Source organism: Polaromonas sp. YR568, assembly GCF_943369675.1.
Taxonomy (GTDB): Bacteria; Pseudomonadota; Gammaproteobacteria; order Burkholderiales; family Burkholderiaceae_C; genus Polaromonas.
In genome coordinates this window covers 57,672-113,927 of sequence record NZ_CALROB020000001.1, presented here as the reverse complement: position 1 = coordinate 113,927, position 56,256 = coordinate 57,672, and the positions used below count along the sequence as shown (strand labels likewise).

The 56,256-nt window shown below is 65.2% G+C and carries 53 protein-coding genes and 2 tRNA genes (2 of these 55 running past the window's edge); 28 read left to right on the top strand and 27 right to left on the bottom strand.

The genetic code is table 11. The features are described from left to right. The 16 genes from ACLV8F_RS00525 to ACLV8F_RS00450 all read right to left on the bottom strand — a co-directional run. A protein-coding gene (locus ACLV8F_RS00525) for an alpha/beta family hydrolase (protein ID WP_411882294.1) crosses the window boundary here: on the bottom strand, positions 1 to 322 show its 5' portion. 353 nt of this gene lie to the left of the window's left edge; only the first 322 of its 675 coding nucleotides appear in the window; it begins with the start codon at positions 320 to 322; its stop codon lies beyond the left edge, outside the window. 25 nt (positions 323 to 347) lie between these two features. Beyond that, positions 348 to 620 carry a YkvA family protein gene (locus ACLV8F_RS00520; protein WP_411882293.1) on the bottom strand — a complete coding sequence of 91 codons (273 nt, stop codon included), beginning with the start codon at positions 618 to 620 and terminating at the stop codon, positions 348 to 350. Between the two features lie 160 nt (positions 621 to 780). Then, entirely contained in the window at positions 781 to 1,029 is a 249-nt protein-coding gene (locus ACLV8F_RS00515) for a hypothetical protein (RefSeq protein WP_411882292.1), read from the bottom strand. 42 nt (positions 1,030 to 1,071) lie between these two features. Continuing rightward, positions 1,072 to 1,281 carry a hypothetical protein gene (locus ACLV8F_RS00510; RefSeq protein ID WP_411882291.1) on the bottom strand — a complete coding sequence of 70 codons (210 nt, stop codon included), beginning with the start codon at positions 1,279 to 1,281 and terminating at the stop codon, positions 1,072 to 1,074. A gap of 34 nt (positions 1,282 to 1,315) precedes the next feature. Then, a complete protein-coding gene (locus ACLV8F_RS00505; RefSeq protein WP_411882290.1) occupies positions 1,316 to 2,074 on the bottom strand; it encodes a 2-keto-4-pentenoate hydratase in 759 nt (252 codons plus the stop codon). A 90-nt stretch (positions 2,075 to 2,164) separates the two neighbouring features. Further along, positions 2,165 to 3,442 (bottom strand): amidohydrolase family protein, encoded by a 1,278-nt coding sequence (locus tag ACLV8F_RS00500; RefSeq protein WP_411882289.1) that lies wholly within the window; start codon positions 3,440 to 3,442, stop codon positions 2,165 to 2,167. Positions 3,443 to 3,454: 12 nt separating this feature from the next. Further along, positions 3,455 to 4,090, bottom strand: a complete 636-nt coding sequence (locus ACLV8F_RS00495; RefSeq protein WP_411882396.1) for a GNAT family N-acetyltransferase — start codon at positions 4,088 to 4,090, stop codon at positions 3,455 to 3,457. 92 nt (positions 4,091 to 4,182) lie between these two features. Beyond that, positions 4,183 to 5,115, bottom strand: a complete 933-nt coding sequence (locus ACLV8F_RS00490) for an ABC transporter permease (RefSeq protein WP_411882288.1) — start codon at positions 5,113 to 5,115, stop codon at positions 4,183 to 4,185. Positions 5,116 to 5,326: 211 nt separating this feature from the next. Next, on the bottom strand, positions 5,327 to 6,400 hold the full coding sequence (locus ACLV8F_RS00485; protein ID WP_411882287.1) for an ABC transporter permease: 1,074 nt from the start codon (positions 6,398 to 6,400) through the stop codon (positions 5,327 to 5,329). Continuing rightward, a complete protein-coding gene (locus ACLV8F_RS00480; RefSeq protein ID WP_411882286.1) occupies positions 6,397 to 7,947 on the bottom strand; it encodes an ABC transporter ATP-binding protein in 1,551 nt (516 codons plus the stop codon). The genes ACLV8F_RS00485 and ACLV8F_RS00480 overlap by 4 nt, the downstream gene beginning before the upstream one ends. 45 nt (positions 7,948 to 7,992) lie before the next feature. Continuing rightward, entirely contained in the window at positions 7,993 to 8,958 is a 966-nt protein-coding gene (locus tag ACLV8F_RS00475) for a 5'-methylthioadenosine/S-adenosylhomocysteine nucleosidase (protein ID WP_411882285.1), read from the bottom strand. 30 nt (positions 8,959 to 8,988) lie between these two features. Further along, a complete protein-coding gene (locus ACLV8F_RS00470; RefSeq protein ID WP_411882284.1) occupies positions 8,989 to 9,993 on the bottom strand; it encodes a BMP family protein in 1,005 nt (334 codons plus the stop codon). 171 nt (positions 9,994 to 10,164) lie between these two features. After that, the gene (gene upp / locus ACLV8F_RS00465) at positions 10,165 to 10,806 is read right to left on the bottom strand and encodes a uracil phosphoribosyltransferase (RefSeq protein ID WP_411882283.1); all 642 of its coding nucleotides are present in this window, start codon (positions 10,804 to 10,806) and stop codon (positions 10,165 to 10,167) included. 62 nt (positions 10,807 to 10,868) lie between these two features. After that, entirely contained in the window at positions 10,869 to 12,158 is a 1,290-nt protein-coding gene (locus ACLV8F_RS00460; RefSeq protein ID WP_411882282.1) for a URC4/urg3 family protein, read from the bottom strand. Continuing rightward, positions 12,151 to 13,467, bottom strand: a complete 1,317-nt coding sequence (locus tag ACLV8F_RS00455; protein ID WP_411882281.1) for a GTP cyclohydrolase II — start codon at positions 13,465 to 13,467, stop codon at positions 12,151 to 12,153. The genes ACLV8F_RS00460 and ACLV8F_RS00455 overlap by 8 nt, the downstream gene beginning before the upstream one ends. 142 nt (positions 13,468 to 13,609) lie before the next feature. Beyond that, positions 13,610 to 15,136, bottom strand: coding sequence for a helicase HerA-like C-terminal domain-containing protein (locus ACLV8F_RS00450; protein ID WP_411882280.1), 1,527 nt, complete (start codon positions 15,134 to 15,136; stop codon positions 13,610 to 13,612). Between the two features lie 78 nt (positions 15,137 to 15,214). Here ACLV8F_RS00450 and ACLV8F_RS00445 point away from each other — a divergent pair, with 78 nt between their 5' ends. The 10 genes from ACLV8F_RS00445 (at position 15,215) to ACLV8F_RS00400 (ending at position 24,339) form a co-directional block, all read left to right on the top strand. Continuing rightward, the gene (locus ACLV8F_RS00445; RefSeq protein ID WP_411882279.1) at positions 15,215 to 15,946 is read left to right on the top strand and encodes a YebC/PmpR family DNA-binding transcriptional regulator; all 732 of its coding nucleotides are present in this window, start codon (positions 15,215 to 15,217) and stop codon (positions 15,944 to 15,946) included. Positions 15,947 to 15,982: 36 nt separating this feature from the next. Continuing rightward, positions 15,983 to 17,284, top strand: a complete 1,302-nt coding sequence (purD, locus tag ACLV8F_RS00440; RefSeq protein WP_411882278.1) for a phosphoribosylamine--glycine ligase — start codon at positions 15,983 to 15,985, stop codon at positions 17,282 to 17,284. 32 nt (positions 17,285 to 17,316) lie between these two features. Next, on the top strand, positions 17,317 to 18,234 hold the full coding sequence (gene hemF / locus ACLV8F_RS00435) for an oxygen-dependent coproporphyrinogen oxidase (RefSeq protein WP_411882277.1): 918 nt from the start codon (positions 17,317 to 17,319) through the stop codon (positions 18,232 to 18,234). After that, entirely contained in the window at positions 18,231 to 18,863 is a 633-nt protein-coding gene (gene nadD / locus ACLV8F_RS00430; protein ID WP_411882276.1) for a nicotinate (nicotinamide) nucleotide adenylyltransferase, read from the top strand. Before hemF ends, nadD begins: the two co-directional genes overlap by 4 nt. Positions 18,864 to 18,892: 29 nt before the next feature. Then, the gene (gene rsfS / locus ACLV8F_RS00425) at positions 18,893 to 19,717 is read left to right on the top strand and encodes a ribosome silencing factor (protein WP_411882275.1); all 825 of its coding nucleotides are present in this window, start codon (positions 18,893 to 18,895) and stop codon (positions 19,715 to 19,717) included. Next, the gene (rlmH, locus tag ACLV8F_RS00420; protein WP_411882274.1) at positions 19,714 to 20,181 is read left to right on the top strand and encodes a 23S rRNA (pseudouridine(1915)-N(3))-methyltransferase RlmH; all 468 of its coding nucleotides are present in this window, start codon (positions 19,714 to 19,716) and stop codon (positions 20,179 to 20,181) included. The genes rsfS and rlmH overlap by 4 nt, the downstream gene beginning before the upstream one ends. Positions 20,182 to 20,295: 114 nt before the next feature. Beyond that, positions 20,296 to 20,898, top strand: coding sequence for a Maf family protein (locus ACLV8F_RS00415; protein ID WP_411882273.1), 603 nt, complete (start codon positions 20,296 to 20,298; stop codon positions 20,896 to 20,898). 29 nt (positions 20,899 to 20,927) lie between these two features. After that, positions 20,928 to 22,424 carry a ribonuclease G gene (gene rng / locus ACLV8F_RS00410; protein ID WP_411882272.1) on the top strand — a complete coding sequence of 499 codons (1,497 nt, stop codon included), beginning with the start codon at positions 20,928 to 20,930 and terminating at the stop codon, positions 22,422 to 22,424. A 5-nt stretch (positions 22,425 to 22,429) separates the two neighbouring features. Further along, positions 22,430 to 23,170, top strand: a complete 741-nt coding sequence (locus ACLV8F_RS00405) for a polysaccharide deacetylase family protein (protein WP_411882271.1) — start codon at positions 22,430 to 22,432, stop codon at positions 23,168 to 23,170. A gap of 8 nt (positions 23,171 to 23,178) precedes the next feature. Beyond that, positions 23,179 to 24,339 (top strand): glycosyltransferase family 4 protein, encoded by a 1,161-nt coding sequence (locus ACLV8F_RS00400; RefSeq protein ID WP_411882270.1) that lies wholly within the window; start codon positions 23,179 to 23,181, stop codon positions 24,337 to 24,339. A gap of 15 nt (positions 24,340 to 24,354) precedes the next feature. Here ACLV8F_RS00400 and ACLV8F_RS00395 read toward each other — a convergent pair whose 3' ends face one another. The 3 genes from ACLV8F_RS00395 to ACLV8F_RS00385 are packed head-to-tail and all read right to left on the bottom strand — an operon-like array spanning position 24,355 to position 28,216. Beyond that, positions 24,355 to 25,227 (bottom strand): glycosyltransferase, encoded by an 873-nt coding sequence (locus tag ACLV8F_RS00395; RefSeq protein ID WP_411882269.1) that lies wholly within the window; start codon positions 25,225 to 25,227, stop codon positions 24,355 to 24,357. 17 nt (positions 25,228 to 25,244) lie between these two features. Next, positions 25,245 to 27,017 carry a lipid A export permease/ATP-binding protein MsbA gene (msbA, locus tag ACLV8F_RS00390; protein WP_411882268.1) on the bottom strand — a complete coding sequence of 591 codons (1,773 nt, stop codon included), beginning with the start codon at positions 27,015 to 27,017 and terminating at the stop codon, positions 25,245 to 25,247. After that, a complete protein-coding gene (locus ACLV8F_RS00385) occupies positions 27,014 to 28,216 on the bottom strand; it encodes an O-antigen ligase family protein (RefSeq protein ID WP_411882267.1) in 1,203 nt (400 codons plus the stop codon). Before ACLV8F_RS00385 ends, msbA begins: the two co-directional genes overlap by 4 nt. A gap of 228 nt (positions 28,217 to 28,444) precedes the next feature. Here ACLV8F_RS00385 and ACLV8F_RS00380 point away from each other — a divergent pair, with 228 nt between their 5' ends. From ACLV8F_RS00380 to ACLV8F_RS00340, 9 genes are all read left to right on the top strand, one after another. Further along, a complete protein-coding gene (locus ACLV8F_RS00380; protein ID WP_411882266.1) occupies positions 28,445 to 29,215 on the top strand; it encodes a glycosyltransferase family 2 protein in 771 nt (256 codons plus the stop codon). After that, a complete protein-coding gene (locus ACLV8F_RS00375) occupies positions 29,212 to 30,072 on the top strand; it encodes a glycosyltransferase family 2 protein (RefSeq protein WP_411882265.1) in 861 nt (286 codons plus the stop codon). The genes ACLV8F_RS00380 and ACLV8F_RS00375 overlap by 4 nt, the downstream gene beginning before the upstream one ends. After that, positions 30,069 to 31,367 (top strand): Tol-Pal system beta propeller repeat protein TolB, encoded by a 1,299-nt coding sequence (gene tolB, locus ACLV8F_RS00370; protein ID WP_411882264.1) that lies wholly within the window; start codon positions 30,069 to 30,071, stop codon positions 31,365 to 31,367. The genes ACLV8F_RS00375 and tolB overlap by 4 nt, the downstream gene beginning before the upstream one ends. A 74-nt stretch (positions 31,368 to 31,441) precedes the next feature. Next, positions 31,442 to 31,978, top strand: a complete 537-nt coding sequence (gene pal / locus ACLV8F_RS00365; protein WP_411882263.1) for a peptidoglycan-associated lipoprotein Pal — start codon at positions 31,442 to 31,444, stop codon at positions 31,976 to 31,978. A 14-nt stretch (positions 31,979 to 31,992) separates the two neighbouring features. Beyond that, positions 31,993 to 32,754, top strand: coding sequence for a tol-pal system protein YbgF (gene ybgF / locus ACLV8F_RS00360; protein WP_411882262.1), 762 nt, complete (start codon positions 31,993 to 31,995; stop codon positions 32,752 to 32,754). 67 nt (positions 32,755 to 32,821) lie between these two features. Next, a complete protein-coding gene (locus ACLV8F_RS00355) occupies positions 32,822 to 33,937 on the top strand; it encodes a YeeE/YedE family protein (protein WP_411882261.1) in 1,116 nt (371 codons plus the stop codon). A gap of 22 nt (positions 33,938 to 33,959) precedes the next feature. Continuing rightward, positions 33,960 to 34,739 (top strand): ThiF family adenylyltransferase, encoded by a 780-nt coding sequence (locus ACLV8F_RS00350; RefSeq protein ID WP_411882260.1) that lies wholly within the window; start codon positions 33,960 to 33,962, stop codon positions 34,737 to 34,739. 93 nt (positions 34,740 to 34,832) lie between these two features. Continuing rightward, positions 34,833 to 34,908: transfer RNA gene (locus ACLV8F_RS00345), tRNA-Lys, on the top strand. 8 nt (positions 34,909 to 34,916) lie between these two features. Next, positions 34,917 to 34,992: transfer RNA gene (locus tag ACLV8F_RS00340), tRNA-Lys, on the top strand. 69 nt (positions 34,993 to 35,061) lie between these two features. Here the strand turns inward: ACLV8F_RS00340 and ACLV8F_RS00335 are convergent. The 7 genes from ACLV8F_RS00335 to dapC all read right to left on the bottom strand — a co-directional run bounded on the left by ACLV8F_RS00335 (position 35,062) and on the right by dapC (position 43,092). Beyond that, entirely contained in the window at positions 35,062 to 35,565 is a 504-nt protein-coding gene (locus tag ACLV8F_RS00335; RefSeq protein WP_411882259.1) for a hypothetical protein, read from the bottom strand. Between the two features lie 57 nt (positions 35,566 to 35,622). Next, positions 35,623 to 37,632, bottom strand: coding sequence for an ABC-F family ATP-binding cassette domain-containing protein (locus tag ACLV8F_RS00330; RefSeq protein ID WP_411882258.1), 2,010 nt, complete (start codon positions 37,630 to 37,632; stop codon positions 35,623 to 35,625). A 101-nt stretch (positions 37,633 to 37,733) separates the two neighbouring features. Beyond that, positions 37,734 to 38,639 (bottom strand): 50S ribosomal protein L3 N(5)-glutamine methyltransferase, encoded by a 906-nt coding sequence (gene prmB, locus ACLV8F_RS00325; RefSeq protein WP_411882257.1) that lies wholly within the window; start codon positions 38,637 to 38,639, stop codon positions 37,734 to 37,736. After that, positions 38,636 to 39,787, bottom strand: a complete 1,152-nt coding sequence (dapE, locus tag ACLV8F_RS00320) for a succinyl-diaminopimelate desuccinylase (RefSeq protein ID WP_411882256.1) — start codon at positions 39,785 to 39,787, stop codon at positions 38,636 to 38,638. Before dapE ends, prmB begins: the two co-directional genes overlap by 4 nt. A 52-nt stretch (positions 39,788 to 39,839) precedes the next feature. After that, a complete protein-coding gene (locus ACLV8F_RS00315; RefSeq protein WP_411882255.1) occupies positions 39,840 to 40,985 on the bottom strand; it encodes a PilT/PilU family type 4a pilus ATPase in 1,146 nt (381 codons plus the stop codon). A gap of 55 nt (positions 40,986 to 41,040) precedes the next feature. Next, entirely contained in the window at positions 41,041 to 41,868 is an 828-nt protein-coding gene (gene dapD, locus ACLV8F_RS00310; protein ID WP_411882254.1) for a 2,3,4,5-tetrahydropyridine-2,6-dicarboxylate N-succinyltransferase, read from the bottom strand. A gap of 18 nt (positions 41,869 to 41,886) precedes the next feature. Next, complete coding sequence (dapC, locus tag ACLV8F_RS00305) at positions 41,887 to 43,092, bottom strand: succinyldiaminopimelate transaminase (RefSeq protein ID WP_411882253.1); 1,206 nt, start codon at positions 43,090 to 43,092, stop codon at positions 41,887 to 41,889. A gap of 389 nt (positions 43,093 to 43,481) precedes the next feature. Here dapC and smc point away from each other — a divergent pair, with 389 nt between their 5' ends. The 9 genes from smc (at position 43,482) to ACLV8F_RS00260 (ending at position 54,930) form a co-directional block, all read left to right on the top strand. Beyond that, complete coding sequence (gene smc, locus ACLV8F_RS00300; protein WP_411882252.1) at positions 43,482 to 47,018, top strand: chromosome segregation protein SMC; 3,537 nt, start codon at positions 43,482 to 43,484, stop codon at positions 47,016 to 47,018. A gap of 7 nt (positions 47,019 to 47,025) precedes the next feature. After that, the gene (locus ACLV8F_RS00295; RefSeq protein WP_411882251.1) at positions 47,026 to 48,102 is read left to right on the top strand and encodes a cell division protein ZipA C-terminal FtsZ-binding domain-containing protein; all 1,077 of its coding nucleotides are present in this window, start codon (positions 47,026 to 47,028) and stop codon (positions 48,100 to 48,102) included. 110 nt (positions 48,103 to 48,212) lie between these two features. Further along, positions 48,213 to 49,595, top strand: coding sequence for a hypothetical protein (locus tag ACLV8F_RS00290; protein ID WP_411882250.1), 1,383 nt, complete (start codon positions 48,213 to 48,215; stop codon positions 49,593 to 49,595). 92 nt (positions 49,596 to 49,687) lie between these two features. Next, positions 49,688 to 51,751: an NAD-dependent DNA ligase LigA gene (gene ligA, locus ACLV8F_RS00285; RefSeq protein ID WP_411882249.1), complete on the top strand. Its 2,064-nt coding sequence runs from the start codon at positions 49,688 to 49,690 to the stop codon at positions 51,749 to 51,751. Positions 51,752 to 51,763: 12 nt separating this feature from the next. Then, entirely contained in the window at positions 51,764 to 52,357 is a 594-nt protein-coding gene (locus tag ACLV8F_RS00280; protein WP_411882248.1) for a hypothetical protein, read from the top strand. Positions 52,358 to 52,403: 46 nt separating this feature from the next. Next, positions 52,404 to 53,120: an MgtC/SapB family protein gene (locus ACLV8F_RS00275; RefSeq protein WP_411882247.1), complete on the top strand. Its 717-nt coding sequence runs from the start codon at positions 52,404 to 52,406 to the stop codon at positions 53,118 to 53,120. Positions 53,121 to 53,233: 113 nt separating this feature from the next. After that, the gene (locus ACLV8F_RS00270; protein WP_411882246.1) at positions 53,234 to 53,431 is read left to right on the top strand and encodes a hypothetical protein; all 198 of its coding nucleotides are present in this window, start codon (positions 53,234 to 53,236) and stop codon (positions 53,429 to 53,431) included. Between the two features lie 153 nt (positions 53,432 to 53,584). After that, positions 53,585 to 54,124 (top strand): peptide deformylase, encoded by a 540-nt coding sequence (gene def / locus ACLV8F_RS00265; protein WP_411882245.1) that lies wholly within the window; start codon positions 53,585 to 53,587, stop codon positions 54,122 to 54,124. 83 nt (positions 54,125 to 54,207) lie between these two features. Continuing rightward, positions 54,208 to 54,930 carry a class I SAM-dependent methyltransferase gene (locus ACLV8F_RS00260; RefSeq protein ID WP_411882244.1) on the top strand — a complete coding sequence of 241 codons (723 nt, stop codon included), beginning with the start codon at positions 54,208 to 54,210 and terminating at the stop codon, positions 54,928 to 54,930. Between the two features lie 3 nt (positions 54,931 to 54,933). Here ACLV8F_RS00260 and ACLV8F_RS00255 read toward each other — a convergent pair whose 3' ends face one another. Beyond that, positions 54,934 to 56,256: the final stretch of a [protein-PII] uridylyltransferase gene (locus tag ACLV8F_RS00255; protein WP_411882243.1), read on the bottom strand. The gene runs 1,353 nt beyond the window's last position; only the last 1,323 of its 2,676 coding nucleotides appear in the window; its start codon lies off the right edge, out of view — the gene reads right to left on this strand; the stop codon is at positions 54,934 to 54,936.

The following is a 56,256-nucleotide window of genomic DNA, read 5'->3' as shown; positions in this document are numbered from 1 at the left end:
ATTTGCCGCCGGCAAACAGCGGCACGCCGGGCAGCTGCCGCACCGCTTCAGCAACCGCTGCCCGGATTGCCGCATGCGCGACGGCGGGGGAGTCCGGGCGTTTGGAGCCTTGCTCCATGAACGGGAAATTGAAGCGCAGGCTGGCGATGCCGCGTTCGGCGAGCCCCTGGGCGATGGACGCCATGAAGGTGTGGTTCATGTCCGCGCCGGCGCCGTGGGCGAACACGTAGCAGGCTTTGGCGCCGGCCGGCTTCTGGAGCAGGCCGGAAACGGTTGCGCCGGAAGGGAGCGCGATGGCCAGTGAAGTGGGGCGGGTAGTCATCAATGGAAAGCGTGGCGGGTTGCGTTCATTCCCGGGGTTTGGCCACGGGATCGGCGATCCCGGGCGGCAGGCGGTTCAGCAGCCAGCGGATCGCCAGGGGAACCAGCACCAGGTCGTCGGCGATGCCGATGATGGGCAGGACGTCGGGGATGAGATCGATGGGGGAGAACAGGTAGAGCGCAATCGCCGCGGTGCCCCATTTCAGCCAGGCGGGCGCTTCGGGGTGGCGCAGGGCCGTCCACAGCCGCCGCGCATCGCCGCGTACCAGGACCCAGAGCAAAGTCAGGCGTTTGAACATGAAAACTCCTTGGCTGAAGGTGCAGGCCCGGCGGGCCGCTGGCACGCAGATGGCGCTGCTTGCATGGACTGCAAGGGTATTGACAGGGCGTTACATTCGCGCGCCGGCATGCGACTTGTTTTTTTTTACTCCTTCCCCCAGCGGGGGAAGGAGCAAGAGGTCAGTGCGCCAGATCGGCCACCAGCTTGTTTGCCGCCTCGACTGCCTCCTCGCGCGTGGGCCAGGTCCTGTCGTCGCTGTCATGCAAGGGCGGCAGCGATTCAACGTGAATGACATCGATGTACCAGGGGCCGTCAGGCAGATGGCACAGCCTGGCCATATAGTGCCGGCCGTTGGCGACACCGGGGACGTATTCCTCCATCGGCTCCGCTTCTTCCTGGTCTTCCGGTTCTTCGGGTTCCATGTCCATCGGTTTTCTTTCCAAATCCCGATTATCCGCAACCGGGTACGGCTAATCCTTGAGGTCCACCCCGAGCGCCGCGAGCTTTTTGGCGTAGGCATCCCTGCGTTTTGCGGCTTTGTCCGCCGTCTCCACGGCCATCTGGATCGCCTTGGGGCCTTTGGTGGCAACCGTTTTGATCAGTCCGAATTTGTGGGCCGCCTCGGCCTGCGCCCTCCTGAAAGTGGCGATGAGTTCGGCATGGGCAATCGATGAATTCACGGGCTACTCTTGACTGGTTTTATTGGTTGATGGGCTATCGCACCGGAGGTTCAAAACGCAATTCCACCGCGCCGACTCCCCTTATTTCACCATGCACGGTCACATCCACGGGCGCGGCCAGCAGGCCGGTACATGACCCGGTGGTCACGATCTGGCCCGCCCTAAGCGGCTGGCCGCGACGGGCGCAGTGCAGCGTCAGCCACGATAGCAGGCGCCAGACGTCTTGCGCCGGATTGCCGCCGTGGGTGTGGGCAGCAGATGTCGAACCAAAGCTCAACGAGGCCTCAAGGGTACGCAAGTCAACATGCGCAGACGTTAACGCCGACGGACTGCCCAGCACCAACGCGCCATGGCATTGCAGGTCGGCCAGCTGCGCCAGCGGGTTGGCAGTCTGGCCGTCAGCGAGCCGGCTTTCCACCACCTCGATCGCCGGCAACACGGCGTCGAATGCGTCGGCCAGTTCTGCAGGCGACAGCAAGCTGCCCTGGGGATCCAGGTCGCGGCCCAGCCGGAAAGCCACTTCCACCTCAACGCAGCGCCATCGCCAGGCGGGGCCTGTGAGCGTGGCGCCCGAGGCGTGGATGCCCGAGGCGGGCAGCGGTGCGCAATGCGGCTCGGCGTGCAGGCCTTTGGCGCCTACCTTCCAGCCGGCAATGGGGCCTATGGCTGCTAGCGTGGCGTCCTGGATGGCGTAGGCGCCGGCGCGGTCGGTTGGCACGATGTCGCACCAAGGTACGGCGGGCCCGCCGCTTCGGGCGGCTGTCAGCAGTTGTGCGGCTTGTTGGGAGTTCATGCGGATCGCGCCTGGTTCTTCAAGGTAAAAGTGGTGTTTTGCACTTTTACCTTGAAGTTCACTGCCCAGGCCGGTTGCCGGGCATGGGGTTTAACGGGAAAGCATAAAACGGGTAGAGGGCAGCCGCCCCGGCAACTGCAGTTGGGCGGAAACCTCCGGTGTCTCGGCCAGCAGCTGCCCTTTCTTCCACACCTTCAGCCGGTTGGCCCGCAAACGAATCGCCTCCACCGGATCCCGCGCCTGCAGCAGCACAAAACTCGCGTCACAACCCACCTCCAGCCCATAGCCGTGCAGGTGCATGACCCTGGCGGCGTTGACCGTCACCGCGTCGAAGCAGGCGCGTATGCCTTTCTGGCTGGTCATCTGCGCCACGTGCAGGCCCATGTGGGCGACTTCGAGCATGTCGGCGCTGCCCATGCCGTACCAGGGGTCCATCACGCAGTCGTGGCCGAAGGCGACGTTGACGCCGGCCGCCATGAGTTCGGGCACGCGGGTCATGCCGCGGCGTTTGGGGTAGCTGTCATGGCGGCCTTGCAGCGTGATGTTGATCAGGGGGTTGGCGATGACGCTGACGCCGCTTTCGGCGATAAGCGGCAGCAGCTTGCTGACGTAGTAGTTGTCCATGCTGTGCATGGAGGTGCAGTGGCTGCCGTTGACGCGGCCGTGCAGGCCCAGGCGCTGGGTTTCACAGGCCAGGGTTTCGATGTGGCGCGACAGCGGGTCGTCGGATTCGTCGCAGTGCATGTCGACCAGCAGGCCGCGTTCGGCGGCGATGTCGCAGAGCAGCTTCACGCTGGTGGCGCCGTCGGCCATGGTGCGTTCAAAGTGCGGGATGCCGCCGACCACGTCAACGCCCTTGTCGAGCGCGCGCTCCAGGTTGTTGATGCCGCCGGGGGTGCGCAGCACGCCGTCCTGCGGGAAGGCGACGAGTTGCAGGTCTATGTAAGGCGCGACCTGCTTTTTGACTTCAAGCAAGGCGTCCACCGCCAACAGGCTGGCGTCGCTGGTGTCGACATGGCTGCGGATGGCCAGCAAGCCCTTGGCGACGGCCCAGTCGCAGTAGGCGAGGGCGCGTTCGATGATGGCTTCGGCCTTGAGCAGCGGTTTGAGTTCACCCCACAGCGCGATGCCTTCGAGCAGCGTGCCGCTTTCATTGACGCGCGGCAGGCCGTAGCTCAGCGTGGCGTCCATGTGGAAATGGGGGTCGACGAAGGGCGGGCTCAGCAGGTAGCCGGCGGCGTCTATGGTTTCACGGGCGGGTGCCTGCAGGCCGGCTTCGACGGCGGTGATCTTGCCGTTTTGCACGGCGATGGACATGCCGGCGCGGCCGTCGGGGAGGGTGGCGTTCTGGATGAGCAGGTCTAGCATGGGGTGAGCCTTTCAGCGGCGATTTTGCGGGTTCGCGGACCAGTTTTCGCGGGGCAGGCGGTAAATGCAGCAGCGCCGTTCGGGGTTGCCGGCCGGGAAAGCCGGGTGATCGAATTCGTCGGCAACGCTTTCCTGCATGCCCAGGCGCTGCATGACGGCGCGCGAGCGGGTGTTGCGCAAGGTCGTGACCGCGACGATCTCTTCCAGTCCCAGCGATTCAAAACCCGCGCGCAGGGACAGGCGTGCCGCCTCGCTGGCCAGGCCCAGGCCCCAGAACTTCGGTGCGAGCCGCCAGCCCACTTCCACGCAGGGGCCGAAGGGCAGTTCCGGGTCGGGGATGTTGAGGCCGGTGAAGCCGGCGAATTGCGGCGCCGGCGCCGTCTCGCTGGTGTAGTCGAGCGCCCAGAATCCCCAGCCGCGCTCGCTGATCTTGCGCATCATGCGGTCTATCCAGGCGTCGCTCTCTTCGCGGGTCAGCAGCGCCGGAAAGTGCCGCATGACTTCCGGGTCGGCCGTCATGGCGGCAAACGGTTCGCGGTCGGCGTCCGTCCAGGGGCGCAACCGGATGCGCGGGCTGGCCAGCAAGGCCGGCGGGATGGCATTGCCGGGCGCCCATTCGATGGGGGCGGCTTCCACGCCGCCGCTCATGGCGTCCCGCAGGAGCTGCCGCTCCGCCTGCTTGCGTGCGGTTTTTTCATTGAGGAAAGCCGGGTCGGCGCTTTCCGGTTGGCGGCTGCGCATCAGCGCTCACCCTTGCGATACGGTTTCATCAGCGCCTGAGGATACGCCGCCTTGCGCGCCACCAGCACCAGCGCCAGGATGGACAGCAGGTAGGGCAGCATCAAATACAGCTGGTAGGGCACGTTGACCAGGCCCGCCGTTTGCAGGCGCAGCTGCAGCGCGTCAAAGAACGCAAAGAGCAAAGCACCCAGCAGCGCCTTGCCGGGCCGCCAGGAGGCGAACACGACGAGTGCCACGCAGACCCAGCCGCGGCCGTTGACCATGTTGAAGAAGAAGGCGTTGAAGGCCGAGAGCGTGAGGAAGGAGCCGGCCACGCCCATGAGGGCCGAGCCGGCGACGATGGCGGCGGTGCGTGTGGCCGCGACCGAGACGCCCTGGCCTTCGGCGGCCTGCGGGTTCTCGCCAACCATGCGCACGGCCAGGCCGGCCGGCGTGCGGTAGAGGAACCAGGCGATCAGCGGCACCAGGGCCAGGGCCAGCAGGGTGAGCGGGGTTTGCGCGGCCAGCACGTTCAAACCCGTGCCGTCCAGCCAGTGCATGGGCGCGAAGGGCGTGACGGTGGGTGGGGTGTCGACCTTGGGGAAGCTCACGCGGTAGCCGTAGTAGCTCAGCGAAGTCGCCAGCAAGGTGATGCCCAGGCCCGCGACGTGCTGCGACAGTGCCAGGCCGACGGTGAGGAAGGCGTGCAACAGGCCGAATACCGCGCCGGTCAGCGCGGCCACACCCACGCCGGCCCACAGCGGCGCGCCGGCGTAGACGGCCAGCCAGCCGCTGAAGGCGCCTGCCACCATGATGCCTTCGATGCCGAGGTTGAGCACGCCGGCGCGCTCGCAGAGCAGCACGCCGAGTGTGCCGAGGATCAGCGGGGTGGCGATGCGTAATACCGCGATCCAGAAAGGCGCGGCTGCAAGAATATCGAGCATCTCCGTCATGGGCGATGTCCTCCCGGCAAACTCCCTCCCCCGCTGGGGGAGGGCCGGGATGGGGGCCGGCTGCGGTGTTGAGGCCGCCGGCCCCCATGCCGGCCTTCCCCCAGCGGGGGAAGGAGAGGATTCGGGGTCCGGAAGCGGGGAACCCTCATCCCAACCTTCTCCCGGAGGGAGAAGGAGCAAGATTCTTTGCTTGCGGATGTGGCGGCAGGTTTCATGCTTTTCTGGCCTTCCACATCACCCTGTACTGCGTCATCAAGGTCGCTACCAGCACCGAAATCAGCGAAGCCGCGACGATCACATCCGCGATATAGGTGGGCACGCCGACCGCGCGGCTCATGGTGTCGGCGCCTACCAGCACGCCGGCCACAAACACGGCGGCTGCCATCACGCCCAGCGGGTTGAGCGCGGCCAGCATGGCGATGACGATGCCGGTGTAGCCATAGCCGGGCGACATGTCCAGCGTGACGTAGCTGGTGCGGCCTGCCACCTCGATGGCGCCGGCCAGGCCTGCGAGCGCGCCCGAGAGCAGGGCGACCAGCACCACGGTACGGGTGACGGGCACGCCGGCAAAGGCGGCGGCTTTGGTGTTGGCGCCCATGGCGCGTATGTCAAAACCCAGCACCGTGTATTTGAGCAAGGCCCACAGCGCCACGGCCAGGCCGCAGGCCCAGAACAGGCCGGTGTGGATGCGCGTCTGCTCGACCAGCTTGGACAGCTCCAGGTCGCCCAGCAGCGCCACGCTTTGCGGCCAGCCCATGGCGGTCGGGTCTTTCATGGGGCCGTCCAGCATGGCCGAGACAAACAGCAGCATCACGAAGTTGAGCAGCAGGGTGGTGACGACCTCGTCGACGCCGAGTCGCGCTTTCAGCAGGGCCGGGCCCAGCAGCAGCAGGGCGCCGGCCAGCGCGGCGGCCAGCATCATGAGGCCGAACAGCAGCCAGACGGGCAGCTCAAAACCCGTGCCGCCATGCAGGCCGCCCACGGCCACGGCGGCCAGCGCGCCGGCATAGAGCTGGCCTTCGGCGCCTATGTTGAAGAGCCGCGCCTTGAAGGCCACGGTGGCGGCCAGGCCGGTGAGGATGAGCGGGACGGCGCGGGTCAGGGTTTCGCTGAGCGCAAAGACCGAACCAAAGCCGCCCTTGAACAGCAGGCTGTAGGTCTGCCCCAGTGGGGCGCCGGCCCACAACACCAGCAGCGCGCTGACGAGCAGGGTGAAGGCGATCGCGCCCATGGGGGCCAGCAGCAGGGCGAGTTTGGAGACCTCGGTGCGCTTCTCAAGCCTCATGCCGGCACCTCGTGTGCGGTTTCGGCGCCGGCCATCGCCAGGCCAATCGCTTCCCGCGTCCAGGCCTCGCCCGGCAAGGCGTCGGTGAGCCGGCCCGCGTGCATCACGGCCACGCGGTCGCCCAGCGCCATGACTTCGTCGAGGTCGTCGGAGATCACCAGCACCGCCGCGCCGGCGTCGCGCGCGGCGATCAGTTGCTGCTGCACATAGGCGACGGCGCCTATGTCCAGGCCCCAGGTGGGTTGGTGGGCGACGATGAGTTTGGGGGGCGGCGGTGCGGCTTCGGCTGAGGGGGCCACCAGCGCGCGCCCGAGGATCAGCTTTTGCATATTGCCTCCCGACAGCGAACGCGCCGCCGTGTGCGGCCCGCCGCCGCGCACGTCGAACTCGCGCACGATGCGCGCCGCATGCGCTTGCGCGGCCTGGCGCTTGACCCATAACGCTTTGGAAAACGCCGGGCTGCGCAGGCGCTCGGACACGGCGTTTTCCCAGACGCTGAGGTCGCCGACCACACCGACGCCATGCCGGTCTTCGGGGATGCGCGCCACGCCTTGCGTGACCAGCCAGGCGGGCGAGGCCTTCAGGGGCCGGCCCAGGAAGCTCACCGTGCCCCGGCTTGCGGCGCGTGTGCCGCACAGCAGTTCGGCCAGCGCGAGCTGGCCGTTGCCCGAGACGCCGGCAATCGCGACGATCTCGCCGGCCTTGAGTTGCAGCGAGACATCGTCCAGGCGGTCGCGCCCGGCGTCGGCCGTGCTGACGCCGTCCAGCGTACATACCGCAGTGCCTGTGGCTATCGCGGGCCGGCGCTGCGCGGCCGTGACCGCATGGCCCACCATCCACTGCGCAAGCTGCGCCTGGCTGGTGCCGGCCGCCGGGGCCTGGGCCACCAGCTTGCCGCCGCGCAGCACGGCCACGCGCTGCGACACGCGCAGGACTTCGCCGAGCTTGTGGCTGATAAAGATGATGGAAAGCCCTTGGGCCACCATCTGGCCCAGGGTGTCGAACAGGGCTTCGCTTTCCTGCGGCGTCAGCACGGCCGTGGGTTCGTCGAGGATGAGGATGCGCGCGCCGCGGTACAGCGCCTTGAGGATCTCGACGCGCTGGCGCTCGCCGACGGAGAGGTTGCCGACCTTGGCTTCGGGCGCGACCGGCAGGCCGAAGCGCTGCGCCACATCCAGCAGTTTCGCGCGCGCGGCGCCACGGCGCGAGAAGGGCAACCACAGCGGCTCGCTGCCCATCATCACGTTGTCGAGCACGCTGAGGTTGTCGGCCAGCGTGAAATGCTGGTGCACCATGCCGATGCCGGCTTCGAGCGCCGCGCGCGGGTTGCCGGGCGCCAGCGGCTTGCCGAAGATCTCGATACTGCCTTCATCGGCGGTGTAGTGGCCGAAGAGTATGGACACCAGCGTGGACTTGCCGGCGCCGTTTTCGCCGAGCAGCGCGAGGATTTCGCCGGCGTGCAATTCCAGCGAAATCGCGTCGTTGGCAACGAGGGGGCCGAAGCGTTTGGTGATGCCGGTGAGGCGGAGGACGGGGGCGGTGCTCACGGTGTTACTTTTTCTCTGCCTGGAAGAGGGAGTGAAAAAGCCCCATCAGGGTGTCCATGCCAGGAGGAAGGCCAGCAACACTTTGGCCGAGTTGTCGGCGGCGATGTTCATGAAGGTCACCATCTCATTGGCGCCTTCGCCGCCGCCGGCCAGGTCGCTGAGGGAGCGGAAGGCGATGTAAGGCACGCCGTTGCTGTAGGCCACCATGCCGACGGCGGCGGTTTCCATGTCGAGCACATTGGCCTCAAAGGTCTTGAAGGTGTATTCGCGGAAGGCCGCGTTGTCGACAAAGGCCTGGCCGGAGACGCCGTTGCCACCGACCAGGAGCTGCGGCTTGTGCGTCAGGCAGACGCCGGCGTTGCAGGATTCCAGCGCGATGGGGCCCAGGCCGCGGGCGGTGGCCAGCATGCGCGGGTCGACGTCAAACCAGAACTTGCGCATCGGCGCCGGGCTGGCGGCCGTGCGCGTTTCCACCGGGCGCGGATGCAGCATGCCGAAGGGCGCCAGGGTCTGGGCCTCCATGCGCGGCGGGATGGTGAATGTACCGGGCGCGGTTTCGCGCGCCATCAGCACCTCCAGGTACTGGCCCCAGCGGGCCGGCACGCTGACGTCGCCGATGTGCAGGCCGGGGTCGACACCGCCGGCGATGCCGCTGAAGACGATGCCGTGGATGTTGAAGCGGTCCAGCGCGAGTTGCGTGTTCATGGACGCGTTGACCATGCTGATGCCCGAGAGGAACAGCACGGCCGGCTTGCCCTGCAGCGTGCCGGTGGTGAAGCTGATGCCGTTGATGCGGTGCCGCACCGGGGACTGGAGCTGCGCCAGCAGCAGCGTGAGTTCGGGTTCAAACGCCGACATCACCGCGATGCGCGGTGTGTCGTCGAGCCGCACCGGTGTACCGGTGGCCGCGCGGGTGGCGCAGCCGCTGAGGCTGAAGGCCAGCAAGCCGGCACACAAAAAAGCCGCCAGCCGAGGCGGAAGCACGCGCCGCAGGTCAAACAAAAAATGCATACGGCGCGCTTCCCGGATCAGGGCTCAGGGTTATTTGGCGGTGGACTTCGGCTGGCTGTCGTCGACCTTGATGGTGACCTTGCCGTCCAGGATGTCTTTCTCTTTGGCCTTGACCTTGGCGACGATGTCGGCCGGGACCTTCTTCTCGAAGGTGCCCAGCGGGGCGAGTTCGGAGCCTTTGTACTTCATCATCGAATACGGGCCGTAGTCCTCAGCCTTGAATTTGCCCTCTTTGACCAGCTTGATGGCGCGGTCGATGCTGGGCTCCATGTTCCACAGGGCGGACGCGACCACGGTGTCGGGGTATTTGTCCTGCGTGTTGATGACGTTGCCGATGGCGAGCTTGCCTTTTTCCTTGGCGGCGTCGCTCACGCCGAAACGCTCGGCGTACATCACGTCTGCGCCCTTGTCGATCATCGCGAACGCGGCTTCCTTGGCTTTCGGCGGGTCAAACCAGCTGTTGATGAAGCTCACGCTGAACTCGACCTTGGGGTTGGTTTCTTTTGCGCCGGCCATGAAGGCGTTCATCAGGCGGTTGACTTCGGGAATCGGGAAACCGCCGACCATGCCGATCTTGTTGCTCTTGGTGACGCCGCCGGCGATCATGCCGCTCAGGTAGGCCGGCTCCTGGATGTAGTTGTCGAACACCGAGAAATTGGGCGCCTGCACCTTGCCGGACGAGCCCATCAGGAAGGACACCTTGGGGAAATCCTTGGCGACCTTGCGGGCTGCGGCCTCGACGGCGAAGGCTTCGCCGACGATCAGCGTGTTGCCGGCCGTGGCGTATTCGCGCATCACACGTTCGTAGTCGGCATTCGACACGTTCTCGGTCGCCTTGTATTCGATCTCGCCGCGAGCCTCGGCGGCTTTCAGCGCCTTGTGCAGGCGGCTGACCCATTGCTGCTCAAAAGGCACGGTGTAGAGCGCGGCGACCTTGGTCTTGGCCTGGGCAAAAGCCAGGCCGGGCAGGGCGATGGCTGCGGCTGTGGCCAGCAGTACGAGTTGGCGGCGCTTGAAGTGCGAGGCTTGAAACATGGGACTCTCCGGGTTGGTGGGTTCAGGTTCAGGAAAAACAACGGCAAGAAATCAAGAGACCACCGTTCCCGCTTTTCCAAGCAGGGGCCGCGGAACCGGCTTTGCCGGGCCGCAGGCGCAGCGGCCCCCTCGGGGGGCAGGGAGCTACACGCAGTGAGCGACCGTGGGGGCTCATTTCGTGCCGAAGATGCGGTCGCCGGCGTCGCCCAGGCCCGGCAGGATATAGCCGTGGCTGTTGAGCTCGCGGTCAATGGCTGCCGTGTAGATAGGCACGTCAGGGTGCGCGGTCTGCAGGGCCTTGATGCCTTCGGGGCAGGTCAGCAGGCAGACGAACTTGATGGACTTGGGGTTCAGTTCCTTGAGCCGCTCGACGGCTGCGATGGCCGAGTTGCCGGTGGCCAGCATGGGGTCGACGATGACGATGTCGCGCTCTTCCATGTCGTGCGGCATCTTGAAGTAGTACTCGACGGCCGTCAGCGTCTTCGGGTCGCGGTACAGGCCCACGTGGCCCACGCGGGCGCCGGGCACCACGCTGAGCATGCCTTCAAGGATGCCGTTGCCGGCGCGCAGGATGGAAACAAAGACCAGTTTCTTGCCGTCTATGACTTTGGAGGTGGTTTTCTCGAGCGGGGTTTCGATCTCGATGTCCTGCATGGGCATGTCGCGCGTGACCTCATAGGCCATCAGCATGCTGAGCTCGTTGAGCAGGGTGCGGAAGGTGTTGGTGGAGGCGTCCTTGCGGCGCATCAGGGTGAGCTTGTGCTGCACCAGGGGGTGGTCTACCAGGTGGACTTTGTCGCTACGGGTGGTCATGTATGTGTGCCTCTTTGTTCTTGTGTCTGTCGAATCTCAGGGAATCGGGGAATCGGGAAATTTCAGAAAACCGTACCGTCGCTTTCGATGTTCAGGGGCGGTAAACCTTGATGCAATTGCTGTGCCAGTGCGCGGCCGGCGGCCCAGGTGCCGCCTTCCAGCACGCAGGCCAACGGCATCTGTTCGGCCGTTAATCCTAACTGCGCGCGCACCAGCGGCGCGAGTTCGTCGAGCAGGGCCACCGTCAGCGCGCGCCATTCGACGATGAGTTCGTCGCCGGCGTCGTGCAGGCGCTGGGCCTGGGCCGGGTCCTTGAGCAGCAACACGCCGGCGTCCAGGAACAGGCCGCCGTTGCGGTACTCGGGCAGGCCGGTCAGGGCGTCCAGCCCGTTGACCTGCACACCGGCCCACTCAAAAGGCTCGAGCAGGGAATAGGTCAGCCATTGCGACAGCTTGTGGAAGGGCATCCAGCCCTGGCTGGGGCCGCTGTCGGCCTCGCCGGCCGCCGCGTGGCGCCAGCAGTCGCCGAGCGCGATGTTGCCGAGCAGGTTTTGCGCCGGCCAGATGGACGACAGGCCGGTCAGCAGGACGGACAGCAGCTCATGCGCCTCGATGGCGGTTTTGCCGGGCAGCACCAGGACTTCAAACAAATGGCCCGGCCGGCCGCGTGGGCCGAAGAGCGCGGGCTGGTCCTGCAGGGCCTGGCCCAGGCGGCGCAGCAGCGCGGCGCGGCCTTCAAGGCCTACCAGCGGGTTGCTGTCGCTGACCTGGAAGGCGGCGGCCAGTTGTTCGGCCGTGACGGCCTTGAGGCCGGCCGCGTCGGCCTGCAGCGGGTACTGCGGGTCGCTGGAGAACATGCCGCCCATGAAGGCATGGAAACTCGCCACGCCCAGGCCTTCGGAGCGGCTGTATTCGCAGCCCGGCCGGTCGCCCTGGGCGGCTTCCAGGTAACGCCACTGCGGGCCGGCGCCGGCGTCCAGCAGCACGCTGATGAGCGCCAGGTCGATCTGGGCGCGCGCGCGGCCGGCCGCCGTGGCCGAGGCCAGCGCTTCGCTGAGCAAAGCCGGGCGGTCGATGCCGCCGGCCTCGAAATGCCGCCAGCGCGAGTGGTAGGGGATGTCCAGGCTCGGATAGCGGGCGCGGGTGATTTCGGCGACCAGCGCGGCGGTCGTCGTCAAGGCGCCGTCATTGATGCTGAACCAGGCCGATTCGCCGCGGCGCGCGCGTTCGAGCAGGGCCCGTGCGCGGGTGCGGATCGTGGCGGTGGAGCGCAGTTCGGCCGCGGCGCCTATGCCGCGCAGGTTGCCGGCGATGGTGTAGGCCGCGTTGGTGGGAAGAGTTGCTTCAGGCATCCAGCCCCCGGCCCTTGGCTTTTTTGAGTTCCTCGGCGTCGGGCACGGCGCCGGGCGTGAAGTAGCCGGCGGCCATCTTGGCGTCCATCTCGACCTGGGCGTCGGCGGGAATCATGTGGTCGGGAATGTTGACGCGCTCGACGACCTCGATGCCGGCGCGCGTGATGGCGTCGTATTTCATGTTGCTCATGGAAACCAGCCGGTGGATTTTGCGTATGCCCAACCAGTTCAGCACGTCGGGCATGAGCTCCTGGAAGCGCATGTCCTGCACGCCGGCCACACATTCGGTGCGGGCGAAGTACTGGTCGGCGGTGTCGCCGCCGACCTGGCGCTTGCGGGCGTTGTAGACCAGGAACTTGGTGACCTCGCCGAGCGCCCGGCCTTCCTTGCGGAAGTAGGACACCAGGCCGACACCGCCGCGCTGCGCGCCCTGTATGCATTCCTCGATCGCATGCGTGAGGTAGGGCCGGCAGGTGCAGATGTCGGAGCCGAAGACGTCCGAGCCGTTGCACTCGTCGTGCACGCGGGCCGTGAGTTCGATGTCGGGGTTGGCCAGGTCGCGCGGTTTGCCGAAGATGTAGGCGGTGAGGCCGCCGATAGGGGGCAGGAAGACTTCGAGGTCGCTGCGCGTGACGAGTTCGGGGTACATGCCGCCGGTTTCCTCAAACAGCACGCGGCGCAGGTCGGTTTCGCTGCAGCCGAAGCGCCGGGCGACTTCGGGCAGGTACCAGACCGGCTCGACCGCAACCTTGGTGACCATGGCCGCGCCGCCCGCCGTGAGGTATTTGCCGTCGGCCTTCAGGCGCCCTGACTGCAGCGCCTCGATCACCTCGGGCAGGATGACGTGGGCCTGCGTGACCGCGATGGTGGGGCGTATGTCGTAGCCGGCGGCAAGTTCGGCCGCGAAGACGTCGGCCACCGTCGCGCCCCAGGGGTCCATGGCGGCGATGCGGCCGGGCTCGCTCCACTGCGGGTAGGGGCCGATGATGTCGGTCGGTGAGGTGTTGGTGAGGTCGGCCTTGTGTTTGGCCGACAGCGCGCCCGAGGCAACGGCCAGCGCGCGGTAGACGCTGTAGGAGCCGCTGTGCGTGCCGATGACGTTGCGGTGGCTGCGTTTGGTGGTGGTGCCGACCACCGGCCCGCGTTCGGCCGGCGTGGCCGCGCCCCAGTGCAGGGGCAGCGCGCCGAAGCCGCCCGCGTGGGAGGTCAGCCGGATGTGGGACGTGGAGGTGTTGGAGGCGATGGGCGCAGCGGGCGATGGAGGGGAACCGGGAGCGCCGGAAGACGGGGCGGCAACTTCTGCAGGCATTGCATATCCTTCAAAAAAACCAATGTAGCGATGCGTGCCGGGCTTGACAAGCCCGGCACGCATCGGGTCGCCAATTTGCGACAACTGTATTGCTCCTTCTCCCAGGGGGAGAGGGAGAAAGAGTGAAGAACAAAGAATTGCCTCAGCGCTTCTTGCCGCCGAAGATGCTGCCCAGCACGCCGCGGATGATCTCGCGGCCCACGGCCGAGCCCATGGTGCGCACCGCCGACTTGGCCATGCTTTGCGCCAGGCCGTCATGCTTGCCGCCGCGCGGGCCGGTGGTGCCGAAGAGCACGTCGTTGAGGCCGCCCATGATGCCGCCCGAGTCGCTGGTGCCGGCCGCACCGCCCTGGGGCGCCTTGGCCGCTTCGGCGGCGGCGGCATCGGCGCGGCCCTTGATTTTTTCGTAGGCCGATTCGCGGTCCACGGTTTTTTCATAGACGCCGGCCACCAGCGAGCCCTGTATCAGGGCCTGGCGCTGTTGCGGCGTGATGGGGCCGATCTGGCTGCCGGGCGGCAGCACAAAAACGCGCTCGGTGATGCCGGGCCGGCCCTTGGCGTCGAGCAGGCTGACCAGCGCCTCGCCGACGGCCAGCTCGGTGATGGCGGTTTCGATGTCCAGGCCGGGCTTTTGCCGCATGGTCTGCGCCGTGGCCTTGACGGCCTTCTGGTCGCGCGGGGTGAAGGCGCGCAGCGCGTGCTGCACGCGGTTGCCCAGCTGGGCGAGCACCGAATCGGGGATGTCCAGCGGGTTCTGCGTCACGAAATACACGCCGACGCCCTTGGAGCGCACCAGGCGCACCACCAGCTCGATGCGCTCGACCAGTACCTTGGGCGCTTCGTTGAAGAGCAAATGCGCCTCGTCGAAGAAGAACACCAGCTTGGGTTTTTCGGGGTCGCCGATTTCAGGCAACTGCTCGAACAGCTCGGACAGCATCCACAGCAGGAAGGTGGCATAAAGGCGCGGCGAGTTCATGAGCTTGTCGGCGGCCAGGATGTTGATCACGCCCTTGCCGTCCACCGTCTGCATGAAGTCGCTGATGTTGAGCATGGGCTCGCCGAAGAATTTTTCGCCGCCCTGGGTTTCGACCTGCAGCAAACCGCGCTGGATGGCGCCCACGCTGGCGGCGCTGACGTTGCCGTATTTCGTGGTGAACTCGCTGGCGTTGTCGCCTACGTACTGCAGCATGGCGCGCAGGTCCTTGAGGTCCAGCAGCAGCATGCCGTTGTCGTCGGCGATCTTGAAGACCAGGTTCAGCACGCCGGCCTGGGTTTCGTTGAGGTTGAGCATGCGGCCCAGCAGCAGCGGCCCCATGTCGGAGACGGTAGCGCGCACCGGGTGGCCCTGTTCGCCGAAGACGTCCCACAGCGTGGCCGGGCAGGCCAGCGATTCGGGGATGTCTATGCCGCGTTCCTTGAGGACGGCGGCCATTTTGGGGCCGATGGTGCCGGCCTGGCTGATGCCGGTCAGGTCGCCCTTGACGTCGGCCATGAAGACCGGCACGCCTATCCTGGAGAAATTCTCGGCCAGGGTCTGCAGCGTGACGGTCTTGCCGGTGCCGGTGGCGCCGGTGATCAGGCCGTGGCGGTTCGCCAGGCCTGGCAGCAGTTCGCACTGGGTGTCGGCGTTGCGGGCGATGAGCAGGGGGAGGGCGGTGGTTTCGGCCATGGGGGTGTGCAGTGGGTGAAAAAGTAAAATGCGGTTTGTAGATTAAATCAATTAATCCATCATTTAAGGGTTTCCGTCGTGGCTGGTCATAGTAAATGGGCGAATATTCAACACCGCAAGGGCCGACAGGACGAAAAACGCCAGCGAATCTGGACGCGGGTGATGCGCGAGATCATGGTGGCGGCCCGCATGGGCGGCGGCGACCTGGGCATCAACCCGCGGCTGCGCCTGGCGGTGGACAAGGCCAAAGCGGCCAACATGCCCAGTGAAAACGTCAAATACGGCATCGCCAAGGCGACCGGCAGCCTGGAAGGCGTGCATTACGAGGAAGTGCGCTACGAAGGCTACGGCATAGGCGGCGCGGCCATCATCATCGACTGCATGACCGACAACAAGGTGCGCACTGTGGCCGAGGTGCGCCACGCGTTTTCCAAGCACGGCGGCAACATGGGCACCGAAGGTTCGGTGGCCTTCCAGTTCAAGCACTGCGGCCAGCTGATTTTTGCGCCCGGCACCAGCGAAGACAAAATCATGGAAGTGGCGTTGGAGTCCGGCGCCGACGACGTGATCACGCATGAAGACGGCGCCATCGAGGTGCTGACGCCGTACACCGGCTTTGAAGCCGTGCGCAACGCGCTCGAGGCTGCGGGCCTGAAGCCCGAAGTCGCCGAGGTCACCATGCGCGCCGACAACACCATTGAGCTTGCCGGCGACGACGCCCGCAAGATGCAGAAGCTGCTGGACGTGCTGGAAGACCTGGACGACACCCAGGACGTGTTCCACAACGCGGCCCTGCCTGAAGATGCATAAAGAAACACAAGAAACAACAGCAATGAAAGCAGCAGCATGAAAGTTCTCGTAGTGGGCGGCGGCGGCCGTGAACATGCCCTGGCATGGAAACTGGCGCAGTCCCCCAAGGTGCAGGCGGTCTACGTCGCGCCCGGCAACGGCGGCACCGCGCTCGATTCGCGGCTGGAAAACATCGCCATCACCGATGTGAAGGCGCTGCGCGAATGGGCGCTGGCCGAAAAAATCGCGCTGACCGTGGTCGGCCCCGAGCAGCCGCTGGCGGCCGGCATTGTGGATGAGTTCCGTGCCCACGGCCTGCGCGTCTTCGGCCCGACCAAAGCGGCCGCGCAGCTGGAAAGCTCCAAGGCCTTTTCCAAGGCCTTCATGAAGCGCCACGGCATCCCGACCGCCGAGTACGAAACCTTTACCGACGCGGCCGCGGCCCACGCCTATGTCGACGAAAAAGGCGCGCCCATCGTCGTCAAGGCCGACGGCCTGGCGGCCGGCAAGGGCGTGGTCGTGGCCATGACGCTGCACGAGGCGCACGAGGCCATCGAGTTCATGCTCGCGCCCAACCCGGACTTCAACCCGCTGGGCGTGACGCACAACGAAGGCGGCGCGCGCGTGGTGATTGAAGAGTTTTTGCAGGGCGAGGAAGCCAGCTTCATCGTGATGTGCGACGGCAAGAACGTGGCGGCCATGGCCACCAGCCAGGACCACAAGCGCCTGCTGGACGGCGACGAAGGCCCCAACACCGGCGGCATGGGCGCGTATTCGCCGGCCCCGGTCGTCACGCCCGAGGTGCACGGCCGCGCCATGCGCGAGATCATCCTGCCGACCATCAAGGGCATGGAAAAAGACGGCATTCCCTTCACCGGCTTCCTGTACGCGGGCCTGATGATAGACGCCGAAGGCAAAGCCAAGACGCTGGAATTCAACTGCCGCATGGGCGACCCGGAAACCCAGCCCATCATGATGCGGCTCAAGACCGACCTGTTCGACGTGATGATGGCGGCGACCTCGGGCACGCTGGACCAGATCGAACTCGACTGGGACCGCCGGCCGGCGCTGGGCGTGGTGATGGCCGCGCACGGCTACCCGCTGAACCCGCGCAAGGGCGACGTGATCCACGGCCTGGTCAAACCCGGCGATGCGCCCGAAGACGCGATGGTGTTCCACGCCGGCACGCGCAAGGACGGCGACGCGACGCTGACGTCGGGCGGACGCGTGCTCTGCGTGACGGCGCTGGGCAGCACGGTCAAGGCCGCGCAACAGCGCGCCTACGAAGTCGCCCAGAGCCTGGGTTTTGACGGCGCGCAGTACCGCAAGGACATCGGCTGGCGCGCGCTCAAGTCGTGAGCGCTCAATAGTGACCGTTTTTCAGCCTCAGCATGACCGACATTTCCAGCGTTAAAGACTTTTTGCTGGCGCTGCAGCAACGCATCACCAGTGCCATCTCCGCCATCGACGGCCAGGCTTTCACGGCCGACTATTGGCAGAAAGAGCCCGGCGAGACGCTGCAGGGCAGCGGCCTGACCATGATCCTGGAGCAGGGCAAGGTGTTCGAGCGCGCCGGCTGCGGTTTTTCGCATGTGCGCGGGCCCAGGCTGCCGCCCTCGGCGACACAGCACCGGCCCGAACTGGCCGGCGCGCCGTTTGAGGCCCTGGGCGTTTCGCTGGTGTTCCACCCGCGCAACCCTTACGTGCCCACGGTGCACATGAACGTGCGCATGCTGGCCGCGGCGCCGCTTGCGAGTCCCGATGCGCCTGTCTGCTGGTTCGGCGGCGGCATGGACCTGACGCCGTATTACGGCTTTGAAGAAGATGCGGTGCACTTCCACCAGACCTGCAAGGATGCACTGGCGCCTTTCGGTGACGACAAATACCCGCGCTTCAAGCAGTGGTGCGACGAATACTTCTACCTGAAGCACCGGCAGGAGCAGCGCGGTATAGGCGGCGTGTTCTTTGACGACTTCCAGGAACTGGGCCCGGAACGCAGCTTTGCCATGATGCAAAGCGTGGCCGATGGCTTTTTGCAGGCCTACCTGCCCATCGTCGAGCGGCGCAAGGACACACCTTACGGTGAGCGCGAGCGCGAATTCCAGCTCTACCGGCGCGGCCGTTATGTGGAATTCAACCTCGTCTGGGACCGCGGCACGCATTTCGGCCTGCAGTCGGGCGGGCGCACGGAGTCCATCCTGATGTCCATGCCGCCCCTGGCGAGCTGGTTTTACCAGCGCGGCGTCGAGGCCGGCAGCGCCGAGGAGCGGCTTTACACGGAGTTTTTGCCCAGGCGGGACTGGGTTTGAACTCCCGGCCGCCCGCACCGGACAAGCGCATCGGCGTTTTTGGCGGCGCCTTCGACCCGCCGCACAAGGCCCACGTGGCCCTGGCCGAGGCGGCCATTGCCCAGTTCGGGCTGGACACGCTGTATGTGGTGCCCACCGGCATTGCCTGGCACAAGTCGCAGGCCCTGAGCGCGCCGGAGCACCGGCTGGACATGGCCAGGCTGGCGTTTGAGGCCATCCCGCACGTCCAGGTGGACGAACGCGAGGTGCAGCGCCCTGGACCGACCTTCACCATAGACACCTTGCTGGCCCTGCAGGCCGAGAATCCGGGCGCCCAAATCCACCTGTTCATAGGCGCCGACCAGTTCGCCGCCTTCCGGCAATGGCACCGGTGGCAGGACATCCTGGATATTGCTATAATTTGTATAGCTGGCCGCGCACAATCCATGCCGGTTGAGCCTCAGTTTGAGGCCTATGAAAGCCGCAGCAGCCGTTTTACGCTGCTCAATCTCCCCCTGATGCCCGTGAGCGCCACCCAGATTCGCCAGTTGGCGGCCTCGGGTGCGGCGACCGCAGGGGAGATTACCCGCTTGGTTCCTGAAGCCGTTGCGCGTTATATTTCACTGCACCAGCTCTACCGTTCCCATTAATTTCCTACCTTATCGAAGCAAAACACTGCATGACCTCCACCACCGCCAAAACCTCCGCCGCCGCCGACAAAAAGGATGTGCAGAAACTGCAGCGCGCCATCATTGATGGCCTGGAGGACGTCAAGGCGCAGGACATCCAGGTCTTCGATACCGAACACATCACCTCGCTGTTCGAGCGCGTGATCATCGCCTCGGGCAGCTCCAATCGCCAGACCAAGGCGCTGGCCGCCAGCGTGCGCGATGCGGTGCGCGACGCCGGCTTTTCCAAGCCGCGCATTGAAGGTGAAGAAAACGGGGAATGGATCATCGTCGACTGCGGCGCCGCCGTGGCGCACATCATGCAGCCGACCATTCGCCAGTACTACCACCTGGAAGAACTCTGGGGCGACAAGCCCATCAAGCAGAAGCTGGGCGCGCCCGCACCGCTGGTGAAGGCGTCCAAGGTTGAGGCCGAACCCGAAGCCAAGCCCAAGGCAAGCCGCGCTGGCGCGAAAACGCCCGCCAGGGCCGGCGCAAAAACCGCCGGCAAGTCCTCCGCCAAGGCACCGGCAAAAGCACCGGCCAAGGCGCCCGCCAAAACCGCTGATTCCAGCTATGTGGGCCGCGTCGGCAAGACCAACGACTGGACCGCCAAACGCAATGCGACGGCAACGGCCGCCGAGCCCGCCGCCAAACCCGCCCGTGCCGGCGCCAAGGCGGCACCTGCAAAGTCGGCCAAGCCGGCCGTGAAAACGCCCATCATCAAGGTGCCTGTGCCTAAAAAGGTCGCCGCTCGCAAGACGGTGGTCAAAACAGCCGCCAAGACCGCGGCCAAGAAACCCGCCGCCAGGAAAACCGCTCCCCGGAGCAAATGAGGCTGACGATCGTAGCCGTCGGCCAGAAAGTGCCCGACTGGGCGCAGACCGCCTATGACGACTACGCCAAACGCTTTCCGCCCGAGCTCAAGGTCGAGCTCAAGGCCGTCAAGACCGAACCGCGCGCCTCCAAAACCCTGGACACCCTGCTGTCCGCCGAGCGCGGGCGCATCGAAGCCAGCATCGTACGCGGCACGCGTGTCGTGGCGCTGGACGAGCGCGGCACGGCCGTCACCACGGTGGCGCTGGCCGAGCGGCTCAAGGCCTGGCAATTGTCCGGCGACGACGTCGCCATCGTGATAGGCGGGCCCGACGGGCTGGACGCCGGCTTCAAGCAGGCCGCGCATGAGCGCCTGCGCCTGTCGGATCTGACCTTGCCCCATGCCATGGTGCGTGTGCTGCTGATAGAGCAGCTCTACCGGGCCTGGAGCATCACCATTAACCATCCATATCATCGCGAATAATGGCCCCCACGCTTGTCGCTTCGCGTACTGCGCTGCCCCCCGAGGGGGCGCTGCGCCTGCGGCCCGGCAAAGCCGGTTCCGCGGCCCCTGCTGGTAGGACTCGCTAACCCGTATATGCACGAATTTATCTACCTGGCTTCCCAAAGCCCCAGGCGGCGGCAGCTGCTGGAGCAACTGGGCGTACGCCACGAACTGCTGCTTCCGGACGCCGAAGAAGATGCCGAATCGCTGGAAGCGGTGCTCAAGAACGAAGCACCCGCGACCTACGTCCAGCGTGTCACGGGCCTCAAACTCGATGCGGCAGTCGCGCGCATGAAGCGGAGAAAGCTGCCGCCGGCGCCGATTCTGTGTTCGGACACCACGGTGGCTATGGGGCGCGTGATTTACGGCAAGCCCGACGACGCAAAAGATGCGGCCCGCATGCTGGGTGAACTCTCGGGCGGCACGCACCGGGTGCTGACCGCCGTGGCGGTGCAGGCCGGGCGCCGCCGTTTCGAGGCGCTGAGCACTTCGCGCGTGAGTTTTGATGCGCTGACGCCGACCGAGATCCGCAGCTACGTCGCCAGCGGTGAGCCCATGGGCAAGGCCGGCGCCTATGCGGTGCAGGGCAGGGTGGCGATGCACATCAGCCGCATGGCCGGCAGCTACAGTGGCATCATGGGGCTCCCGCTGAGGGAAACGGCGCTTTTGCTGAAGGCCGCCGGCATTCGCCTCTAGCGTCCCACATACCTCTATTCAGGACCAACATGCAACAAGACATCCTGATCAACTGGTCGCCCCAGGAAACCCGGGTCGCGGTGGTCGAGCATGGCGCCATCCAGGAGCTTCACGTCGAACGCACGCTGGAGCGGGGCCTGGTCGGCAATGTGTACCTCGGCAAGGTCGCGCGCGTGCTGCCCGGCATGCAGTCGGCTTTTATCGACATCGGCCTGGACCGCGCGGCCTTCCTGCACGTGGCCGACCTCATGAGCAGCATCAACAGCCGCCATGCGGACAGCGACGCGCAGGCGGCCGGTGCCGCGGCCGCGGCGCCGGCCTCGCCGCAGCCGATTGAAAAGCAGCTCTTCGAGGGGCAGGCGGTGATGGTGCAGGTCCTCAAGGACCCTATCGGCACCAAGGGCGCGCGCCTCACGGCGCAGATCAGCATCGCCGGCCGCCTGCTGGTGTTCCTGCCGCAGGACAACCACATCGGCGTGTCGCAAAAGATACCGCCGCGCCAGCGCGAGGAACTGCGCCAGCGCGTGCAGGCCCTGGCCGGCGACATGGGCGGCGGTTTCATCCTGCGCACCAACGGCGAGGACGCGACGGACGCCGAACTGGCCGAAGACATCACCTACCTGCGCAAGACCTGGGCGCGCATCAAGGACGCTTCGCTGCGCCTGCCGCCGGCCTCGGTGCTGCACCAGGATTTGAACCTGCTGCAGCGCGTGCTGCGCGACCTGGTGGTGGAGGGCACGCAGACCATACGCATCGATTCGCGCGAGCAGTTTGAAAAGCTCAAGACCTTCGCCGTGGAGTTCATGCCTGCCACCGAGCAGAAGCTGCAGCACTACGGCGGCGAGCGGCCGATTTTCGACCTCTTCAACATCGACGAGGAAATCGCCAAGGCCCTGGGCCGGCGCGTGGACCTGAAGTCGGGCGGCTACCTGATCATCGACCAGACCGAGGCACTGACCACGGTGGACGTCAACACCGGCGGCTTTGTCGGCGCGCGCAATTTCGACGACACGATCTTCAAGACCAACCTGGAGGCCTCGCAGGCCATCGCGCGCCAGCTGCGGCTGCGCAACCTGGGCGGCATCGTGATCGTCGATTTCATCGACATGATCAAGGAAAACCACCGCGACGCGGTGCTGGCCGAGTTCCAGAAGCAGCTGGCGCGCGACCGCATCAAGACCACGGTGAACGGCTTCTCGGCGCTGGGCCTGCTGGAGATGACGCGCAAGCGCACCCGCGAATCGCTGGCCCACCAGCTGTGCGAGCCCTGCAGCGCCTGCATGGGCAAGGGCGTGGTCAAGACCGCTCGCAGCGTGACCTACGACATCCTGCGCGAGATCCTGCGCGAAGCCCGGCAGTTCAATCCGCGCGAATTCCGCGTGGTGGCTTCGCCCAAGGTGATAGAGCTTTTCCTCGACGAGGAAAGCCAGCACCTGGCCAGCCTCAGCGACTTCATCCGCAAGCCGATTTCCCTGCAGGCCGAGGCCGCCATGGCGCAGGAGCAATACGACATCGTGCTGCTGTGACCTCCATGTTGACGCAAAACAGCCAGGCCATCCCCATCCTGGTCTACCACCAGATCGCCGAGGCGCCGCCGAAGGGCAGCCCGTTTCGCGGGCTCTACGTGGCGCCCGCGGCTTTCGCGCGGCAAATGGCCTGGCTCAAACTGCTCGGCTACACGGGCCTGTCCATGGGCGCGCTGCAGCCTTACCTGCGCGGCGAGCGCAGCGGCAAGGTGGTGGGCATCACCTTTGACGACGGTTACCGCAACAACCTGACCCATGCCTTGCCGGCATTGGCTAAACACGGGTTCTCATCCACCTGCTATGCGGTGAGCGGCCTGCTCGGCAAGACCAATCTCTGGGACGAAAACATCGGCATCCCGCAGACACCGCTGATGGACGAGGCCGAGATTCGCCAATGGGTGGCGGGCGGACAGGAGATAGGCTCGCACACGCACCGCCACGTCAAGCTGCTGGAAACCGACGAACCGGGCAGCCGCGAGGAAATGGCCTTGGGCAAAACCGGGCTGGAGGCCGTGACCGGCCTGGCTGTCGAGCATTTCTGCTATCCCTACGGGCACTACAAGGCCAGGCATGTGGAGCTCGCCAGGGAACTGGGTTTTGCCACCGCCACCACCACGCAGCGCAGCCGCTGCCATGCGGGCATGGACCTGCTGCAGCTGCCGCGTGTGCCGGTGCTGCGCTCGACCACCTTGCCGGTGTTCTGGCTGAAGATCGCCACGGCCTACGAGGACCGCCGGAAAAAATGAGCCTGCCCGTGCCCAAGAAACTGCGCATCGCCGTCTTCAACCGTACTTTTTCGCCGACAGGCGGCGGCGCTGAGCGCTATTCCATCGCCCTGGTCGAGCAGCTCTCGGCCCGGCACGAGATGCATGTGTTCGCGCAGGACATCGACCACCAGTGGCCGGGCGTGACCTACCACAAGGTTTCTTCGCCGCTGCGCAAACCGCGCTGGGTCAACCAGCTGTGGTTTGCCACGGCCACCTGGTGGGCAACACGGCGCGGCTTTGACGTGGTGCATTCCCACGAAAACACCTGGCACGGCGAGGTGCAGACGGTGCATGTGATGCCGGTCAAGTACAACCTGTTCCACGGGCGCCATGGCGTTCGCCGCGTGCTGCGCTGGATCAAGGTGGTGACCAGCCCGCGCCTGCTGGCCTACCTGGGCCTGGAGCGCGCGCGTTATGCGCCGCGCCCTGGCCGGCAGGTGGTGGTGACCTCCGAAAACCTGCGGCCCATCATGGCGGCCGCTTACCCGGACAGCAGCGCCGCGATTTCAGTGGTCACGCCGGGCATCACCCTGCCCGGCACCGTGACGGCAGATCGCAAACGCGAGGCGAGGGCGCAACTGGGCTTGCCGGCGGACGGCAGCTGCTTGCTCTTCGTGGGCAACGATTACCGCAAAAAGGGCCTGGAGGCTTTACTCCAGGCTATGGTGCAGTTGCCGGCTGACGTGGTGCTGGCAGTGGTGGGCAACCCGGCGCATATCGCCGCATTCCGTGCGCTGGCTGAAACACTCAAGCTGGGCGCGCGGGTGTTTTTCCTGGGCGCGCTCAAGGACGTCAGCCCGGCCTACGAGGCGGCCGACATCCTGGTGCATCCCACCTTCGAGGACACCTTTGCGATGGTGGTGCTGGAGGCCATGGCCCATGGCCTGCCGGTGGTGGTCAGCGGGCCGAAGTACTGCGGTATTGCCGGCCTGCTGAGCCAGGGCGCGAATGCCTTGATGCTGGACGACCCCCGGGATGCGGGCGAACTGACGCGGGTGCTGGGGGATTTGCTGGCGCAGGCGGCGTTGCGTGAAACGCTGTCAGGGGGCGCTGTGGCCTTTGCCGCGCACTACCAGTGGCGCGAGATTGCGCTGCAGCAGGAAGCGCTGTATTTTGCGGCTGTCGCGGCCAAGACCGCGGGTTCCTGACGGTACCTGAGTGGCTCAGGCCACCAGCTTGAAGTGCTTGCGGCTGAAGTCCAGGCCGGTCAGCGACTCCACCTGCCGCATGAAGTGGTATTTGTTTTCCTTGGGCGTGGGCTTGTAGGCCGGGTCTATGTTCAGGACCGGCTCGGCCTCGGTGGCCAGCCATGGCTGCACCGCCTGCGGATGCGTGCCGGTGAAGGGGGCGAGGGCGCGGCGGTCGAACTGGCTGTAGGTGATCTGCGCCGCCTGGGCTTCGCCCCAGTATTTGCTCACCTGGTCCAGCTTTTTCTGCATTTCCTCGTTGCGGCGTATCCAGCCGTAGTGGTAGATGTGCGCATTGGCCAGCGCCGCCTGCGGGTTGCGCCCGCGCTTGTGCTGCGTGGTGACCAGCCAGTACTGGCCGTCGGGCGCGTAGCTGCGTATGGTGTTGCGGATCAGCCGGCATTCGCGGCGGTACCAGCCGGGGCTGATGGAGATCCAGTCGGGCGAGCCGTAGAAGTGCAGGTAATCAAAGACCAGCGCCTCGACGGCAGGGTTGTGGTGGTGGCGCTCGACGCTGGCGCGTATGGTGGCCAGCTCGCCCTCATGCACGACTTCATCGCCCTCGAGGTAGAAGGCCCAGTCGCCGGTGCACGAATACTGCGCGATCATTTTTTGCTGCGCGTAGACAAAGCCGCGATCCGCCATGCGCTCGTTCCACAGGGTTTCGATGATGCGGATTTTCGGGTCGTTGATGGCCTTGACGCGTTGCAGCGTGTCGTCCTCTCCCTGGCCCACGGCCACAACGAATTCATCGACCAGGGGCAGCAGGGAGCGTATGGAGGCCTCAAAGGGAAAGCCCAGGCCCACGCCGTTGCGAATAAAGGTAAAGCCGCTGATGGAAACTGGCATTGATGGGGGTCCGTTGTCTAGGTCGCGCCCTGGAAGCCCAGCCGGTAAAGGTGGGCATAGGCGCCGTTATTTTGGAGCAGTTCGGCGTGGCTGCCTTGTTCCACGATGCGGCCGGCGTTCATCATGATGATGCGGTCGGCGTGCTGGATGGTGGACAGCCGGTGGGCGATGATCAGCGAGGTGCGGCCCGCGGCCAGTCGCTGTATGGCTTCCTGCACGGCTTTTTCCGATTCCGTGTCCAGGGCCGAGGTGGCTTCGTCGAGGATGAGCACGGGCGCATCCTTGTACAGCGCCCGCGCAATCGCCAGCCGCTGGCGCTGCCCGCCCGACAGCTGCATGGCGTTGTGGCCCAGCACGGTGTCCACGCCTTGCGGCAGTTCTTCGAGCAGTTGCCCCAGGTTGGCGGCCCTCAGGGCGCCGACGACCTTGTCACGGTCGAAGGTCTGGCCCAGCGCGACGTTGAAGGCCATGCTGTTGTTGAACATGACGACGTGCTGGCTGACGAAAGCAAACTGCGAGCGCAGCGAGGCCAGGTCCCAGTCCCGCAGCTCCGTGCCGTCCAGCTTGACGCTGCCGGCGCTGAAGTCGACAAAGCGTGGCAAGAGGCTCACCAGCGTGGTCTTGCCCGAGCCGGAGGAACCGACCAGCGCCACTGTTTCACCGGCGCGTATGGCCAGACTGACGCCGTCCAGCGCGGGCGGCGCGTCCGGCTTGTAGGTCACGCTCACGTTGGAAAACTCGATGCCGCCGGCCACCCTGGCCGTGGAGTAATTTCCGCTGCTTTCATCGTCAATCAGGTCGACCAGGTCCAGCCCGCGTTCCAGCGCGGCCAGCCCGCGCGTGATGGGCGTGGCGCCATCCGAGAGGCTTTTGATGGGCGCGATCAGCAACAGCATGGCCGTCACGAAGGCGACGAAGCCGCCCACCGTGGTGGTGTTTTCCGAGCCCTGGAGCAGGGCGATGGAGATCACGGCCGATAAAGCCATGGCGGCCAGCACCTGGGTGATGGCGCTCATGCCCGCATAAGCGACGGTGGACTTGATGGACAGCCGGCGCAGCGTGTTGCTCAGCGCCTCGAAACGCGAAGCCTGGCCGGCCTGCGCGCCGTGCAGCCGCACGTCGCGGTGGGCCAGCACGTTTTCTTCCACCACGTAGGCCAGGTTGTCCGTTGCGACCTGGCTTTCGCGGGTCAGGCGGTAGAGGCGCCGCGTCAGCAGCTGGATCACCAGCGCGACCGCCGGGAACAACAGCGAGACGATCAGCATCAGCTTCCAGTTCAGGAACAGCAGGTAAGCCACCAGGGCCGCGAGCGTGAGGATGTCGCGCGCCAGCTTCATGACCGCGTTGATCATCATCGACGAGCCGTTGAACACCTCGTAGACGACGGTGTTGGCGATGGCGCTGGAGGACTGGTCCGCGAAAAGCGACAGGCGCGAACTCAACAGCTTGCCGAACATCGCCCGGCGCAGGGACTGCAGGCCTTCATTCGTGACCTTGGCCAGCGCGTACTGCGCGACGAAACCGGCGACGCCGCGCACGGTGAACAGCAGGATCAGCGACACCGGCACCAGCCAGAGATCGAGTGCGCCCTTCTGGAAGCCCCGGTCCAGCAGCGGTTTGAGCAGCGCCGGCACAAAGGGTTCGGTGGCCGAGGCGGCAATCGTCGCGCCTATGGCCAGCGCCCAGCCCGCGCGCGCACCGCTGAAATAAGGCCAGACCCGGACGATGCGGCGCCACAAGGTCGGCCTTGCGGCCGATGTGGCGGTATGTGTGTCGGTGGAAGAGCTCACGTTGCGCGTTCAAGTGGGGGCGGATCCGCGGGCTTGCTCAGTCCCAATGCCAGCAGCAAGCCGATCAACACGCAGAAGAAGTCCCCGATCAGGCCGTCGTAGAGGCTGGCATTGAACAGGCAGCAGATAGCCAGCGACAGCAAGGCCGACTGTGCGGCCCGGGCATAGGGCGTCTCCATCTTCATGGTGTCGCGCAGCACGGAAAGCAGCAACGCGGCAAACAGCAGCAGGCCCGGAACACCAAGCTGCACGCCCCAGTACAGGTATTCCTGGTGGGGGTTGCCGTTGGGGTCTATGTTTTTGTGCCCGGGGTTTTTCTGGCGTTCAATCCGGTTGTATTCAGTGCTCCAGCTGCCGATGCCCGCGCCGGCCAGAGGCCTCTGTGCGATGAGCTGGACGGCCGTCCGCCAGAAAGTGAGCCGTACACCCGATGAGGTGTCGGTCTCCTGCTTCGGTGAATAGCTTTGCACTTCCGTCTTGAGCAATGTCAGCCGTTCCCGCATGGTGGGTGAGCTCACAAACAGCACCAGCCCCAGCAGGAAGGGCAGCACGGCCACGGCGATGCGGTACTTTTTGGGGAGTTGCCACATGATGGCCAGGGACAGAAGGGCGACGCCGACCACCTGGCCGGTGCGGCCGGCCAGCACGAAGAAGACGTTGGCCAACGCGGCAACGGCGACCGCGACGGCAACCTGCGGGCCGTAGCGGCCGGGCACCAGGCCCCGCAAATGCCAGCACACCGCGGCGAATACGGCGCTCATGATGCCCTGGTCGAGATAGCCGGAAAAGACCGTGAAGTGGCTCAGTGTCGTGCGGGAGGTGGCCCAGGGGACGGGCAGGTCGGCAAAAAGCAGCCACGAGCTGGCCACCACCAGCAACTGCGACAGCGCAAACGCGCCCAGTGCATACATCGCCTCGCGCCGCTCCCGGATCAGGGCCATCATGGCGATGATGATGACGAGTTTGCCGTATTTGATGAGAGAGCCCAGGGCCTCTTCCTGCGGCGCGACGGTCCAGAGCAGGCTGAGCGCAAACGCCAGCAAGGCCAGCGCCACGGCCGGCAGCGTCCAGGTTTTGGCCAGGGAGGCCCCATTCTTCGGCAGGTTCTTCGCGAGCAGGGGGACTGCCATGACACAGCCGAGCAGGAGTAGCTTGGCGAGGCTGATGATGGCGATTGGCAGGCCCACGGAAGCGGCCATGAGGCAAATGGCGGCGAGCCGGAGATTGATCTTGTTTGTTCGCAAAATAGTCGGGGAGGTTGCCTGATGGATTGCCCGCATTATCGGCCATTCCATTTCCCGCCAGGACCCCAAACACCAGGGGGCCTCTGCTATGCTGTCAGCGCATCAGGAGGGGGCGCGGAAGAGCCGTTTCACTGGCAAAATCCTGAGCCGTTTTCTTCTCCCTTCATCATTGCAAGGCATTCGTTGGCAAGCTTGTCCGTCACCGTCATCACCCACAACGAGGCCCACAACATAGCGGACTGCCTGCGCTCCGTGAGTTTTGCGGACCAGCTTGTGGTGCTGGACTCCGGCAGCAGCGACGGCACCGCGCAAATCGCCCGCTCGCTGGGCGCCGAAGTCAGCCTCAGTCCCGACTGGCCGGGCTTCGGCATCCAGAAAAACCGGGCCCTGGCGCTGGCCACCTCCGACTGGGTGCTGTCGCTCGATGCCGATGAACGGGTGACACCTGAATTGCAGGTGGAAATCCTGGCCTGCCTCAAGGCACCGGCCTTCGACGTGTATTCGTTTCCCCGGCTCTCCAGCTACTGCGGCCAGTACATGCGCCACTCAGGCTGGTATCCCGACCGCGTCACCCGCTTGTTCAGACGCACGGCGGCCCGCTTCAGCGACGACCTCGTGCACGAAAAAGTCGTCGCCCAGGGTCTGGAGGGCCAGCTGCGCTCGCACCTGCTGCACGAGAGCTTCCGCAATTTCGAGGCCGTCCTCGACAAGGCCAACCGCTACTCCACCGCCGGCGCCCAAAGCCTGCACAACAAAGGCAAGACCGCGTCGGTCGGCAAGGCGATCGGCCATGGCCTGTGGGCTTTCATCCGCACCTATTTTCTGCGCCTGGGCTTTCTCGACGGCAGGATGGGCTTGGTCCTGGCCATCTCCAACGCCGAAGGCACTTATTACCGATACCTCAAGTTGTGGTTGCTGCAACGTGACGGCAAAGGGGCGCCGGCCGGGCAATGAAAATCAGTTTTATCGTCCTGACCTACAACCGCACAGATGCCTTGCTGGCCGTGCTGCGCTCGCTGGCCGCGCAGTGTGACGAGCGTCATGAGGTGCTGGTGGCCGACGATGGTTCAAGGCCGGACCAGGTACAGATGCTGTTCGACCAGTGCCCCGATTTCAAATGCCCGGCGCGTCACGTCTGGCATCCCGATGTGGGCTTCACGGCGGCGCGGGCCCGCAACCTGGGCGCGAGCCAGGCCGGCGGCGATTACCTGGTCTTTCTGGACGGCGACTGCGTCCCCAACAAGGCTTTTGTGGCCGCGCACACGCGGCTTGCCGAAAAGGGCTGTTTCCTGAACGGCAGCCGCGTGCTTATCAGCCAACGTCTGACAGAACGTGTAGTCAATGGCGCCATTGATTTGCCCAGCCGTCCTGTATGGTTCTGGTTAGGGGCGCGGTTCGCGGGGGACAGCAACAAATTATTGCACCTGCTTCGCTGGCCGCGGCGTTTATTCAGGGTAAAACAAGACTTTCACTGGCATGGCATACGCAGCTGCAATTTTGGTGTCTGGCGCTCGGACTTTGCCGCTGTCAACGGATTCGACGAAACCTTCGAGGGGTGGGGGCATGAAGATGCCGACCTCGTGCTCAGGCTTCACCACCTGGGCATGCACCGCAAAAACGGTTTCATGGGCACCGAAGTCTTTCATCTCTGGCATCGCGAGAACCCGCGCGACCAGGAATCCATCAACAAAAAAAGGGTGCTTGAACGCATGAAAACCGATGTGATTCGGGCCGAAAAAGGCCTTCGTGAACTTGAGACATCTTCTCCCGTCAAAATAACTTCCCTGAACGGACCTAAAACTCCCTTATGAGTATTGCACCTCACCTTCGCCGCCGCACCCTTGTGAGCCTTCTTGCCGCCGGCGCACTGCCGGCTTTGCCCCTCACGTCCGCTTTGGCGCAGTTTCGCGTCGAGGTCTCCGGCGTCGGCATGACCCAGTTGCCCATCGCCGTCGCCGCCTTCCGCGGCGATGCGCAGGCGCCGCAGAAAATCGGCGCCATCGTGCGGGCCGACCTTGAGCGCAGCGGCATGTTCCGCCCGGTAGACACCACCGGCGTCGCCGCCGATGAGAACACCCGCCCCGACCTGGCCGTCTGGCGGCAAAAGGGCGCGGACTCCATGGTCACCGGCAGCGTGTCGCTGCTGGCCGACGGCCGCTATGACGTCCGCCTGCGCCTCTGGGACATCGTGCGCGGCCAGGACCTGGGCGGGCAGAGCTACACCGTGGGCCCGGCCGACCTGCGCCTGTCGGCGCACCGCATTTCCGATTTTGTCTATGAAAAGCTCACCGGCGAGAAAGGCGTTTTCTCCACGCGCATCGCCTACGTGACCAAGGCGGCCCAGAAGTTCAACCTCTGGGTGGCCGATTCCGACGGGGAGGGCGCGCAGTCGGCCCTGACCAGCCCTGAGCCCATCATCTCGCCCGCCTGGTCGCCCAACGGCTCGCAACTGGCCTACGTGTCTTTCGAGTCGCGCAAGCCGGTGATCTATTCGCACGACGTGGCCAGCGGCAAACGCCGCCTGCTGGCCAACTTCCGGGGGTCCAACAGCGCGCCAGCCTGGTCGCCGGACGGCAAACAACTGGTCGCCACGCTGAGCCGCGACGGCGGCTCGCAGCTTTATGCCATCGGCCTCAACGGCGGTGAGCCGAAACGGCTGACCCAGTCTTCCAGCATCGACACCGAGCCGGCCTTTTCGCCCGACGGCCGCTACCTCTATTTCGTCAGCGACCGCGGCGGCGCGCCGCAGATCTACCGCATGAGTCCGGGCGGCGGCAACGCCGAGCGCGTCACTTTCACCGGCAGCTACAACATTTCCCCGGCCCTCAGCCCCGACGGGCGCTGGCTGGCTTATGTGTCGCGGGTGGGCGGCGCCTTCAAGCTGCACGTCATGGAACTTGCCAGCGGCACGGTCACTCCAATCACCGACACCTCGGCCGACGAGAGCCCGAGCTTCGCGCCCAACAGCCGCCTGATCGTCTACGCCACCCAGCAGCAGGGCAGGGAAGCACTCATGACCACCACGCTGGACGGCAAGATCAAGGCGAAGCTGTCCGGCGCCAGCGGCGATATTCGCGAGCCCGATTGGGGCCCTTTCCAGCGCTGACCCGCGGCGTTAACCATTTTTCAATCGTCATTCAATCGTCAACCGGCCCATTTTTATTTTTGCAGAGGTACTCCATGAAACGCATCGTTTATTCCATCATCTCCTCCCTGGTCCTGGCGGCCACGCTGACGGCCTGCGGCTCCGGCGTCAAGCTCAATGACGTGCCGGTCGAAGACCGCACCGGCCAAGTCCAGCCGCAGGGAGACCCGGCGGGTAATACCGGCCGTGGTGTTCCGACTGTGCAGGTTGAAGGTACCGACGCATCGCTCGCGGGCCCCACCAACGTGACCAAGATCATTTACTTCGACTTTGACAGCTATGTGGTCAAGCCCGAGTTCCAGGGCGCCATCGAGGCCCATGCCAAGTACCTGACCGCCAACAAGGCGCGCAAGATGGCCATCGAAGGCCATACCGACGAGCGCGGCGGCCGCGAGTACAACCTGGCCCTGGGCCAGAAGCGCGCCGAGGCCGTGCGCCGCGCGCTGGGCCTGCTGGGCGTGTCGGACGCACAGGTCGAGGCCGTGAGCTTCGGCAAGGAAAAGCCCGCGGTCACCGGCTCCGACGAAGAAGCCATGGCGAAGAATCGCCGCGCTGAACTCAACTACCGCTAAGCCGGGTGCCCACCGTGAAGCCGTTCCGGATTGCCGCGACTGTCGCGGCCGGCCTGCTGGCGTTCAATGCGCATGCCGGGCTGTTTGAAGACGACGAGGCTCGCCGCGCGATCCTCGATTTGCGCCAGAAGGTCGATGCGGCGCAGCTGCGCACGGCCGACGAATTGCGCAAGACCACCGAAGACAATGCCCAGCTGCGCCGCAGCCTGCTGGACCTGTCCAACCAGATCGAGGCCTTGCGCAACGAGCTGGCCACCATGCGCGGGCAGAATGAAAACCTCGCGCGCAACGTGGCCGAGATGCAGCGCACCCAGAAGGATCTGACGACCGGCGTGGACGAGCGCCTGCGCAAGTTCGAGCCGGGCAAGGTCAACGTGGACGGCAAGGAGTTTGTGGCCGAACCCGCCGAAAGGCAGGAATTCGAGGCCGCTCTGGCCACGCTGCGCAAGGGCGACTTCGCGGCCGCGCAGACCAGCTTCCTGGCCTTCATGAAGCGTTACCCGCAGACCGGCTACCGGGCTTCGGCGCTGTTCTGGCTCGGCAATGCGCAGTACGCGCTGCGCAATTACCGCGACGCGGTGACCAATTTCCGCTCGCTGGTCACGGCCGAACCCGACCATATGCGCGCGCCGGAAGCCATGCTCTCGCTGGCCAACTGCCAGGTGGAACTCAAGGACATGAAGTCGGCCCGCAGGACGCTGGAAGACCTGGTCAAGGCCTACCCCCAGGCCGAGGCCGCTTCCGTCGCCAAGGAACGCCTGGCCAAGCTGAAGTAGTCCGCACCTCGGACCGGCTATCCGGCCGGCCCGGGGTACAAAGACCATTCGCCCCTAAAATCAGGCGATGGACACTTCAGCACTCAACAGTCTCACGGCCCAGGTTCTCTGGGCCGGTTTCATTCTGGCCATGGTTTTTGGCGCCATTGCCCAGCGCACCCACTTCTGCACCATGGGCGCCGTCAGCGACATCGTGAACATGGGCGACTGGACCCGCATGCGCATGTGGGGCATGGCCATAGGCGTGGCCATGATCGGCTTCTTCACCATGGCCGCGGCCGGCATCATCGACCCGGCCAAAGTGCTCTACGCCTCCAACCGTTTTATCTGGCTCTCGGCCCTGGTGGGCGGCGCGCTGTTCGGCTTTGGCATGGTGCTGGCCTCGGGCTGCGGCAGCAAGACGCTGGTGCGCATAGGCGGCGGCAGCCTCAAATCCGTCGTGGTGTTTGCCGTGATGGGCATCGCGGCCTTCGCCACGCTCAAGGGCATCACCGCCGTGGTCCGTGTGGCTACCGTCGACAAGGTCGCCGTCGACTTCGCCACCAACGCCACTTTGCCGAACTGGGTCGCAGGCGCAATCGGAATCACGCCGGCCGCCGCCGGTATTGCCCTGGCCATATTGATCGGGTTGGGCCTGATCGTTTGGGCCCTGTTCGGCGAAGACTTCCGCCGCTTTGACAACCTGCTCGCCGGCCTGGGTATAGGCGGCGTCATCGTGGCCATGTGGTGGGTCAGCGGGCACCTGGGCTATGTGGCCGAGCACCCCGAGACGCTGCAGGAGGCCTTCCTGGCCACCAACTCCGGCCGGGCCGAGGCATTGAGCTTTGTCTCGCCCGTGGCCTATACGGTGGACTGGTTGATGTTCTTCAGCGACAAGAGCAAGGTGCTCACGCTGGGCATTGTCTCGGTGTTCGGCGTGGTGGCCGGCTCGGCCGTGTATGCCCTGCTGTCGCGCAATTTCCGCTGGGAAGGCTTTCGCGACGCGGAAGACACCGCCAACCACCTGGTAGGCGCCACGCTGATGGGCATAGGCGGCGTCTGCGCCATGGGCTGCACCGTGGGGCAAGGCCTCTCGGGCATCTCCACCCTGAGCGCCACCAGCTTTGTGGCGCTGGCCGCCATCCTGGCCGGCTGCGTGGCCGGACTGAAGTACCAGGTCTGGCGGCTTGAGCGATCGGCCTGAGGCGCGCATTGATTCACAAGCCATGACGTCCGTCCTCGAAGACCTCCCCGCCGACCTGGAGCGCCGCTTTGGCGGCCTGGCGCGCCTCTATGGCGCCGCGGGCGCGCAGCGCATACGCCAGGCGCACATCGTGGTGGTGGGCCTGGGCGGCGTGGGCTCGTGGGCTGCCGAGGCCGCGGCCCGCAGCGGCGTGGCCCGCCTGACCTTGATAGACCTCGACCACATCGCCGAATCCAACATCAACCGCCAGGTCCATGCGCTGGATTGCACGCTGGGGCAGGCCAAGGTGCAGGCCATGCGCGAACGCATCGCGCAGATCCACCCGGGCTGCCGCGTGGACGGCATCGAAGAGTTTGTCGATGCCGCCAACTGGCCGGGCATCCTGGGCCTCGAAGAAGGCTTTGACCGCAAGCAGCTGGCCGTGATCGACGCCTGCGACCAGGTGAAAGCCAAAACCGCCATGGCCGCCTGGGCGATTGCCAACAAGGTGAACCTGGTCAGCGTGGGCGCCGCGGGCGGCAAGCGGCTGGCGCACCGCGTGGACATCGACGACCTGGCGCTGGTCACGCACGACCCCTTGCTGGCACAGCTGCGTTACCGGCTTCGCAAGGAACACGGCGCGGCGCGCAAAGGCAAGATAGGCGTGGCCTGCGTGTTCAGCCGCGAAGCCGTGCTGCAGCCCGATACGGCGGACCAGAGCGACGGCAGCCTGAACTGCCACGGCTATGGATCGGTCGTCAGCGTGACTTCGACTTTCGGCCTGTGCGCGGCCGGCTGGGCGCTCGACAAAATTGCCGCCTGAGTTTTTGCGAGGACCCAAAAAACCACGCTATAATTCAAGGCTTTGCTGCCCTCGAAGCAGCAAATACCGGGATGTATCGCGAGATACGTTCTTGGGACCATAGCTCAGTTGGTAGAGCAGCGGACTTTTAATCCGTTTGTCGTGGGTTCGACCCCCGCTGGTCCCACCAAAATTTTCGGGTTCTTAGCTCAGTTGGTAGAGCAGCGGACTCTTAATCCGTAGGTCGACAGTTCGAATCTGTCAGAACCCACCATCCTCAAAGGACTTGGCCGAAAGGCCAAGTCCTTTTGTTTTGGGCGCAGGAAAATCGCCGGGCCTGGCCTCAGGCGGAATAGCCCAGCGAGGGCACATCCAGCTGCGCCTGCTTCGCCACCCGTATGCAGTCCTTCATGTGCTCTTCACCGAAGTAGCGGATGGCCGCATAACCCACGGCGGCCGAGATGACTTGGCCGGCCAGCGGCACGTACTTGGCGACCTGTTTGGTGGTCAGGCGCACGCCAATCTTGGTGGCGGCCTTGATGACGAGGTCGCGGCTGATGAATTTTCCGATGAGCACCGAGCCCACCATGGTCACGGCTTTTTGCACCTGGTCGCGCTTCCTGGGCTCGAGCTGGTCGAGCTGTTGCGGTGTGAGGCCGAATTCCTTGTTGATCTCGGGGATGAGTTTGGACAGCATGGCCGCGTCGACCATCCAGTCGAGGCCGGGCACCGGCACGGCGCTGGCCGCGGCCGCCACCATGGCGCGCTTGTTCAGCAGTTTGCGGCTGCGCTTGACGGCGGCTTCAAGGGCTGCGTTGTCGGCGGCCATGTGCAGGGCGGAAGGCATGGATCAATCCCTTTCAAGGATGAGCCCTGTTTGCGAAGGCAGGGCCCTGCGCCCACTTTACACCGCAGTGGTCTCGATCTGTTCGGTCAGCTCCAGCCACCGCTCTTCCAGCATGTCTATTTCGCCCTCGACGGCTTTGAGGCGCTTGCCGGTCTGCGCGAGTTCCGCCGGCGCGGTGGTGGTGGTGGCCAGCAGGGCCTGCAGGCTGTCGCGTTCCGTGGTGAGGGCCTTCATGCGCACATCGATTTTTTCAATTTCCTTGCGCAGCGGCTTTGTGGCTTCGGCCTGCTGCTGGCGGCGCTGCGCGTCGAGCTTGCGCTGCTCGGGGGTGTCACGCGGCACGGGTTTCTTTTCTTCCACTGCCGTGGCCGGCGCGGCTGCCTTGGCGGCCGGGGCCGCGCCGCCGGCCTTCCTGGCTTCTTCGCGCTGGCGTTTGGCGTGGTCAAGGAGGTATTTTTGGTAGTCGTCCAGGTCGCCATCAAAGGGAGCGACACCACCTTGCGACACCATCCAGAATTCGTCGCAGACGGCGCGCAGCAAGGCGCGGTCATGGCTGACCAGCATCACGGTGCCTTCAAATTCATTGAGCGCCATCGACAGCGCCTCGCGGGTGGCCAGGTCCAGGTGGTTGGTCGGCTCATCGAGCAGCAGCAGATTGGGGCGCTGCCAGACGATCATGCACAGCACCAGGCGGGCTTTCTCGCCGCCGCTCATGCTGCCCACGGCCTGTTTGACCATGTCGCCGCCGAAATTGAAATTACCCAGGAAGCTGCGCAAGTCTTGCTCACGCGTGGGCTGGTTGCCCATCTTGCCGGCAGCGGTGACTTCCTTGACCAGCCGGATCATGTGCTCCAGCGGGTTGTCGGCAGGGCGCAGCACATCCAGTTCCTGCTGGGCGAAGTAGCCGATGTTCAGGCCTTTGCCCTCAATCATCTCGCCTTCGATTGGCGCAAGCGCACGGGCGACGGTTTTTACCAGCGTGGATTTGCCCTGGCCATTGGCGCCCAGGATGCCGATGCGCTGGCCGGCCAGCACCGATTTGCTGACGTTTTGCACAATGACGGTAGGCGGCGTGCCCTCAGGTGCGCCCTCGGGCGGCGGGTAGCCGAAGTAGGCGTTCTGCATCGAGAGCATGGGATTGGGCAGGTTGGCCGGTTCCTTGAACTCGAAGGTGAAGTCGGCTTCGGCCAGCAGCGGGGCGATTTTCTCCATGCGGTCCAGCGCCTTGACGCGGCTTTGCGCCTGCTTGGCCTTGCTGGCCTTGGCCTTGAAGCGTGCGATGAACTTCTGCAAGTGGGCGATTTTGTCCTGTTGCTTGGAAAACGCGGTCTGCTGCAGCGCCATCTGCTCGGAGCGCAGGTCTTCAAACTTGCTGTAGTTGCCGCCGTAGCGGGTGAGCTTGGCGCTTTCGATATGCACTGTCACATCGGTCACGGCGTCGAGGAATTCACGGTCATGGCTGATGACCAGCATGGTGCCCTGGTAACGTTTGAGCCAGGCTTCCAGCCAGACCAGTGCGTCCAGATCCAAATGGTTGGTGGGTTCGTCGAGCAGCAGCAAATCGGAAGGGCACATCAGCGCGCGCGCCAGCTGCAGGCGCATGCGCCAGCCGCCGGAGAAGCTGTTGACCGGGTTGTCCAGTTCGCTGACCTTGAAGCCCAGGCCCAGGATCAGCGCCTGTGCGCGCGCCTGCGAGTCATGCGCGCCGGAGTCATACAGCTCCATGTAGGCGTGCGCCATGCGGTCGCCGTCGCCGCTTTCTTCGGCGGCTGTCACCTCGGCTTGCGCGGCCATCAGCACGACGTCGCCCTCGATCACATAGTCGGTGGCACTTTGCTCGGTTTCGGGCATGTCCTGTGCCACCTGCGCCATGCGCCACTGTGTGGGAATGGAAAATTCGCCGCCATCCTCATGCAGTGTTCCGTTGAGCATGGCAAACAGCGAGGACTTGCCCGCGCCGTTACGCCCCACCAGGCCGACGTTCTCGCCCGGGTTGAGGGTGACAGACGCGCTGTCCAGAATCACTTTGGCGCCGCGGCGCAGCACGACGTTTTTGAGGGTAATCATTTAATTCGCAGTTTCAGGAAAAGTAGTCGGGCGGCGGCGTCCATGTCTTGCCCTTGCGGTGCAAGAGCCGCGCCAGGGCTTGTACCGGCCGTCGAGCCGGCTCAGGCCAGTTGTTCGCGTGTCAGCAGCAGCACCTGGTCGGCGCCCGAGCTGGTTTCGAACCACAGCGGTTCAAGTGTCGGGAAGGCGCGCTCGAAGTTCTCGCGCTCATTGCCGATTTCCAGCACCAATACGGCATTTTCGCTCATATGCCGTGCCGCGTTTTGAATAAGGCCTCGAATGAAGTCCATGCCGTCGGTGCCGCCGTCCCGGTTACCGTCCAGCGCCAGGCCCGGTTCGGCGCGGAATTCTGCCGGCAGGGCGGCCATGCTGGCCGCGTTCACATAGGGCGGGTTGCACAGAATCAGGTCATAGTGGCCCGCGCAGGCTGCCAGGCCATCGGACTCGACCAGCGTGATGCGGCTGTCCAGGTGGTGGCGGTCCACATTGATGCGGGCCACTTCCAGGGCGTCCAGGCTGATGTCGGCGGCTTCCACCACCACGTCGGGGTAGGTGATGGCCGCCAGCACAGCCAGGCTGCCGTTACCGGTGCAGAGGTCCAGCACGCGGTGCGTGTGTTCGCCCAGCCAGGGGTCTATGCTGGCGTCGGCCAACAGTTCGGCGATCAGCGAGCGCGGGATGATCACGCGCTCGTCCACGTAAAACGGCAGGCCCATCAGCCAGGCTTCGTTGGTGAGGTAAGCGGCCGGTTTGCGGCTGCTGATGCGCGCGTCCAGCAGGGCGGCGACCTGAGCCTCCTCGTCAGGCGTGACGGGCCGGGTTTCAACCGAATCAAGGTCGTCCAGCGGCAAACCGAGCTTCCACAGGACCAGCCAGGCAGCCTCGTCAAACGCATTGGTCGTGCCCTGGCCGAAGCCGTCGGAATAGTTGAGGCCCGCGGCGTCCAGCCTGGCCGCCATCTGCTCGACCAGCGCCAGCACCGTCAGGGGCGTTGCGGCGCCCGTCATGCCGCCGCCAGGCGCTCCAGCACGCCCTTGTAGATGTTCTTGAGCGGATCGAGCGAACTCACCAGAACGTGCTCGTTGATCTTGTGGATGGTGGCGTTGAGCGGGCCGAACTCGATGACCTGGGGGCAGATCTTGGCGATGAAGCGTCCGTCGCTGGTGCCGCCCGTGGTCGAGAGTTCGGTCTCCAGCCCGGTTTCGGCCTGGATGGCGCCGCGCACCGCATCGACCAGCGTGCCGGGCGTGGTCAGAAAGGGCAGGCCGCCCACCGTCCATTTGAGGTCGTAGCTGAGTTGGTGCCGGTCCAGCACCGCCTGCAGGCGCTGCTGCAGGCTTTCGGGCGTGGATTCGGTGCAGAAGCGGAAGTTGAAATCCACCACCAGTTCGCCCGGAATCACGTTGGAAGCGCCGGTGCCGCCGTGGATGTTGGACACCTGCCAGCTGGTGGCGGGGAAGAAGACATTGCCTTTGTCCCATTCGGTGGCCACGAGTTCGGCCAGCGCCGGCGCAAACAGGTGGATCGGGTTTTTGGCCAGGTGCGGGTAAGCGATGTGGCCTTGCACGCCCTTGACGGTGAGCTTGCCGCTCATGGTGCCGCGGCGGCCGTTCTTGATCATGTCGCCGAGGTGGTCCACCGAGGTGGGCTCGCCCACGATGCAGTAGTCCAGCACCTCGCCGCGCGCCTTGAGTTGCTCACAGACCATCACCGTGCCGTCGACAGCCGGGCCTTCTTCATCGCTGGTGATGAGGAAGGCGATGGACAGGGCCGGGTCGGGATGGGCGGCGAGGAATTCCTCCACCGCCACGACCATGGCCGCGATCGATGTTTTCATGTCGGCGGTGCCGCGCCCGTACATTTTTCCGTCGCGGTGGCTGGGCGTGAAAGGGTCGCTCAGCCATTGGTCGAGCGGGCCGGTCGGCACAACGTCGGTGTGGCCGGCGAACACGAGGGTTTTGGCTGAAGCCGATTTGCCCGCGCGTTTGGCCCAGAGGTTGGTCACGCGAAAGCTCTCGGGGCCGCTGACAAGGGTTTCGCAGTTGAAACCCAGCGGCGCCAGCCGTGCGGTCAGAAGCGGCTGGCAGCCGGCGTCGTCGGGCGTGACGGAAGGGCGGGAGATCAGCTGTTCGGCAAGGTGCAGGGTTCGGGACATGTCGTTCAATCGCGTTCGAGTCGGCCCGAAGAAGCGAGCACCGTCGTGTGTTTCAGTGTTTCACGTCCAGCGTGATTTCGGTGAAGGACGGTTCGTCATCCGGATCCTCTTCGGGCTCCAGCATCTTGGCCTTGACCGCGAAGTCGTTTTCCAGCCGCCACATCAGGTTGGTCGGCGAGTCGGCGTACAGGATGCCTTCTTTGCGCGTCACGGTGCCGTCGACGATCAGTTTGGCGATGTCCTGCTCGAAGGTCTGCGAGCCTTCGGCCATGGACTTTTCCATGGCTTCCTTGACGCCCGAAAAGTCGCCTTTTTCAATCAGTTCGGAGATCAGCTTGGTGTTGAGCATGACTTCCACCGCCGGTGTGCGGCCGCCGTCCTGCGTGCGCAGCAGGCGCTGCGACACGATGGCCTTGAGGGCCGCGCCCAGGTCGCCCAGCATGGTGGGACGCACTTCCACCGGGTAGAAGCTCAGGATGCGGTTGAGCGCCTGGTAGCTGTTGTTGGCGTGCATGGTGGCCAGGCACAGGTGGCCGGACTGCGCATAGGCAATGGCGGCCGACATGGTTTCGCGGTCGCGGATTTCGCCGATCAGGATCACGTCGGGCGCTTGCCGCAGCGCGTTTTTCAGCGCCACCTGCAGCGACTGCGTGTCGCTGCCGACTTCGCGCTGGTTGACCACGGATTTCTTGTTGGTGAACAGGAACTCGACCGGGTCTTCAATCGTCAGGATGTGGCCCAGCGTGGTTTCGTTGCGGTGGTCCATCATGGAGGCCAGCGTGGTGCTCTTGCCCGCGCCGGTGGAGCCCACCATCAGCAGCAGTCCGCGCTTTTCCATGATCAGGTCGGCCAGGATGGGCGGCACGTTCAGGCTGCTCAGCGGCGGAATCTCAGTGGGCACAAAGCGGATCACCGCCGCGTAGGTGCTGCGCTGCCTGAAGGCGCTGATCCGGAAGTTGCCCAGCCCGGCGATGGGCAGCGCCATGTTGAGCTCGCCGATTTCCTCCAGCTCCTCGATGCGCTCGGGCGGCACCACCTCGGCCAGCAGGTTGCGCGGCGCGTCGGGCGGCAGGATTTGCGCATTGATGGGAATGGCCTGGCCGTTGATCTTGATCAGGGCGGGCGAATGGGCCGACAGGTAAACGTCCGAGGCTTTTTTGTCCGCCATCAAGCGAAGGATTCTTTCCATCGTGCTCATAGTCCGCTCCCAGTCAATTCAATCAGTGTGTGCAGTCAGGCCGTGAGTCAGGTGCTCAGTCGCGCAAGAGGTCGTTCAGGCTCGTCGTGGAGCGCGTCTTGGCGTCCACGCGCTTGACGATCACCGCGCAGTACATGCTGTACTTGCCGCCGGCCTTGGGCAGGTTGCCCGACACCACGACGGAGCCCGCGGGAATGCGGCCGTAGGTGACCGTATCGGCTTCACGGTCGTAAATCGGCGTGCTCTGGCCGATGTAGACGCCCATGGAGATCACCGAGTTTTCTTCCACGATCACGCCTTCGACCACTTCGGAGCGCGCGCCGATAAAGCAGTTGTCTTCAATGATGGTGGGGTTGGCCTGCAGGGGTTCGAGCACGCCGCCCAGGCCCACGCCGCCGGAGAGGTGCACGTTGTTGCCGACCTGCGCGCAACTGCCCACGGTGGCCCAGGTGTCGACCATGGTGCCTTCACCGACCCAGGCGCCGATGTTGACGTAGCTGGGCATCAGGATCGCGCCCTTGGCGATGTAGCTGCCGCGGCGGGCCACGGCGGGTGGCACCACGCGCACGCCCGTGGCGCGCATTTCGGCTTCGCTCAGGTGGGCGAACTTGGTGGGCACCTTGTCGAAAAAGCCCAGGTCGCCGGCGCGCATGAGTTCGTTGTCTTTCAGGCGAAAGCTCAGCAGCACGGCTTTCTTGATCCACTGGTGGGTGGTCCACTGGCCCACGCCTTCACGGGTGGCGACGCGGAGTTTGCCGCTGTTGAGTTCGGAAATGGTGTGTTCGACGGCGTCCAGCACTTCCTTGGGCGCCGACTGGGGCGACAGGTTCGCGCGATTTTCCCAGGCCGCGTCGATGGTGCTTTGCAGGTTGTCTTGTGTCATGTTGGTTCAGTCTTGTTTTCAGTGAGCTTTGGATTGGATGAATTGAACGATGCGCTGCGCCGCTTCCACGCATTCGGCGGTTTCTGCCACCAGTGCCATGCGGATTCTGCCGGCGCCGGGATTGTGCCCCTGCGCGTCGCGCGCCAGGTAGCTGCCCGGCAACACCACGACATTGTAGAGAGCGAGCAGCTCGCGCGAAAACGCGGTGTCCGAGCCCTTGAACGCCTCGGGAATTCCGGCCCACAGGTAAAAGCCGGCGTCGGGCAGGGCGACGTCCATCACGGCCGAGAGCATGGGTGTGACCTGGGCGAATTTTTCGCGGTACATCGCGCGGTTGGCCACCACGTGCTGTTCGTCGTTCCAGGCGGCGATGCTGGCGGCCTGCACGATGGGGCTCATGGCGCTGCCGTGGTAGGTGCGGTAGAGCAAAAAGGGCTTGATCAAGGCGGCATCACCGGCCACAAACCCGCTGCGCAGGCCGGGCACGTTGCTGCGCTTGGAAAGGCTGGTCAATGAAATCAGGTTCTTGAAGTCATGCCGGCCCAGCCGCGCCGCCGCCTGCAGGCCGCCCAGGGGCGGTTCGTCGCGGAAGTAAATCTCGCTGTAGCACTCGTCGGAGGCGATCACGAAGCCGTAGCGGTCGCTGAGCTCGAACAGCAGCTTCCACTCATTCAGCGACATCACGGCGCCCGTGGGGTTGCCGGGCGAGCAGACGAACACCAGCTGGGTTTTGGCCCAGACGGCCTCGGGCACGCCGGCCCAGTCGACCGCGAAGTTGCGCGCCGGGTCGCTGGGCGCGAACCAGGTCTGGGCGCCGGCCAGCAGGGCCGCGCCCTCGTAGATTTGGTAGAAGGGGTTGGGGCAGACCACGGTGGCGCCCGGCTTGCTGCCATCCAGCACGGTCTGCGCCAGTGAAAACAGCGCTTCGCGTGAGCCGTTGACGGGCAGGATTTGCGTGGCGGGGTCCAGCTTCAGGTCATAACGCCGGGCCATCCAGTCGGCCATGGCCTGGCGTAATTTGGGCTCGCCCAGGGTGCCGGGGTAGCTGGCCAGGCCGCCCAGGCTGGCCGTCAGCGCGTCTTTGATGAGCTGCGGTGTGGCATGGCGCGGTTCGCCAATGCCCAGGCTGATGGCTTTGTAGGCGGGGTTAGGGGTGACGTCGGCGTGCAACTGGCGCAGCCGCTCAAAAGGATAGGGCTGGAGGCGGGAGAGCAGGGGATTCATACCCGGATTATCCAGCCTCGGCCCGGCACCTCGCCGCCGGCTTGCCAGCCGACCGGTCGGGACCGCTGGCACCTGCTATGAAACCCATAGCTCCAGCGCGTGGGCGCACGTGGCGTTAGAGGTGATTACGCGATGCGTTTTCGGGCCTTCCGGCTTCGGGATGGCAACCCAAGCGCCAAATCCGCCGGGGCAGGTGAAGCAAAGTGTTTCACCCCGGTCCCGTCAAGGGCCTTTTTCCCGGCAAAATCCCTGCCCCGCTCGGGTAACATGACGGACCGTGCGCCACCAAAAGTGGTACACGATGTGTGTCAGCGTTTGCAGTAAAACGCTATAAGAATCAACGAGTTAGCCCCGGGCTAATCTCAAGCTCACAAAAAACAGGGACAGCCGTGCGTCTCAATTCGATCAAGCTATCAGGTTTCAAGTCATTCGCGGAGCCCACCAATTTCGTCTTGCCCGGCCAATTGGTGGGGGTGGTGGGCCCCAACGGTTGCGGCAAGTCCAACATCATGGACGCGGTGCGCTGGGTGCTGGGCGAGAGCAAGGCCTCCGAACTGCGCGGCGAGTCCATGCAGGACGTCATCTTCAACGGCACCACCACGCGCAAGCCGGCCAGCCGCTCCAGCGTGGAACTGGTGTTCGACAACGCCGACCACCGCGCCGGCGGCCAGTGGGGCCAGTTTGTCGAGATCGCCGTCAAGCGCGTGCTCACGCGTGACGGCACCTCCAGCTACTACATCAACAACCAGCCGGTGCGCCGCCGCGACGTGCAGGACGTGTTCCTGGGCACCGGCCTGGGCCCGCGCGCCTACGCCATCATCGGCCAGGGCACGATCAGCCGCATCATCGAGTCCAAGCCCGAGGAGCTGCGCCTCTTCCTGGAGGAAGCCGCCGGCGTTTCCAAGTACAAGGAACGCCGCCGCGAGACGGCCAACCGCCTGTCGGACACCCGCGAAAATCTGACCCGCGTTGAAGACATTCTGCGCGAACTCAACGCCAACCTGGACCGGCTCGAAAAGCAGGCCGAGGTGGCCATGCGCTACAACACCCTGCACGCCGACGCCAGCCTCAAGCAGCACCAGCTGTGGTTTTTGAAGCGCGCCGAAAGCGAAGCCGACCAGGCCAAGGTCAAGGCCGATGCCGAAAAAGCCGTGAACGACCTGGAAAGCCGCGTGGCCGACCTGCGCCACATCGAGGCCGACCTCGAAACCATTCGCCAGGCGCATTACTCGGCCGGCGACCAGGTCAACCAGGCCCAGGGCAAGCTCTATGAAGCCAGCGCGGAAGTCGGCCGGCTGGAAGCCGAGATCCGTTTTGTGGTCGACGGCCGCCAGCGCGTCGAGCAGCGGCTGAACCAGCTCAAGGAGCAAACCGCGCAGTGGGCCACCCGCAAGGAAGACGCCGCCGTCGAAACCGAAAACCTCGCCGCGCAAGCCATTGAGGCCGAGGAAAAGGCCGAACTGCTGGCCGCGCAGACCGAAGAACACCAGACCCAGCTGCCCGCCCTTGAAGACGCGCTGCGCCAGGCACAGGCCAAGGCCAACGAGCAGCGCGCCAGCGTGGGCCAGGTGCAGCAGCAGATCCAGGTGCTGGCCGCCGACCAGCGCAACATCGAAGAGCAGTCGCGCTCCTTGAGCCTGCGCCTGGAAAAGCTCACCGCCGACCGCAACGCGCTCAATGCGCCCGACGAAGCCCGGCTGGCCAACCTCAACACCCAGTTCGCCGCCGCGCAGGAAGCCCAGGCCGAAGCCGAAGCCCGCCTGCACGAGCTCACCGACAGCGTGCCTCAGCTCGACGAAGAACGCCGCACGCTGCAGCAGACCGTCAACACCGAATCCGCCAAGCGGGCCGACCTGTCGGCGCGCATGGAAGCGCTCAAGGCCTTGCAGGAAAAGGTCAAGACCGACGGCAAGCTCAAACCCTGGCTGGCCAAGCACGGCCTGGACGGACTGCAGGGCCTGTGGAGCCGCATCCACATCGAGCAGGGCTGGGAAAACGCCCTTGAAGCCGCACTGCGCGAACGGCTGGGCGCGCTGGAAGTTTCCCGGCTTGACATGGTGCGCGGCTTTGCCGGCAGCGACGGGCAGGGCACGCCGCCGGCCAAGCTCGCGTTTTATTCGCCGCCCAGCGCCGCCGCGCCCGCGCGCATCAACGCCGCCATCAACCTCAAGCCGCTGACGGAGCTGTTGCGCCTGAACGACGCCGGCCAGTCGGCGCTGCTGGGCGACTGGCTCAACGGCTGCTACACCGCGCCCAGCCTGGACGACGCCCTGGCCGCGCGCGACAAGCTGCAGGCCGGCGAAGTGATTTTTGTGCAGAGCGGCCATGCCGTGACGCACCACAGCGTGAGCTTTTACGCCCAGGATTCCGAGCAGGCCGGCCTGCTGGCCCGCGCCCAGGAAATCGAAAACCTCGACAAGCAACTCAAGGCCCAGGCCCTGATCAGCGAGGAAGCTCGCTCGGCCCTGGTGCGCGCTGAAGCCGCCTATGCCGACGCCGCCCAGCGCCTGGCCACGGCCCGCCGCGAAACCGCTGAAGGCCAGAGCCGCACCCATGAGCTGCAGGTCGAAGTGCTGCGCCTCACGCAGCTGGCCGAACAGACCCGCGCGCGCAGCGAACAGATCCAGGCCGACAGGGCCGAAATCGAAGCCCAGCTCGGCGAGTTGCAGGAGCGCAAAGTCACGGCCGAGGGCCGCTTTGAAGAGCTGGACATGCAGCTGGCCGACAGCCAGGAGCGCCATGCCCAGCTGGACGACCGCGTGATCGAAACCGAACGCAAGCTCGGCGAGTCGCGCGAACAGCAGCGCACGCTGGAGCGCCAGGCCCAGGAAGCCGCGTTCGCGCTGCGCAGCCTGGCCTCGCGCCGCGAAGAGCTGACCCGCTCCATAGCCATCGCCGCCCAGCAGGCGGCCTCCATCGCCAGCGAGGAAGCACAGGCCCGCGAGGAACTCACGCGCCTGACCGACGCCGCCGCGCAGGCCGGCCTGCAGGGCGCGCTGAGCGTGAAACTCGAACGCGAAGCCGACCTGGGCGCCAAGCGCAGCCAGTACGACGACCTGACCAACAAGCTGCGCGCCAGCGACGAGCGGCGCCTGCAGCTCGAGCGCGAGCTTGACCCGCTGCGCCAGCGCATCACCGAATTCCAGCTCAAGGAGCAAGCCGCGCGCCTGGGCTTTGAGCAGTACGCGCAGCTGCTGGCCGACGGTCAGGCCGACCTCGCCGCGGTGGAGCAATCCATCCAGGCTGGCAATGTCCGCCTCACCGGCCTGCAAGGTGAAATCGACCGCATCAACCGCGAAATCCAGTCGCTCGGCGCGGTCAACCTGGCCGCGCTGGACGAATTGAGCACCGCGCGCGAACGCAAGCAGTTCCTCGACGCGCAGTCCGCCGACCTGAACGAGGCCATGACCACGCTGGAAGACGCGATCCGGAAGATCGACATCGAAACGCGCGATCTGCTCTCCAGCACCTTCGAGACGGTGAACGGCCATTTCGGCCGCATGTTCCCCGAGCTCTTCGGCGGCGGCAACGCCAAGCTCATGATGACGGGCGAGGAAATCCTCGACGCCGGCGTGCAGGTGATCGCCCAGCCGCCCGGCAAGAAGAACCAGACCATTCACCTGCTGTCCGGCGGTGAAAAAGCGCTGACCGCCATCGCGCTGGTGTTCGCCATCTTCCAGCTCAACCCCGCGCCTTTCTGTCTGCTGGACGAGGTCGACGCGCCGCTGGACGACGCCAACACCGAGCGTTACGCCAAGCTGGTGCGCTCCATGAGCAAGGAAACCCAGTTCCTGTTCATCAGCCACAACAAGATCGCGATGGAAATGGCCGAGCAGCTGATCGGCGTGACCATGCAGGAGCAGGGTGTCTCGCGCATCGTGGCGGTGGACATGGAAGCCGCCCTCGGTTTCGCCGAGGCAGCCTGATCCAACAATGAGCACCTTGCAGATCAGTCTGGCGGTGGTGGGTGGGCTGGTGCTGGCCGGCGTTGTCGCCCACAGCGCCTGGTCGTCGCGCCGCAACTTGCCCAAGCGTGCCACGCCTGAGGCTGCGCCGGCGCCTGATGCGCCTGCGGCGGACAACCTCAAAACCGAAGGCGGCGAGGGCGAGCGCCTGGAGCCCAGCTTTGACGCCGATTCGGGCCTGGCATCCTTAAACGCGCTGGCCCGGCTGACCACGCCCGAGCGCAAGCCCGGCCTGGACATCCTGATCGATGCCATGGCGGCCGTTGCCCTGGACAACGTGGTCTCGGGCGAGGCCGCGCTGGCCGCCATGCCCAGCACGCGCCGCGCCGGCAGCAAGCCCTTTGGCGTCGAAGGCCTGAGCGTCATCACCGGCGAATGGGAATTCCCCACGGCCGGCCACCGCTACAGCGCCTTCCAGTGCGGCGTGCAACTGGCCAACCGCACCGGCGCGCTGAACCAGATCGAATACTCCGAGTTCGTCATGAAGGCACAGGCTTTTGCCGACGCGGTGGGCGGCGAGCCTGAGTTTCCGGAAATGCTGGACGAAGTGGCCCGCGCCCGCGAACTCGATCAGTTCGCGAGCGGCCACGACGCGCAGCTGAGCTTCACCCTGCGCGCCGTCAACACCGCCTGGAGCCCGGGCTACGTGCAGCAGAGTGCGGCGCGGCTTGGTTTTGTCGCCGGCTCCATCCCCGGCCGCATGGTGCTGCCCGCCAGCCAGCCCGGCCACGCGCCCATCCTGGGCCTGGCCTTCGACACCCAGGCCGCCATGGCCGAAGACCCCGAGCAGACGGCCTTGCGCGAACTCACGCTGTCGCTGGACGTGCCGCAGGTGCTGCGCTCCGAGCAGCCCTTCGCCCGCATGTGCGAAGCCGCGCTGTCCCTGGCCGCCAACATGGACGGCGTGATCATCGACGACAACGGCAACCTGATCCGTCCCGAGGCGATGGAAGTCATCCACGCCGACCTCGAGCAGCTCTACGACACGCTGGACAGCCGCGACTTGTCGGCTGGCTCTGTGCTGGGGCGGCGGCTTTTCAGCTGATTCAGCGGTAGCAGTCGCCGGCGCCACTTCACGCCGGCCTCACTTTCTTCATGGCCAGCTCATAGGGGGCCCACAGACTGCGGTCTTTTCTCACGAAGAGGCTGCGCGTCATGCTGTTACTCCTGTTGTTTCCCGTGCTGTTGTTCGCGCTTCCCTGGGTTATCCCGAGGCGCTGGTTGCCGGCCTGCGGCCTCACGGTTCTTTATGCCGCCATTTGCCTTGTCATCGATGAAACCCGTTCGCAATGTGCGGGGTGCGGCGGTTTCGGGGCAGCGCTGGGATGGGCGCTTTTTGTCCTCGCCTGTGGCGGGTTTTTCTTCAGCTTTGTCGCCCGGCTGGCCGTGTTGTTTTTTTCAAAAAAAGGGGAAGTGGCACCCGGGCCAACTGCTTTTTCGTCGGATACGACTACCGCCTTGGCGGCCCTGGGCCTTGCCTGCGTGGCGGTGTGGCAGACCGTGGTCATCACGAGATACTGGTTCGACCATGGTCTCTGGATTCACGGCGCCTTGGCGGTGCTGGCGCTTGGCTGGGTGGCGCTGGGGCGGCTTTATCGTGAGGAGAGGGGAAAGCATGGCTTGCGCATTTTCAGCGGCGCCGGCGCCGTCACCACGGTCTGTGCGCTTGCCTGGTCGCTGCAGATGCCGGCCAAAGCCATTGCCGCCGCCGAGGAAGCCGCTGGCGGTAAGCCTTATTGCCTGTTGACCAGCGGACGCAAGGGCTTGCGCCCTGTCCGTGACCGCCTCGACCTGTCGGGTTTTGTGATGCAGGATGGGCCTGTTTCCCCGCGCCATGCGACGCTGGCTATCGGGGAAAGCCGTGAACCGGTCTGGCGATACTGGTCCTATCGACGTGCAGCTTTCGAGCCTGAATTCCTGGGCGGCGTTCTGACCTGCGAATTACGAGACAACGCGGCCAAAGACCTGGGATGGGTTCAGGCAAAGGTGCAACCGCCGGAATCGCGGTTCTGGCTGGCAGGCGGGCAATGGCGTATCCCAGCCGAATACCGGGGTGGGGCAAGGGATCGCCCGCCGGCGGTGACCTTTCACGCGCAGGGCAAGGATTTCCAGCCTTTGCCGGCGTCGACCCAAAAACCGGCTGTCATGGACCTGATCCAGTCCCGGGTCAGCGTTACGCTGTGCGACCTCCGGATGCTGCATGTCTGGCAGGCCGAAACCGACGCCAACCACAAGGTCGAACCTGCGGGCATGGAGGCCGGCCTCGAGAAGCAGTCTGTGGAATCGCGCGGATCGTCCCGCAAGGAGCTCCAATATGCAGGCCGGGATGAAACCGGGAGAATTTCGACCTGGTTGATGTGCCACCAGGGCGGTGGCACTTGCCGCCACGCGTTCCGGCGCGAAGGGGTGGTGGTCGAGTTCCAGCACTCGCGCAACCAGTTCGCGCAATGGAAAGAAACCCAGGACGCTGCCTGGAAACGCGTGAAGTCGTTTGCGGTGACATGGCCTGACGCCATGCCCCAAAGCTGTAAATCTTGAGTTACCCGGTTGAATCACCGCGCAAGCGGCGGCGCCTCCCCTAAACTGGCGGATGTTTTTCAATCGAATTCAAGAAATAGGACCGCTCTGAGATGCCGGGGAATGCCAAGACAGCCGCAGAACAACGCGATGAACTGCACCGGGTTTTGCACCAGCATGCCCATCGCTACTACGTGCTGGACGATCCCAGCGTTCCCGACGCCGAGTACGACAGGCTGTTCAGGGAACTGCAGGAACTCGAAGCCGCCCATCCCGAACTGCTGACGCCGGATTCGCCGACCCAGCGTGTGGGCGGCAAGCCGCTGGACCAGTTCGCCAGCGTGCGCCACAAGGTGCCCATGCTCAGCATACGCACCGAAACCGACACCGAGGCCACGGGCGCGCAGAACTTCGACACCCGCGTGCGCAAGGAACTGGGCCTGGCCGAGTCCGACCCGCCGGTCGAATACGTGGCCGAACTCAAGTTCGACGGCTTGGCCATGAGCCTGCGCTACGAGAACGGTATCCTGGTGCAGGCGGCTACCCGTGGTGATGGCGAGGTCGGCGAGGATGTGACGCAGAACATCCGCACCATCAACCAGATTCCTTTGCGCCTGCCCGCCGATGCGCCTTCCGTCATGGAGGTGCGCGGCGAGGTCTATATGCGCCGTGCCGACTTCGAGGCGCTCAATGAAAAGCAGCGCGAAAAGATCGCCCAAGGCGCCAAGGGCGAAAAGACCTTCGTCAACCCGCGCAATGCGGCGGCCGGCGGCGTGCGCCAGCTGGATCCGGCCATGGCCGCGCAGCGGCGCCTGAGCTTTTTTGCCTATGGCCTGGGCGAGGTCACCCCGATGGAAGAGGGCGGCCCGGCCTTTGAAACGCATTTCCAGCTGTTGCTGACGCTCAAGTCCTGGGGTTTCCCGGTGGCGATCCAGACGCAGCTGGCGCAAGGCGCGCCCGAACTGATTGCCTTCCACCAGGCCATGGGCCAACTGCGCGACAGCCTGCCTTACGACATCGACGGCGTGGTCTACAAGGTCAACAGCCTGGCGTTGCAGAGGAAGATGGGTTTTGTCACGCGCGAGCCGCGCTGGGCCGTGGCGCACAAATACCCGGCGCAGGAGCAACTCACCACGGTGCAGGCCATCGAGGTACAGGTAGGCCGCACCGGCAAGCTCACGCCGGTGGCCAAGCTGGCGCCGGTGTTTGTGGGCGGTGTGACCGTGACCAACGCCACGCTGCACAACGAAGATGAAGCGCGCCGCAAGGACGTGCGCGTGGGCGACACCGTGATCGTGCGCCGCGCCGGCGACGTGATCCCTGAGGTGGTCAGCGTGCTGCTCGACAAGCGCGTGCAGGACGCGCCGCAGTTCACCATGCCGCGCAAGTGCCCGGTGTGCGGCTCGGACGCCGTACGCGAAGAAGGCGAAGCCGACTACCGCTGCACCGGCGGCCTGTTTTGCGGCGCCCAACGCAAGGAAGCCATCCTGCATTACGCGCACCGGCGTGCCGTCGAAGTCGAAGGCCTGGGCGACAAGCTGGTCGAGCAACTGGTGGACGCCAACATCATTCGCACCTTGCCCGACCTCTACAAACTGGGCCTTGTGGCGCTCGCCGGCCTGGACCGCATGGCCGAAAAATCGGCCAACAACCTGCTCGAAGCACTCGAAAAATCCAAGCAGACGACTTTGCCGCGCTTCCTGTTCGGCCTGGGCATACGCCACGTCGGCGAAGCCACTGCCAAGGAACTGGCGCGCCACTTCGGCAAGCTGGATTCCGTCATGGACGCCACCGAAGAGCAGTTGCTGGAAGTCAGTGACGTGGGCCCCATCGTCGCGCAAAGCATTCGCACTTTCTTCGAGCAGCCGCACAACCGCGAGGTCGTCGAGCAGCTGCGCGCCTGTGGCGTGACCTGGGAGGAGGGCGAGCCGGCCGCCAGGGCGCCCCAGCCGCTGTCGGGCAAGACCTTTGTCATCACCGGCACATTGCCCACCCTGAGCCGCGACGAGGCCAAGGACGCGGTCGAGGCCGCCGGCGGCAAGGTGGCAGGTTCGGTCAGCAAGAAGACCGACTACGTGGTGGCCGGCGAGGAGGCCGGCAGCAAGCTGGTCAAGGCGCAGACGCTGGGCGTTCCAGTGATTGACGAAGCGGCGCTGCTGGCCATGCTGGCCGAGTGACTAGGGGTGCCGATGGAAAAATCCTCGCCTGCCACCGGCGACGCCGATAGTCGGGCCATCGCGCGGCGCCAGCTGATTTTCGAGTGGTACATCGGATTGGCCATTGGCATGGTGCTGCTGGCCGTGGCTTTCGGCAGCAAGTTCACCACGCCTGTTCACGCGACATTTTTGGGTGGATGGTCGTTTCTGCCCTTGGCCGACTGGGGGATGATGTGTCTCGTCGCCGGTTTTTTCATCGGTATTGTTGCTATCCGGTTCGAACGGGGGCACAGGGCGGCCAGCGAAATCGGCAAGCTTGCCGCAGGGTCAGTGCTGTTCGGCGGAGTTTGCCTGTTCTGCGCCCAGATCATCGTGGAAGGTGCCAACGTACACTTTGATTCGTCCCCACCGATCAGGGTCACCACGCAGATTCTCCGGATAGAACCTTCCGGCGGCAAAGGGGGCTCGACATTGCATCTCGCCTGGTGGGGTGCGGACCATCCCGGGAAAGTCGTGAAAGCAAGGCAGAACCGGTTCGTTTTTCATATGGATCTGGATACAAAGTACGTCACGTTTTATGTCCGCAGAGGGTACTTTGGCGTGCCCTATGCCGCTGAATTCCAATAACAAAACACATTCGATTCAATGATGTCTGATTTTCGGAGGGCACACCATGCAGGCGCTTGAAACCATCAGTACCCCGGACCTTCTGGACTCGCTCGTCAGCCTGTCGTCCGCCTTCGTCTTTGGCGCCCTGATCGGTTTTGAACGCCAGTACCGGCAGCGCACCGCAGGCCTCAGGACCAACGTGCTGGTCGCCGTGGGCGCGGCGATTTTTGTCGACATGGCGAACCGGCTGACCGGCTCGTCCGGCGCCGTACATGTGGTGGCCTATGTCGTGTCGGGCATAGGCTTTCTGGGCGCCGGCGTGATCATGCGGGAGGAAGGCAATGTGCGCGGTCTCAACACGGCTGCCACACTGTGGTGCTCGGGCGCGGTGGGCGCCTGCGCCGGCGCCGACCTGGTGCTGCAGGCCGGCATTGCCACGCTGTTCGTGCTGGCGGCCAACACCTTGCTGCGGCCCATCGTCAACCAGATCAACCGCCTGCCGCTGGACGTGCAGTCGGCCGAGGTGACCAATACGGTGTATGTGGTCACGAGCGGGGAGCACCAAAAGGAGGTGCTGGCGATCCTGGAAAAATCGCTGGAAGAGATGCACTACCCCACCAACGACCTGGAGGTCTATGCCTTTGGCGAGGAGGGCGTGAAGATACAGGCCACGCTGGTGGCGATCGCGGTGGACGGCGCTGTGATGGACCGCTTGGTCAAACAGCTCGGAGACCTGCCCATGGTCAGCCAGGCCTACTGGAGCGCCAGCACGACCGAATAGCGCAAGAGGGCGTCGCACCGGGCCTTACAGGGCGTTACCGGGGTTTGCACGCGAGACGTCACGCCAGGCGGCTGTGCTGGGCGTTGAAAAGACCTGTATCCCAGGAGCTTTTCATGAACTACAAGCGTTTATCCGCCTTGGCCGCAGCCGCCGGCCTGGCTGTTTTGCTGTCCGGCTGCGTCGTGGCGCCCATAGGCCCGGGCCCGGTGGCGGGTTACCCCGCCCGCCCTGTCTATGTCGAACCCGCCCCCGTCGTGGTGGTGCCCGCGCCGGGCTACTACCGGGGCTGGGGTTACAGGCGCTGGCGTTAAGAGCCCCTCAAAAACCCTCCTGGCGTTGTTGCAGTCGCCTTGCCGTGCTGGTGCACTGTCAGCGGCGACGCGCCTAGCCAGGACCGCTTCGCTGGGTTTTGTGAGGGGCTCTTACTCATACACAAAAGGGTCATGCGCCGCGATAATCGGCGCATGACCATCCGCGAAATCCTCAAGATGGGCGATCCCCGGCTGTTGCGCGTTGCCCAGCCCGTCACCGCCTTCGACACCGACGAGCTGCACCTGCTGATCTCGGACATGTTCGACACCATGCGCGCCGTCAACGGCGCGGGCCTGGCGGCGCCGCAGATCGGCGTGGACCTGCAACTGGTGATTTTCGGCACCGACGCGGTGAACCCGCGTTATCCGGATGCGCCGCTGGTGCCGCGCACGGTGCTGCTCAACCCGGTGATCAAGCCGCTGGGCCCCGAGGAAGAGGACGGCTGGGAAGGCTGCCTCTCGGTGCCCGGGCTGCGCGGCGTGGTGCCGCGGTATTCGCGCATCCACTACGCCGGTTTCGACCAGTATGGCGATGCGATCGAACGCACGGTGGACGGCTTTCATGCGCGCGTCGTGCAGCATGAGTGTGATCACCTGATCGGCACGCTGTACCCCATGCGTATTCGTGATTTCACGCAGTTCGGCTTTACCGAAGTGCTGTTTCCCGGGCTGGACGCGTCGGACGACGATTGATCCCGAACCGCGGGGCGTACACTGGCCCCCGTTGAGGGCTATTTCGCCCCGCTTGAGCGTGTTGTACGCAAGGAAAGTTCCGGATGTCGCTCGCTCCCGCCTCGGGGGCAGTTCCCATCCCTGGAACTGCTGCTGCTCCCGCCTCGCCGCCTTACCTGCTGAAGTATGAAACCATCAGCGGCAGCGGCGACGACCTGCAACTGCGCTCGCTGCTGGACCGGCAGCAATTCCATGATCCCCTGGGCGAAGCCGAACGCGAAGGCATTTCCTCGTCGGCCTGGCCCATCTTCGGGCTGCTCTGGCCGTCGGGCCGTGTGCTGGCCCATGCCATGCTGGGCTTTGAGCTTGAGGGCAAGCGCATCCTGGAGCTCGGTTGCGGCCTGGCGCTGGCCAGCCTGGTCGTGCACCGGCGCGGCGGCGACATCACCGCGAGCGACTGCCACCCGCTGGCGGCGGCTTTCCTGCTGGAAAACCTCAAGCTCAACCATTTGCCGGCGATGAAGTACCAGACCGGCAACTGGTCGCGCGACAACCCGCTGCTGGGGCGCTTTGACCTGATCATCGGCAGCGACGTGCTCTACGACCGCGGCCAGCCCGAGTTGCTGTCGCAGTTCATCGATCTGCATGCCTTGCCGCATACCGAGGTGCTGATCGTGGACCCGGACCGCGGCAACCGCGCCGACTTCAACCGCAAGATGGATGTGCTGGGTTATTCACGCACTGAAACGCGTGTGACGCAATTGCCGGGAGCCGGCGGCCACTACAAAGGGCGGCTGCTGCAATACCTGCGCAAACCGGCCGCCTGAACTTCAGGTATTGAGTGCTTCGAGCAGCTCAGTCTCGATCGCGATTTGCGCCTTGTTGTGCTGCAACTCGGGCCCGTCGATCAAAAACGTGTCTTCCACGCGCTCGCCCAGGGTGCTGACCTTGGCCAGCTGCAGGTTGATGCGGTGGCGCGCCAGCACCCGGGCGATGCGGTACAGCAGCCCGACACGGTCGCTGGCGGAGACGCTGAGCAGCCAGCGCTGGGCTTTTTCGTCGGGCCGCAGGTCCACGCGCGGCGCGATCGGGAAGCTCTTGACGCGGCGCGACACGCGGCCCTTGCCGGGCGGCGGCAGCGGGCCGGGTTCCTCAATGGTGCGGTCCAGGTCGGCCTCCACCATGGCGGCCAGTTCGCGGTAGTGGTCGGCCAGCGTCGGGCTCACGACCTGGAAGGTGTCCAGCGCGTAACCGTTCTTGGCGGTGTGGATCTTCGCGTCCAGGATGCTGAAGCCGGCTTCGTCAAAGTAGCCGCAGATGCGCGCGAACAGGTCGGGCGCGTCGGGCGTATAGACCAGCACCTGCATGCCTTCGCCGGCCGATGAGCGGCGCGCGCGCACGATGGCCTTGGCCTTGCCGACGTGGCGCGAGAGCTGGCGCGCATGCCAGGCGATGTCGGAGGCCTCGTGGCGCATGAAGTAACTCACGTCCAGTGTGTCCCACAGCGCCTTGTGCGCCTCGAAGGGCTCGGCATGCAGGGCCAGCGTGGTCAGCGCCTCGCGCTTGCGGGCCTCGACTTCGGCATCCGCGTCGGGCGCGCGGCCGCCCAGCACGCGCAGGGTGTAGCGGTACAGGTCTTCCAGCAGCTTGCCTTTCCATGCGTTCCAGACCTTGGGGCTGGTGCCGCGTATGTCGGCCACCGTCAGCAGGTAGAGGGCGGTCAGGTAGCGTTCATTGCCCACGCGTTTGGCGAAAGCGGCGATGACTTCCGGGTCGCTGAGGTCTTCCTTTTGCGCGATGCGGCTCATGCTCAGGTGCTCGCCGACCAGGAACTCGATGAGCTTCGAATCCTCGGTGGAAATACCGTGCTGGCGGCAGAAAATGCGCACGTCGCGGCAGCCCAGTTCGGAATGGTCGCCGCCGCGGCCCTTGGCGATGTCATGGAACAGCGCGGCGATGTAGAGGATCCAGGGCTTGTCCCAGCCGGCCGCGAGCTGCGAGCACATCGGGTACTCGTGCGAATGCTCGGCCATGAAGAAGCGCCGCACGTTGCGCAGCACCATCAGGATGTGCTGGTCCACCGTGTAGACGTGGAACAGGTCGTGCTGCATCTGCCCGACGATCTTGCGGAAGATCCAGAGGTAGCGGCCCAG

Bases quoted from the DNA above. Each gene is read 5' to 3' on its own strand.
- ACLV8F_RS00520 (WP_411882293.1), bottom strand. From the start codon at position 620: ATGTTCAAACGCCTGACTTTGCTCTGGGTCCTGGTACGCGGCGATGCG.
- ACLV8F_RS00515 (WP_411882292.1), bottom strand. From the start codon at position 1,029: ATGGACATGGAACCCGAAGAACCGGAAGACCAGGAAGAAGCGGAGCCG.
- ACLV8F_RS00505 (WP_411882290.1), bottom strand. From the start codon at position 2,074: ATGAACTCCCAACAAGCCGCACAACTGCTGACAGCCGCCCGAAGCGGC.
- ACLV8F_RS00500 (WP_411882289.1), bottom strand. From the start codon at position 3,442: ATGCTAGACCTGCTCATCCAGAACGCCACCCTCCCCGACGGCCGCGCC.
- ACLV8F_RS00495 (WP_411882396.1), bottom strand. From the start codon at position 4,090: ATGAGCGGCGGCGTGGAAGCCGCCCCCATCGAATGGGCGCCCGGCAAT.
- ACLV8F_RS00490 (WP_411882288.1), bottom strand. From the start codon at position 5,115: ATGACGGAGATGCTCGATATTCTTGCAGCCGCGCCTTTCTGGATCGCG.
- ACLV8F_RS00485 (WP_411882287.1), bottom strand. From the start codon at position 6,400: ATGAGGCTTGAGAAGCGCACCGAGGTCTCCAAACTCGCCCTGCTGCTG.
- ACLV8F_RS00475 (WP_411882285.1), bottom strand. From the start codon at position 8,958: ATGCATTTTTTGTTTGACCTGCGGCGCGTGCTTCCGCCTCGGCTGGCG.
- ACLV8F_RS00470 (WP_411882284.1), bottom strand. From the start codon at position 9,993: ATGTTTCAAGCCTCGCACTTCAAGCGCCGCCAACTCGTACTGCTGGCC.
- upp (WP_411882283.1), bottom strand. From the start codon at position 10,806: ATGACCACCCGTAGCGACAAAGTCCACCTGGTAGACCACCCCCTGGTG.
- ACLV8F_RS00460 (WP_411882282.1), bottom strand. From the start codon at position 12,158: ATGCCTGAAGCAACTCTTCCCACCAACGCGGCCTACACCATCGCCGGC.
- ACLV8F_RS00455 (WP_411882281.1), bottom strand. From the start codon at position 13,467: ATGCCTGCAGAAGTTGCCGCCCCGTCTTCCGGCGCTCCCGGTTCCCCT.
- ACLV8F_RS00450 (WP_411882280.1), bottom strand. From the start codon at position 15,136: ATGGCCGAAACCACCGCCCTCCCCCTGCTCATCGCCCGCAACGCCGAC.
- purD (WP_411882278.1), top strand. From the start codon at position 15,983: ATGAAAGTTCTCGTAGTGGGCGGCGGCGGCCGTGAACATGCCCTGGCA.
- hemF (WP_411882277.1), top strand. From the start codon at position 17,317: ATGACCGACATTTCCAGCGTTAAAGACTTTTTGCTGGCGCTGCAGCAA.
- rsfS (WP_411882275.1), top strand. From the start codon at position 18,893: ATGACCTCCACCACCGCCAAAACCTCCGCCGCCGCCGACAAAAAGGAT.
- rlmH (WP_411882274.1), top strand. From the start codon at position 19,714: ATGAGGCTGACGATCGTAGCCGTCGGCCAGAAAGTGCCCGACTGGGCG.
- ACLV8F_RS00415 (WP_411882273.1), top strand. From the start codon at position 20,296: ATGCACGAATTTATCTACCTGGCTTCCCAAAGCCCCAGGCGGCGGCAG.
- rng (WP_411882272.1), top strand. From the start codon at position 20,928: ATGCAACAAGACATCCTGATCAACTGGTCGCCCCAGGAAACCCGGGTC.
- ACLV8F_RS00405 (WP_411882271.1), top strand. From the start codon at position 22,430: ATGTTGACGCAAAACAGCCAGGCCATCCCCATCCTGGTCTACCACCAG.
- ACLV8F_RS00395 (WP_411882269.1), bottom strand. From the start codon at position 25,227: ATGCCAGTTTCCATCAGCGGCTTTACCTTTATTCGCAACGGCGTGGGC.
- ACLV8F_RS00385 (WP_411882267.1), bottom strand. From the start codon at position 28,216: ATGGCCGCTTCCGTGGGCCTGCCAATCGCCATCATCAGCCTCGCCAAG.
- ACLV8F_RS00375 (WP_411882265.1), top strand. From the start codon at position 29,212: ATGAAAATCAGTTTTATCGTCCTGACCTACAACCGCACAGATGCCTTG.
- tolB (WP_411882264.1), top strand. From the start codon at position 30,069: ATGAGTATTGCACCTCACCTTCGCCGCCGCACCCTTGTGAGCCTTCTT.
- pal (WP_411882263.1), top strand. From the start codon at position 31,442: ATGAAACGCATCGTTTATTCCATCATCTCCTCCCTGGTCCTGGCGGCC.
- ACLV8F_RS00355 (WP_411882261.1), top strand. From the start codon at position 32,822: ATGGACACTTCAGCACTCAACAGTCTCACGGCCCAGGTTCTCTGGGCC.
- ACLV8F_RS00350 (WP_411882260.1), top strand. From the start codon at position 33,960: ATGACGTCCGTCCTCGAAGACCTCCCCGCCGACCTGGAGCGCCGCTTT.
- ACLV8F_RS00335 (WP_411882259.1), bottom strand. From the start codon at position 35,565: ATGCCTTCCGCCCTGCACATGGCCGCCGACAACGCAGCCCTTGAAGCC.
- ACLV8F_RS00330 (WP_411882258.1), bottom strand. From the start codon at position 37,632: ATGATTACCCTCAAAAACGTCGTGCTGCGCCGCGGCGCCAAAGTGATT.
- prmB (WP_411882257.1), bottom strand. From the start codon at position 38,639: ATGACGGGCGCCGCAACGCCCCTGACGGTGCTGGCGCTGGTCGAGCAG.
- dapE (WP_411882256.1), bottom strand. From the start codon at position 39,787: ATGTCCCGAACCCTGCACCTTGCCGAACAGCTGATCTCCCGCCCTTCC.
- ACLV8F_RS00315 (WP_411882255.1), bottom strand. From the start codon at position 40,985: ATGAGCACGATGGAAAGAATCCTTCGCTTGATGGCGGACAAAAAAGCC.
- dapD (WP_411882254.1), bottom strand. From the start codon at position 41,868: ATGACACAAGACAACCTGCAAAGCACCATCGACGCGGCCTGGGAAAAT.
- dapC (WP_411882253.1), bottom strand. From the start codon at position 43,092: ATGAATCCCCTGCTCTCCCGCCTCCAGCCCTATCCTTTTGAGCGGCTG.
- ACLV8F_RS00295 (WP_411882251.1), top strand. From the start codon at position 47,026: ATGAGCACCTTGCAGATCAGTCTGGCGGTGGTGGGTGGGCTGGTGCTG.
- ACLV8F_RS00290 (WP_411882250.1), top strand. From the start codon at position 48,213: ATGCTGTTACTCCTGTTGTTTCCCGTGCTGTTGTTCGCGCTTCCCTGG.
- ligA (WP_411882249.1), top strand. From the start codon at position 49,688: ATGCCGGGGAATGCCAAGACAGCCGCAGAACAACGCGATGAACTGCAC.
- ACLV8F_RS00280 (WP_411882248.1), top strand. From the start codon at position 51,764: ATGGAAAAATCCTCGCCTGCCACCGGCGACGCCGATAGTCGGGCCATC.
- ACLV8F_RS00275 (WP_411882247.1), top strand. From the start codon at position 52,404: ATGCAGGCGCTTGAAACCATCAGTACCCCGGACCTTCTGGACTCGCTC.
- ACLV8F_RS00270 (WP_411882246.1), top strand. From the start codon at position 53,234: ATGAACTACAAGCGTTTATCCGCCTTGGCCGCAGCCGCCGGCCTGGCT.
- def (WP_411882245.1), top strand. From the start codon at position 53,585: ATGACCATCCGCGAAATCCTCAAGATGGGCGATCCCCGGCTGTTGCGC.
- ACLV8F_RS00260 (WP_411882244.1), top strand. From the start codon at position 54,208: ATGTCGCTCGCTCCCGCCTCGGGGGCAGTTCCCATCCCTGGAACTGCT.